Genomic DNA, 56158 nt, shown 5'->3' with positions numbered 1-56158 from the left:
TGGGACACGGGTTCCTCCTATGACTGTCCGGAAGCTGCGGGTCCTGAATACGGGATCCGGCCAGCCGGGTGACCCGTGGTCTGCAACTACCTGTATTAGTTTCTGATCCTAGCTGATTGGGCCGTTCCGGCTCCGGGTTTGCGAGGATGCGTCACCTTTTGCGGCGGGGTCCACCGCGGAAATATGGGTTGTTTCCCGGCGTCCCCTGATAGGTACGGCGGCCAGGCAACGGGATGCCTGGGCGGCCTGCGGCCCCTTGCGCGGTGCTGGGGATGTCTTCATCCGGCAGATATGACTTCTCGATGTCGGACCAAGCGTCCACTGTATCTTTCCCTTCCGCAATGCCCCTATCGGCAAGGTGGTCAGGATCGTGGCCGCCATCCCACCCGTCCTTGGAAGGGATGGTTTGCAAGGCGGGACCGGCGCGGAAGGATGCTGCGTCGAATTCGCCCGAGATGCGCGGAATGAGCCCGGTGTCGTCGGACACTGTGGCGCGGACCGGCGTCGGGGTCTGCTTTCCGCCCGCGGGCGGTGTTTTCTCGACTGGAACACCCCGGCCGAGCCGGCCGAGAACCGGCCGGAGCAAATCGCGCAGCTCACTGACGTGGAAGACGCGCAGCAGGAACAGGTACGCAAGCAGCATGACGGGCCCGACGACGACAACGGTCACCAAAGCGGCGGGCCTGCTGCTCCAGGCAAAGCCGTCGGCGTGATAGCTGCCGAGGAGCCACAAGGCCAATGCGCCGGCGATCGCCGAGCCCAAGGCTGCGTAACCCATGCGAATGTAGGAGTTTGCGATCCGGGGGCCGTCCACATGGCCGAGGAGGCGTCGCAGGAACCAGACGCTGATGACCACGGAAAGGATGTTGCCAAGCGTGTACAGGACGGCGATCGCGAAGATGATCCGGCCCACCGGCAGGAACTGGATGATGAACGCGCCCACAACGTTGAGCAGGGCCAGCATGAGCTGGATGTAGAAAGGGGTCCGGGCGTCTTCGTTGGCGTAGAAGACGCGGGACATCATGAAGTTGGCGCTCATGAAGGGCGTGCTCAGCGCGAGGATCGTCAGCGTCTGGGCGAGCATGACGCCGTCCTGGGGCTTCCCGCCGGAGAAGAACATGCCCAGCGGTCCGGCGAGGGCGAACAGGGCCAGGGCCCCGAAGACAGTGGCGACGGCCATGGTCCGCAGTCCATGCGAAAGGGCCTCGCGCAACTCGGCCTTGTTGCCGGCCTGGGAGGCATGTGCCATGCGGTTGAAGAGCACCGTGGCGAGCGACAACGCAATGATCGAGTGCGGCAGCAGATACAGCTGGCTGGCTACTTCCAGGACCGCGTTACCGGGGAGAGTGGCGGCCGCCGGGTCCTGCGCGTGCTCCAGGCGGAGCCGCTCGGAACCGGGAATCGTCGCGATCCTCATGACGTAAAGGAAAGCGAGCTGCCCGACGGCGGCGGTCAGGAGCGTCCAGACGCTCAATTTCGCTGCCTGGCCCAGGCCCACGCCCCTCCAGCCAAAGCGGGGCCGGAGTCCTAGCCGCAGGCGGATCACCGGGACGAGGAGTATCGCGGTCTGCGCTAGTACGCCGACGGTGGAGAAGCCGGCGATCAGGAAGGTCTGGAAAGGCCCCCAATTGTCCAGGGTGTGGGGGTTGGTGTTGTTGGCGCCGAGGATCCAGATGAACATGCCCAGTCCTGCGATGGCCACCACGTTGTTCAGGATCGGTGCCCACATGGCGGGGCCGAAAGCGCCGTTGGCGTTGAGGACCTGGGTCAGGAGCGCATACAAACCGTAGAAGAAGATCTGCGGCAGGCAATAGAACGCAAAGGTTACGGCCAGCGACTTCTGCTGGGGTGAATAGCCCTGTGTAGTGAGATCGATGACCATCGGCGCAGCCAGTGTGACCAGCGCCGTGAGCGTCAAGAGAACCAGCACGGCCAAGGTCAGGAGCCGGCTGATGTAGTCCGCGCCGCGGTCCGGGCCCTTGCTCGCTTTGATGATTTGCGGGACAAGTACGGCGTTGAACACGCCGCCCGCCACCAGGAGGAAGATCAAGTTGGGCAGGTTGTTGGCGTTGATGAAGGTGTCATTGACCGTCGATCCCAGGCCCAGTGCGGCGCCAAGCATCCAGGTTTTGGCGAAGCCGAGGAACCGTGAAACGAGCGTCCCCGCGGCCATGACGGCGCTGGAACGTGTTTCTCCGGACTGGGGTGACTGGGTTGTTTTGGCGGCAGACATTGTCATTATCGTCCCATGAGCCGGGCTGCCTGGTGCGTCAAACCGGCGTCAGGCGGTGGGAAAGGCCGCGTTAGAGGTGTTCGGGCAGAACTTCCCGGGCAAGATCGGCGATGCGCCGCTCATTGGGAAAGGACAACTTGCGGGCCAATTCCTGGAGGGGAACCCAAGCGGCGTCGATTGCCTCTTGATCGGGATCGTTCTCGATGGTCAGCTTTCCGCCCGTGGCGCGCAGGAGGAAATGGTGCACGGTTTTGTGGACGCGGTGCCCGCTCACGGTGAACCAGTAGTCGATGCTGCCGAGAGGAGCGAGGACGTTGCCTTCGATTCCGGTCTCTTCTGCAATCTCGCGGACCGCTGCTTCCTCGTTGTTTTCCGTGCCCTCCGGATGCCCTTTCGGCAGGCACCACTCGAGCCGGCCACCCCTATTAAGGCGGGCGATGATCGCAACCCTCAGTTCGCCGTCGGACGTGTCCACGACGACGCCGCCGGCGGAGACTTCTTCCACCGTCGGAAGGGCAGCCTGTGCCGGGTGCGGAGCGGGCGCGACGTGGGCACCAATTGCCGACGGCAATGGTGCGTTCGTCCTCCTGCCAGGAGCACTCGGGATCGGGTTGGCCATGAAGTCCACTCTAACGACTCTTGCCCGTTGGTGATGACCGGGACATGGACTCGCGGTGACGTGCGGATGGCGTTCGGCGGTGATCCCGGTGCCGTCGCCACGCAATCGCAGCGCAATGACAAGGATCCGGTGGGATGGCGCCGTGAAATCTGACAAGCTTAAGGAACTATGGCGCAAGTATTGGACAGTTCTTCAGTTAATTTCCAGATGGATCCAGTGGTCCTGGACCTCGGCCGGCGGTTTGTGGACGCTGGATTCGAACTGTCGCTGGTTGGCGGGCCGGTGCGGGACCTCTTCCTGGGCCGTGTCTCGCCGGACCTGGATTTCACCACTGACGCCACTCCGGACCAGACCCTTTCCATCATCAAGAGGTGGGCTGACAATTTCTGGGAGATCGGCCGCGCCTTTGGAACGATCGGAATGAAAAAGTCCGGCTTCCAGATTGAGATCACGACGTACCGCGCCGAGGCCTACGACGCCGATTCCCGCAAGCCTGCGGTGGCCTTCGGCTCCTCGCTGCTGGCCGACCTCCTCCGCCGCGACTTCACCATCAACGCCATGGCGCTCCGACTGCCCTCCTTGGAACTCGTGGATCCGTTCCATGGCGTACGGGATCTACATGCCTCGGTCCTCGCCACCCCGGGAGCACCGGAATCGTCATTCTCCGACGATCCCCTCCGCATGATGCGCGCCGCCCGCTTCGCTGCGCAGCTCGGCGTTGCGGTGCACGACGACGTCCGCCTCGCAATGTCCGGCATGGCCGAGCGGATCAAGATCATTTCCGCCGAACGCGTGCGCGAGGAACTCGTCAAGCTCATTAACGGTGCGCACCCGCGCGCGGGCATCGACCTCCTCGTGGATACCGGACTGGCCGAATTCGTCCTCCCCGAGGTGTCTGCCCTGCGCCTTGAAGCCGATGAGCACCACCGGCACAAGGACGTCTACCAGCACTCCCTGCAGGTCCTGGAGCAGGCCGCGTCGCTCGAGACGGGCCCGGACGGCCCGGTGCCTGGCCCGGACTTTGTGTTGCGCTTCGCCGCGCTGATGCACGACGTCGGGAAGCCGGCGACGCGCCGTTTCGAACCGGGCGGCGCGGTGAGCTTCCGCCACCACGACATGGTCGGCTCCAAGCTGACCGCAAAACGCATGAAGGCCCTGCGCTTCGACAACGACACCATCAAGGCCGTGGCGCGGCTTGTAGAGCTTCACATGCGTTTCTACGGCTATGGGGACGCGGGCTGGACCGATTCCGCGGTCCGCCGATACGTTGCAGACGCCGGCCCCTTGTTGGAGCGCCTGCACCGACTCACCCGGTCCGACGTCACCACACGTAACCAGCGCAAGGCGGAGCGGCTCTCCTTTGCCTACGATGACCTTGAGCAACGGATTGAGGTCCTGGCCGAACAGGAATCGCTCAATGCCATCCGGCCGGACTTGGACGGAGCGCAGATCATGGCTTTGCTGGGACTCAAGCCCGGGCCCGTGGTTGGCCGCGCCTATAAGTTCCTCCTGGAGGAGCGCATGGAAAACGGTCCGCTGTCCCAGGAGGATGCCGAGTCCAAGCTCGTGGCGTGGTGGGCCGGGCAACCCGAGTCCGCCGTCGAACTTTCATCGGAACCAGCCGTCGATGCCAAAGCAGGCACCGCCGAACCAGAGGAGTCCTGAAGTGAACCCTGCAGCCAAGCCTTCCCGGCCACAGCTCTGGATCATGCGTCACGGGGAGACCGAATGGTCCAAGAGCGGCCAATACACCGGTTTGACGGACCTTCCCTTGACGGTGGAAGGCGAACAGCAGGCGGTGGAAGCCCGCAAGATCTTGGAAGGCATCGACTTCGACCTGGTCCTGACATCGCCGCTGCGCCGGGCCCGGCGTACCGCGGAGTTGGCGGGCTTCCCCGACGCCGTTCATGAACCGCTCGCCGTGGAGTGGAACTACGGCGACTACGAAGGCATCAGCTCGGACCTCATCCGCAAAGACAACCCGGACTACCTCATCTGGTCCGACGGCGTTCCCAACGGCGAGACTCTCGACTCCGTGGCAGCCCGTGCCGACAAGATCATTGCACGCGTCCTCGAGTCTGGAATGGACAACGTCCTGATTGTGGCCCACGGGCATTTTTCCCGCATCCTCACGGCCCGCTGGCTTGAATTGGATGCCCGGGAAGGCCGCCACTTTGTCCTGGGAACAGCCAAAGTTTGCACTTTGGGTTGGGACAAGCGGACGCCTGCCATTCTTCGCTGGGGACTGTAGGAAGAATTAATTTCTAAATTGTTTGTAATTGGCTGGTCAACAGCGCGATTCATGGTGTAACTTTATTTTTGATCCCAGAGCGATCCGCCGGGATTGAGGCGTGCACTGCCCGGTCAGTCAGCTGCGGTAGTGCCAAAGCAGAAAAGGAGGTTGGGAAAATGATTACTTTGACTAGCGGATGGAAGATGACCGTTGCTGGCACCCCGGCCTTTGCTGCTCGACGCCGTTTTGCGGCCTAACTCCCCCTGATGTACTTCCTACCCTGATTATTTGGGGCAGTTCACGGTGCAATCAGGCTCCGGGTTGGGCCTGCCATTGAGCGGTATCACGCGATTGACGTGGTGCGCAGTTTCCTCATAGTTCGGAACCAGCTTCTTGTTGGGGACGGCTGCCCCTGGATACCACCTACCGGAACTCCATGCTTCGGTACTGTTTACGGTCATTCGATAAATCCGCTTAATCCACCCATCATTGCCCGGCATTCACATGCCTAATTCTGCCGCTGCTTTCTTCGAATTCAGTGGGCTTAATTGTCATGCCCGAATTCCGGCAATTCTCTTCAACACGAAAGGAGGTGAACCCTTGGCCAAGCGCCTCAAGGACCTGATGGTCTTCAACGGCAAGCCCGTCGTCAAAGACAAGACCCTTTTCAACGGACAACTGCTGGACCAACGCCGGGAAGACGTCTACGTCGTCCTGCACCAAATGGGCATCATCCGCTGAGTGTCCCCACCACTGCATTACAGGAGGGACTGATGGCACACATCGGACTGTTCGCCTCGGAAGCCCACGCGGCTATGCGTGGGCTTCCGCCTCTTAATGCGGGAGTCAGGCGCGGGGCCGTCCGCCGCGGCTTGCCGGAACCTGTTCGCCGGGCCTGAAGGTAAGCTCGATTCCATGCAGGAGACGAAGCCGCACAGCCAGGAAAAGCGTGCCCGCTTTGTGGTTCCCACCCGTAGTGATTCCTTGCTCAGGAACTTCACCGAGTTGATCGGCGGACCCCTCGGGGGTCGGTCCTCCCCCGGCGCAATCTCCCCGGGATTCTTCACCGTTGAGCGGGTCCTGATCATCCTCACGATCGTTGCGGCACTCCTGTCGATCTTGATCAAGGGCTATTGCCGCGTCAACGGTTGGCACACTCCCCAACAGTTCTACGCCACCTGCTACTCGGATTTCCCCGAACTTTTCAGCAGCAGGGGCCTTGCGGACGGCGTGTTTCCGATCTTCGATCAGAAAGCCCTGTTCGAATATCCCGTGATCACGGGGCTGATTGCGGGTGTTACTACATGGCTCGTACCGGGGCGCGGTGCCAGCCCCGAACGGATCCTCGGCTATTTCGATGTGAACGCGACCCTGATTGCGGCCATGTGGATCGTGGTTGTCCTGGCCACCGCGCGCATCAATCGGCGCCGGCCGTGGGACGCTGCCATGGTGGCCCTGGCGCCTGGGATCGTGCTGGCCGGAATCATCAATTGGGACATGTGGGCCGTGGTGATGCTCGCGGTGGGGATGTACTTCTTCGCAAAGGAACGCCCCGTCCTGGCCGGTCTGTTCATCGGTTTGGGGACAGCCACCAAGCTCTATCCGCTGCTCATGCTGGGCGCAGTCTTTTTACTAGCGCTACGCAGCCGCCGGCTGCGAGTCCTTATTGTGACCACTTTGTCCGCCACGGTAGCCTGGCTCGCAGTCAATGTCCCGGTCGCAGTCGTCAACCCGGCCGGCTGGCGCTACTTTTTCGACTACACCCGTGATCGCCCCGCTGGATACAGCTCGCCGTGGTTCGCCTACAACCTCGTCGCGGAACGCCTTCAACTGGTCCAGCTTGGCCCGGAGGCCATCAATGCCCTGGCGATGGACATGTTCCTCATTGCCTGCGTTTTGATTGCCGGATTGGCTTTGACAGCGCCGCGGCGCCCGCGGCTGGCCCAGCTGACGTTTCTGATAGTGGCAGCTTTCATCCTGAGCAATAAGGTCTATTCGCCCCAATATGTCCTTTGGCTGGTGCCATTGCTGGCTTTGGCCAGACCCCGCTGGCGTGATTTCCTGCTCTGGCAGGCGGCCGAGGCGTTGCATTGGACCGCCACGTGGATGTATCTGGGCCAGACGACAAGCGGCGGGGCCGCGCAGAACAACATCGACATGCCGTACTACGTCATGGCTGTCACGCTACACATGGCCGTAACGGCATATTTGATGTTGAGGGTTTCATGGGACATCTGGGAACCCCACCTGGATCCCGTCCGAGTCCACGGTGTGGACGACCCCCACGGTGGTGAGTTCAACGGCGCCGAGGATTGGTTCCGGATAGACCTCAAGAACCCGGCGGCATCGGTGCTGCCTTGGCGGCGCGATGCCTTGAACGCCGTGGAGGCTGAGTCCGTGCTCGACGCGCAATCCGGGGTCGATACGCCCAAACCTTCCCACGACTCAGTGGCCTCTACACGCGGCGAGGCCGAAGGCGATGGCTGAGGTCGCCGTCGTCGGCTCCGGACCTAACGGCTTGGCCGCCGCGGTAGTCATGGCCCGCGCGGGCCTGGCTGTGCGGGTGTATGAGGCCGCCGAGACGATCGGTGGGGGAACACGGACAGCTGAGCTGCTGGAACCGGGGCACGTCTACGATGTCTGTTCCGCGGTCCATCCGATGGCGCTGGCTTCGCGTTTCTTCCGGGAGTTTGAACTCGAGCGGCGCGTGGAGCTGCGATTGCCGGAAATCCAATACGGAACTCCGCTCGACGGCGGCAGGGCAGCCCTCGCGTATCGCTCGCTGGAGCTGACCGCTTCAGAACTCGGGCCTGACGGATCTGCGTTTACCCGCCTGATGGGACCGCTGGTGGAGCGCATGGGCGGGGTGCTGGATGTGACGCAGAACCAACTGCTGAGGATCCCGGCCGATCCGGTGGCGGCGTTACGACTTGGGTTGGCGACCCTGGAGCAGGGTTCGCCGTGGTGGAACCGGCGCTTCTCCGGGGAAGCGGCTCCCGCACTCCTGACCGGGGTCGCGGCGCACGCTGTGGGGCCGCTTCCTTCGCTCGCCGCCGCGGGGGCGGGACTCCTTCTGGGTGCGTTGGCTCATGCCGGCGGGTGGCCCATTCCCGTTGGTGGCTCTGTCGCTATAGCGGAGGCCATGGTCCGGGACATCGAGGCCCACGGCGGAGTGATTGAGACCGGCGTTCAGATCGATTCCCTCGAAGAGCTGCGCCCCGCGAAGGCCATCCTGTTGGACGTTGCTCCCCCGGGACTGCTGCGTATGGCCGGTTCGGCGATTCCCGACCGCTATCGGCGGTCGCTGGAAGCATTCCGGTTCGGGAATGCAGCGTGCAAGGTGGATTTCATCCTCTCCGGGCCGGTGCCTTGGGCAGCTCCAGGTCTGGCCGCCGCCGGGACGGTCCACGTAGGTGGCACGCGTGACGCCATGGCCGAGGCCGAGAACCTGGTAGCGGCCGGCCGACATCCCACGAAGCCCTACATCCTTGTTGCCCAGCCATCTATTGTGGATCCCGGGCGCGCTCCCGTCGGGCGGCACATTCTCTGGTCCTATTGCCACGTGCCCAAAGGATCGACTGTGGACATGGCCGAGGCGGTCATCTCCAGGATTCAGGAATTCGCGCCGGGCTTCCGCGACGTGGTGATCGGCTGGAAAACGACGACGGCGGCAGGCTTGGCGGAATACAACGCGAACTATGTTGGTGGAGACTTCAGTGCAGGACTGATGGACATTCGGGGACTGGTGCGGCGTCCCGTGTTTTCAACGGTGCCATGGCGGACGCCCATTCCAGGAGTGTACCTGTGTTCCTCCTCAACGCCCCCCGGCCCCGGAGTAACAGGAATGCCCGGGTATCACGCTGCGAAATATGCCTTGAAGGACATGTTCGGCCTGCAGATACCCGGCCTCGGCGTGGGCACATAACCCCCCGACGCCCGCTCACATATGTCGACAAAATCCCGGACGCTCGCTCATCTATGGCGTCAAAACCCCGGACGCTCGCTCACTTAGGTATCCAGCGATCCGCGTGTTCATTCAGATGTGAGCGGGCGTTGGGAAATGCGCCGTCAGATGTGAGCGGGCGTTGGGAAATGCGCCGTCATATGTGAGCGGGCGTTGGGTTAGTTGGCTGCCGTGAAGCGGGCGCGGCGGTGGGCCGGAATTTCGATTTCGTCCAACATGGCGACCGCATAGTCCTGGGTGGAGATGGTGTTGCCGGCGGGAGAATCCTTGGCAGTGGAGTACTTTCCCGTGCGCTCACCTGGCTGGATGACCGGCGCGGGCGCGAGTACGGTCCAATCCAGGTTCTCGGGGGCTTCCTTGACGGCGGCGAAAGCTGCGGCCGCCGTGGTTGCCTCGGCCTTGTACGCCTCAGGGAAGTCGGGCGAGTCGAGGAGTCGGACGCCGTCGATCTCCAGCGTGCCTGCGCCGCCGACGATCATGAGGCGCGTGCCTTCGGCGTTGCTGTAGGCGGTGTCCATTGCCGCAAGCCATTCTCCGTGGTCGCCGCCGGTGCGGCTCGGGCCGGTGGCGAGGATGACGGCGTCGTGCTCTTTGGCGATCGCCGCGAAGCTCTGGCCATCAGCGAGATCTGCGGCGATCGCCTTCGCCCCGGCAACCTCTGAGCCCTTGCGGGAGATGGCGGTTACTTCATGGCCGCGGGTGAGGGACTCGTTGACGATCTGGCTTCCGACCATGCCTGTTGCGCCGTAAACTGCGATTTTCATGACTCTCCTTGGGTTGCTATCCTTGCAATATCAAAACAGTATCTAATTGATACTGATAGCTTCAAAGGAACTTAGTTACCTCATGGATACCACCGACCTGCCAGCGAACATCCTCGACCCTGATTGCCCGTCGCGAGTGATCTTTCAGCGCATCGGAGACAAATGGGCCTCGTTGGTGGTCCAGGTCCTCGCGGATGGCCCTATCCGCTTCTCCGAGCTTCGCAAGATGGTCCACGTGGTGACGCCCAAGGTGCTCACCCAGACCCTTCGCACCCTGGAGCGCGACGGTCTTATCACCCGGACCGTCCACGCGCAGGTGCCCCCGCGCGTCGACTATGAACTGACCGAGCTTGGAGCTTCCCTGTTGGAGCCATTGAACCTTTTGCGTCTCTGGGCGGAGGACCACGTGCCCAGTATTCTCAAGGCTCGCGATGCCTATGACGATGCCCAGGACGAGGCTTTAATCGGCGGCTGACCCGCCTCGCCTTCGCCAACTGACTCGCAGTAAGTGTCGTTTTGAGGGCTCAGAACGACTACTGCGTGGGCCCACGCCGCTAGGGTTCCCTGGCCGAGCTTGCGAGGCGAGGGTGGCGGTGGGGACTAGTTGGGCTGACAGGTACGCCCAAACCGAGGCGCCCGTCCCGCATGGTTGCGACCGAATCGGTGAGCGGCAGGAACTCGGTGTCGTGCGTGACCATGACGGTCGCCGTCGCGAATTCGTCCGTGACCTGCCGCAACAACCGCACGATCGATTCACTGCGCTCGTGATCCAAGGCAGCCGTCGGCTCGTCGACGAGCAGCACCCGGGGCTGGCCCATGAGCGCCCTCGCGATGTTTACGCGCTGCCGCTGGCCTCCGGAGAGCTGGTGCGGCCGCCTATTGAGCGAAGTCCCGAGCCCGACGACGTCGAGCAGTTCCGTAGCGCGCTTTCGTGCCTTAGCGGCGGGCCTTCCCCGGAGGTGGTCGCCGATGATCAGCTGCTCGACGGCGGTCAGTGACGGCAGGAGATTGGCTTGCTGGAAGATGATGCCCACCTTTTCCCGGCGCATGGAAGTGAGTTCTGTGTCCTTGAGTCCGGTGGCATCCGTGCCGTCGATGATGACGAGCCCGGAACTTGGCCGGACCAGTGTTGCCGCCACGGCCAGAAGCGAGGACTTTCCTGAGCCGGACGGGCCCGCGAGGGAAAAGAATTCGCCGGCGTCCACGCGGAGATCCACGGCGTCCAGGGCCTTGAGGGTGGAGTCTCCGTCGGGGTATTCCAGGGTGACATTGACGAGGTTTAGTGCGGAGTTCATGAATATGCCTTTCGTGGAATATTAACTGTTCGAATGGCCTAGTTGCCGCCGAGGGCGATCAGCGGATCCACTCGGGTGATGCTGCGTACGGCAACCGCTGCACCGCCAAGGCCGAGGATCACGATCCCGGCAATCGGGACGAGCGTAGTCAGCGGAGTCACGAGGAACGGGGCCGCCTTGGCTGCGAAGAAGCCGCCCAGCACACCAAGGCCCCCACCCAGTCCCGCGCCGGCGAGCAAGACGATTCCCGCTTGGACCAATGCGTCCCGCACCACATAGCCGGAGGAGGCACCCATGGCCTTGAGCACCGCGATGTCCCGTGTGCGCTGAACAGTCCAGACGGTCAGGAATGCCACGATGACAAGCGCCGAGATGCCGTAGAGGAAGGCCTGCATGAGCATCAGGGAGCCGTTTTCGCTCTTGTAGGAGCCGAGGGCCTGGAATGAGCCGCTGGGGGTGGCGCTGACAGTACCGGCCACCGCATTGGCGGCGTCGAGGTCCACGGAGGCACCGGCGTCGTACGTCACAGCGAGAACCGTCCCAATCGATTCCCCGGCAGGAATATGTGCGAGCTTCTGCCACGTGGCCAGGGAGGTCCAGATGACTCCGGTGTGCGAATACCACTCGTCCCGGGTGACGGCGGAAACCGTCAGGTTGGTACCGCCTACGGTCACGCGGGTCCCGATAGTCAGCCTCAGTTCCTTCGCCAAGGACTCCCCGACCACCACCTCGCTCTCCTTGACCGCCACTGGCGAGATGCCGCCGTCGGCCCCGAAGACCGCGACGTTGGCGGTGCCCGCGGCATTATTGGAGGAATCGAGGGACTGGAACCGCGTCTGGCTGATACCCACGGCCTCGGCAGAAGCAACACCCGGCCGGTTCCGCCAGGCTTCGAGCTGCTTGTTGGACACCTCCGATTCCGTATAAGACGCCTTGGCCTCGCCACCGGCGGGCGCGCCGAAGGCGATTTGCTGCGCTGGAAGGCCTGCAATGGCCGACGTCGACTGGTTGCCGAGGCCCGCGGTCAGTCCGGAGAGCATGACGAGAAGGAGTGTGATGAGGGCGACGACGCTTCCCATGAGGGCGAAGCGGCCCTTGGCGAAGCGGATGTCGCGCACTGCGAGAAACATGGAATTCCTTTGGTTCGGAGGCGATCTTCTGGTTCTGTTTCAACTCTCCGGGCAGTTGGCGCATGAAACATCAGGAAGTGGATGGACCCAACCGATCGTCTTGATTGACCCGCGGATCAACCGTTTGGTTGATTGGGCCCGAATACCACGGAATCGGGGCAAGAGCGTCGGCGGGCGAGACTACGCTGGAGGGCATGCAGGGAGACGATTTGCCGCAAGCCACAGCGCAGCCCAGCGTCACAGCGCAGCCCAAAGAGACGGTGCAGCCCAGTGGCTCGGCCATGATTTTGCGTGTCCTGCGCGTGAGCCTGCACGTCGGTTTCGCCGTGCTTCTGCTGGTCGCCGTCCTCAGGCTTGCGGTGGCGGGACTTTCCCCTTTGGCCACCGGTTCCGGCCTCGGTCTCGCGCTGCTACTGGCTGCTGTCTACCTCGTGGGGACGGTTCTCGAAAAGAGGCACGCCGGCAACCCTGAGCGCTTCGATCCGAAGCCTTACGCACGCTGGTGGCTCGCCGTCGTGGGTTTCCTGTGGCTGCTGCTCATGCTCATCAGTCCGGACTTCGCGTGGATAGCTTTCCCGTTGTTCTTCCTGCAACTGCATATCTTGCCGCGGCGATTCGCCCTCCCAGCCATAGCGGCCAGCACCGCACTGCTGATCGCGGCCATGTGGTTCCATAACCGTGGTGCCGGGGCGGATGCCTTGCAACTTGCCATGGTCCTCGGGCCTGTTTTCGGGGCCGCCTTCGCGGTTGTCACCGGCCTGGCGTATCGGGCGCTGTACGTCGAGGCAGAGAACCAACGGCTCGCCGCTGAGGAATTGCGCCGCACCCGGGCCGAGCTGGCACGCAGCCAGCACGACGCTGGTGTGCTGGCTGAGCGCGAACGACTCGCCCGTGAAATCCACGACACCCTGGCGCAGGGATTCTCGAGCATCGTCCTGATGGGGCGCTCGGCCGAGAAGGCCCTCGACGCCGGTGACAACGCCGCGGCCCGTGACCGGCTCAGGACCGTCCGGGAGACAGCAGCCAGCAACCTTGCGGAGGCCCGCAATTTTGTCCGGGGACTCGGGTCCCCGGAGCTGGACGAGTCCACCCTTGCAGACACCCTGCGTCGCCTTTGCGCCAAGACCGAGGCCGAGGCCGCCGCACGTGGAGCGACGTTGCGCTGCCGCTTCGAGCTCCAGGGCACACCGGTGGCGCTTCCCAACCCTTACCAGACCACTTTGTTGCGCGCGGCACAGTCTTCCCTTGCGAACGTGTGGGCGCATGCCCAGGCGAGCACCGCCGTCGTCACCCTGTCCTTCCTGGACGCAGAAGTGACCATGGACGTGTTCGACGACGGCACGGGCTTCGACCCCGCAGCGGCCGCTGCCGCGGCAATCCGCAGTGACGGAACCGGCGTCGGGCTCAAAAGCCTGCGCGAGCGGCTCGCGGCCCTGGACGGAACCCTCGATGTCGAGTCGGCTCCCGGCGAGGGGACTGTGGTGGCAATCCGGCTGCCCTTGGGTACTGGAAACCCGGCTTTGGAGGCATCCCCATGAGCAACAACATCAGGGTTTTGCTAGTTGACGATCATCCCGTGGTCCGCGCAGGGCTCCGGGCCATGCTTGCCGATTTTGAAGGCGTCCAAGTGGTGGCGGAAGCGGCCGACGGGGGCGCCGCGTTGGCTGAACTGGCAAAGCTCCACACCCTCGGAGAACCCGTGGACGTGGTCCTCATGGACTTGCAAATGGGCTCGGGGATGGACGGCGTCACCGCTACCGGCAAGATCAAAGCCGGTGAAGCCGGAACTCCCCCACCGCCGGTCCTGATCCTGACCACCTACGACAACGACGCCGACATTCTCGCCGCAGTAGAAGCCGGTGCCAGCGGATACATGCTCAAAGACGCGCCACCCGAGCAAATCCGGCAGGCTGTAGTGTCTGCGGCGGCGGGTCAAACAGCCCTTGCGCCGGAGGTCGCCGCGCGGCTCATGGGGCGGATCCGCAATCCGGTGCACGCCCTGAGCGCGCGTGAAGTGCAACTCGTGGAGCTCCTCGCCACTGGCATGAGCAACCGTGCGATGGCGAAGCAACTCTTCATTTCCGAGGCCACAGTCAAGACCCATTTGGTGCACATTTACGGCAAGCTGGGCGTCGACAACCGGACGGCGGCCATCGCAGCGGCAACCCAGCGCAGGATCATCCGGAGTCAGTAGGATCTGCGGGAAGCCCAGGCGCCTGAAGCATCACAAAAGCGCAACGTGCTGTGATTTGGATCATTCCGGTCGGCCCAAGAAGGCATAATGGCGCAAATGGGGAAAATCAAGAATCTTGTCCTGGGGCTTGCAGCCCTGATGATTGCAGGCTCGCTGACCGCTTGTGATGACGGCCGCTCCGGGGCGGAAGGCGCTGCGAAGCAGCTCGCGTCGTCCCTGGCAGCGCTCGACGTCGGATCGCTCGCCGTTGACGGCAAAGACGCCGCAGCGGCGAACGAGCAGCTCAAGTCCGTGTTTGCGGCCCTCGATCCGGCCAAGCCGTCCGTTGAAAGCGGCGCTGTGAAGCTCGACGGCGACAAAGCGTCGGTCCCGCTCAACTTCACGTGGAAGATCGGAACTGCGGAGTGGAAATACAGCTCCCAGGCCGCACTGAAGAAATCCGGCGACAAATGGGCCGTCCAATGGAATTCGGCCCTCTTGGAGCCGGACCTTAAGGACGGGGAGGTACTGGACAAGACCGTCACTTCGCCGTCCAGGGCAGATATCCTCGGCGCGGGCGACGCGAAATTGGTCAGCTACCGTCCGGTGGTTCACGTGGGCATCGACAAGACAACGATTGGATCGGTTGATCCTGCAGCTTCTGCAGCGAAGCTCGCACAACTGGTCGGCGTGGACGAAGCCGCGTATGTGAAACAGGTCCAGGCGTCCGGCCCGCAGGCATTCGTCAGCGCCATCACCCTGCGCGAGGACGGAAGCCGGACGGTCACTGACCAGCAGATTGCGGCGATTCCGGGCGCCCGTGCCATCCGCGATTTTCTGCCCTTGGCACCGACCCGCACCTTCGCCCGGGCTGTGTTGGGTACCGCGGCTGAGGCAAGCGCCGAACAGATCCAAAAGGCCGGGGGTGCCCTCAGGGTAGGAGACACTGTGGGAACAGGCGGCCTGCAGGAGCAGTATGACGCGCAACTCCGAGGTCAGGATGGAGTCTCCATCAAGGCCCGGCCGCAGGGCATGACCGACGACCAGATCAAGGCCGCAAATCCGGATCCCCGCCGAGTGCTTTTTGCCGTCAATGCGAAGCCCGGCGATCCGCTGAAGACCACCCTGGATCCGCGCTTGCAACAGCTCGCCGAAGACACTCTGACGGGGGTTGGCCCGGCCTCGGCCATAGTGGCGCTCCGCCCCTCCACCGGTGCCGTCCTCGCAGCAGCCTCCGGCCCTGGAAGCAACGGTTACAACACGGCAATGCTGGGCCAGTACGCGCCGGGTTCCACGTTCAAGATCGTTGATTCCCTTGCCTTGATCCGCAATGGAATGACACCGGATTCCAAGGTGGACTGCACGCCGACAATTACTGTGGACGGCCGGACCTTCAAGAACGCCGAAGGTTATCCGGCGTCATCGCTTGGCTCGGTTGCTTTGCGGGACGCTTTTGCCCATTCGTGCAACACTGCCTTCATCAGTTCCCGGGACAAGGTCAGCCAAGCCCAGCTCGAATCCGCGGCAACTTCATTGGGAGTGGCAGTCCAAGCCTCGAAACTGGGGGCCGATGCCTTCCTGGGATCCGTGCCGGGAAACGCCGACGGCACCGAGCACGCGGCTTCGATGATCGGCCAGGGCAAAGTGCTGCTTTCCCCGCTGGCCGCTGCCATTATGGCCGCCTCGGTGGCCCACGGCGCGCCCGTGTCGCCGCAGCTCGTCCTTAACCCCGGCTCAGCCTCACCCTCCGCGGGTGCCACCCCGACGGCGTCCGGCGCGCCAGCGTCGCCGGCCTCCCCCGTCGCGCCAGCGTCTCCCGCCGCGCCAGCGTCCGACAAGCCGGTTACGCCGGCGGAGGCAGCCGCGCTTAGCGACATGATGAGGGCTGTGGTGACCTCCGGCCACGCGGGTTTCCTCGCGTCGGTGCCGGGGGCACCCGTTGGCGCGAAGACTGGGACGGCCGAGTTCGGAAACGACAATCCGCCCAAGACGCACGCCTGGATTGTCGCAGTGCACGGAGATCTGGCGGTGGCAGTGTTCGTGGAAGACGGTGGGCTCGGTGCGACAACCAGCGGCCCGCTGCTCAAATCGTTCCTCACTGCGGCTGGCTGAGCCGTCTGCAGACCGCTGGTGTTTGTTCTCTGGATGGACGTATTCTCAGGCTGTCACGCCGCGCCTTCTGCTGGAAGGTAACGCTAAGGAGCAACAGCAACGAGGGGAACCCATGTCGACGCCGCAGCAAGGATTTCAGTCCGCTTACCCACCACCGTCCGATCAACGCCCTGTGAGCATGGATCAGTTGCAGTGGTACATGGAGGGCATGAGGCACGCGCGCCTGGCGGCTGTGTTCGGCCTGATCGGAATCTTCTCATTGGGCGTTGTTTTCGGACCCTTGGCGATCATGCAGGCAAAGAAGGCCGAGGGATTCGGGGTACCGGCGCAGGAAGGAAAGGTCCTCGGTTGGGTGGGGATCGGCCTGTTCATCCTTTGGGTCCTGTTTTTCGTCGCCTACATTGTCCTGTTCGCAGCGATCATCGCGAACTTGCCGCACACCCCGTACCCGGGCCACACCGGCACGTAAACGGAACATTCCTGAGCGCGCCAGACTGTGCTGAACAGTATTAGGGCGCGATATGTGAGCGAGCGTCGCCAGAAAGGGGGATATATGTGAGCGAGCGTCGCAGGGAGGGGCCGCGCACTCCTCTGGACAGGTCTCCCTGACGGGTGCACACTTAATTCAACGCTTGTTGAATTATTTGCAACGGTGGGAGTGGCCATGAACCAGCCTGAAAGCACCACGTGCGTCATCGCGGGCGGGGGTCCTGCGGGGGTGATGCTCGGACTCCTCCTGGCCCGGGCCGGCGTCGAGGTCACAGTGCTCGAAAAGCATGCCGACTTCCTGCGCGACTTCCGCGGCGATACCGTCCATCCCTCCACCATCCGGCTCTTGGATGAGCTTGGGCTGGGCGAGGGATTCCGGGCGTTGCCCCAAAGCAAGCTCGGCAATTTCAAACTCCCCGCGGGCGGCAAGGAAGTGACCCTGGTCGACTTCGATCGCCTCAAGCCGCCCTACGATTACGTAGCCATGGTTCCGCAGTGGGACCTCCTGAATTTCCTGGTGGACGCCGCACAGCAAGAGCCGCAGTTCACGCTCCGGATGAACACCGAGGCCACGGATCTGCTGTACGACGGCGGCGGGAAGGTCGCCGGGGTGGCGTACCGCATCCGGGACGCGGCGTCCGGAGTGGAAACCGGGACGGGGGAGCTTCGCGCGACGTTGACGGTGGCATGCGACGGCCGCAGCTCGGTGCTCCGGCAGAAGGCAGGACTGGTCCCCCGCGAGTTCCCCGTGCCCTTCGACACCTGGTGGTTCAGGCTCTCCCGGCGCGCGGACGAACAGGGACAGTTGGCCTCGATCATGCCCCGCTTCTCCGGCACCGATGTGCTCCTCAGCCTGACGCGCAAGGACTTCTACCAGATCGGCTACATCGCGGAGAAGGGCAAGGACCCGCAAATGCGTGCCGAAGGGGTGGAGAGCTTCCGTGCCCGCGTGGCCCGAATCCGCCCGGATCTTGCGGACCGCGTGGATGAAATCAGGTCCATGGACGATCTCCATTTGCTCGATGTGAAGCTCAACCGGATCAAGCCCTGGCACAAACCAGGCCTCCTCCTCATCGGAGACGCCGCCCACGCGATGTCTCCCGCAGGCGGTGTGGGGATCAACCTGGCTATCCAGGACGCCGTTGCCGCGGCCCGGCGCATCGCCCGCCCATTGCTTCAGGGCACCCTTGTCGAGGCAGATCTCGCTTCGGTGCAGAAGCGCCGCTGGTTCCCCACCGTGGTGATCCAGAATATGCAGCTCCTCATCCAGAAAGCGGTCTTCGGCCCCGCAGTAAAAGGCCAGTTGGTCGGCCCGCCGGGTCCGGTGGTCTTTGCCGCCCGACACGTACCCGGATTCGGGAAACTTCCAGCGCTCATGATCGCCTTCGGGCCGCGGCCCGAGCACGCCCCGGACTTTGCGCGCCGGAAGCCCGCCGTGAATCGGAAACCGGTGTGAGCAGGGGTCGCCGCCCGGGACAGGTGAGCAGCCGGGACGCGGTTCTCCGTGCGGCCCGCGAACAGTTCAGCCGCAAGGGATATGATGCGGCAACAGTCCGGGCCATCGCGGCCGAGGCCGGCGTGGATCCATCCATGATCAACCATCATTTCGGCACGAAGGAGCAGCTGTTCATGGCTGCGCTCGAGTCACCCGTGGATCCCAAGGAGCACGTGACGGCTGTTCTGACCGGGCCGAGGGGGGACGTCGGGGAGAGGCTGGTGGCGCGCTTCCTGACCGTGTGGGACTCGCCCGCGGGGGCAGCCGGGGTCGCGGTTCTGCGGACGGCGATGCAACATGAGTGGAGTGCCGCCCTGGTCCGCGAGTTCATCCTGAACCGGGCTATCAATCCGCTTCTGGCTGGCCTTGGGGTGCCCGCGGAAGAGGCATCGTGGCGCGGAAACCTGGTGGCATCGCAGCTTTCCGGACTCATCCTGACCCGTTACTTGATCAAACTGGAGCCAATCGCTTCGGCGCCGCACGCCGTCGTCGTCGGGGCACTGGGGCCGACAATCCAGAGGTATCTCACCGGTGCGGTAATCGGCGAACTGTCGGCCTGAGTGGGCGGCTGAGGAGTCCGCCGCGGTCCGTGGGAAGATTGGGCAGTGGCCCATATTGATATTTCCGGCATCGACTACTTCCTCTCCGACGGCACCCAGCTGCTCAACGGTGTGACCTTCAAGGTCCCGGACGGCAGCAAAACAGCGCTGATCGGGCCCAACGGAACGGGAAAGACCACCCTGTTCAAGATCATCGCCGGCGATCTCACGCCTGACGAAGGTGTGGTGGGCCGTTCCGGCACCATGGGCATCATGCGCCAATTCGTTGGCCAGGTCCGCGATGAATCCACCGTGCGCGACCTGCTCGTTTCCGCCGCGCCGCCGGCCCTCGCCTCGGCCGCGAAGGCGGTCGAGGACGCTGAGCTCGCCATGATGGAGCACGACGACGAGCCAACCCAGATGCGGTACGCCCAAGCGATCGTGGACTGGGGAGACGCCGGAGGGTACGACGTTGAGACCGTCTGGGACGAGGTCTGCATGGCCGCTCTCGGCATCCCCTTTGACCGCGCACAGCACCGACCGGCGTCGAGCCTTTCGGGCGGCGAGCAGAAGCGGTTGGTGCTTGAGGCCCTGTTCTCCGGACCGGACCAGCTCCTGCTCCTTGACGAACCGGACAACTATCTCGATGTTCCGGGCAAGCGTTGGCTCGAAAGCAAGCTCAACGAATCCAAGAAGACGGTCTTCTTCATCAGCCACGACCGCGAGCTGCTCAACAACGCCGCGGGCCGCATCGTGACGCTTGAACCCGGCATCAACGGTGCCGGCGCCTGGGTGCACGGCGGCGGTTTCGGCACCTATGTGGACGCGCGTATCGACCGCAACGCGCGATTCGAGGAACTGCGCAAGCGCTGGGACGAGGAGCACCTGAAGCTCAAGGAACTCGTCATCATGTACAAAACCAAGGCTGCATTCCGCTCAGACATGGCCAACAAGTACCAGGCCGCTCAGACGCGGCTCGCCAAGTTCCTGGAGGCCGGACCGCCCGAAGCCCTGCCGCTGGAGCAGAACGTGCACATGCGCCTCAAGGGAGGCCGCACGGCCAAACGCGCCGTAGTGGCTGAAAAGCTTGAACTCACGGGCCTGATGAAGCCGTTCTCTGCCGAGATCTGGTTCGGGGACCGCGTGGGCGTGCTCGGTTCCAATGGCTCGGGCAAGAGCCACTTCCTGCGGCTCCTGGCTGCCGGCGGCACCGACCCGGAGCGCGAGCATTTGCCGGTTTCGGACGTCGAAATCGCTGAAGTTCCGCACGAGGGCACCGTTAAACTGGGTGCCAGGATCCGTCCCGGATTCTTCGCGCAGACCCATTCCCGCCCGGACCTCCTGGGCCGGACGCTGCTGGACATCCTGCACCGGGGTGACGAACACCGTTCCGGACTGGGCCGCGAGGCTGCTTCCGGCGCGCTCGACTCCTACGGGCTGGTGGGCTCGGCCGAGCAGAAGTACGAGTCGCTCTCCGGTGGGCAGCAGGCGCGTTTCCAGATCCTGCTCCTCCAGCTGTCCGGCGCCACGCTCCTGCTTCTGGACGAACCCACGGACAACCTGGACCTGCACTCAGGCGAGGCCTTGGAACGCGCGATCGACGCGTTCGAGGGCACGGTTCTGGCCGTCACGCACGACCGTTGGTTCGCGAAGTCCTTCGACCGTTTCCTCGTTTTCGGATCCGACGGCAAGGTCTACGAATCCGCCGAACCCATCTGGGACGAGTCCCGGGTAGAACGGGCGCGCTGACTTCCAGCAGACTCCGTTCGCGCGCGACGCCGTTACCGGTCTTGGGAACGCCCGCTCACCTTTGGTGCGTTTTTTCGGAACGCTCGCTCACCTCTAGTGAGCGAGCGTCGGCCTGAAACGCCTCAAAAGTGAGCGAGCGTCTGAGCCGTTCGGCACGCAGGGCGCCTTCGGCGCCTAAGTTCCCGCGCCCAGGCCCATATGATCACCAATGATGATTAGATGATCATTACCGGATAGCATATGAGCATGAGGACTGCGGACCGCCACCGGCTCATTGGCGAGCTGCTGCGCAAGCGCGAAGAGATCACCGTTGACGAACTCGTTGCCGAATGCGGAGCATCGGGGGCCACTATTCGGCGCGACCTGGAAATCCTCGCGTCCCACGGTGTCCTTCGCCGGGTGCATGGCGGCGCCCGCAGCCTCGTGGACCGCGGCGACAACCCCGGCTATGGGCAGCGCGAACTGGAGGACCAGGACGCCAAGGAGAGAATCGCCGTCGCCGTCGAACGGTTGCTCCGCGACCGCGATCACGTGTGGCTGGACAGCGGTTCCACGGCAACGGAGATCGCGCGCCGGCTCGCGCCGCGGGAATTGACCATCATGCCGATGTCCCTTCGCGCGGTGGAATTCCTGGCGACGGACCTTCCCTCTGGGCGGCGTCCGGGTCTCCTGTTGCCCGGTGGCAGCCTGGTTCCCGGCGAGCAGTCATTCCGGGGACCGATGGCAGAGGCCAACATCCGCTCATTGCGCTTTGACACCGCCATCGTCACGCCGTGTGCCATCAACCTCAAGGACGGCCTGCTGGCGCACGATCTCGAGGATGCCGCGATCAAGCGGGCAGGCTTGGAATCGGCCGGGCGGGTGATCGTGGCCTGCACGGGAAGTAAATGGAATGCACAGGCCGTGGCCTTGGTTGCAGCCATGGACGCGGTAGATGTCATTGTGACGGACCGGAAGCCAAGCACTGAAGAACGCACCCTACTTGAAAGTCTCTCCGTGGAAGTTGTGATCGTATGACCACCAGCACCCGAACCGCTCCGAACGTCAAAGCCGCGGCAATCGCCACTTTCCTGGTTTTCGGCATGAACGGGCTGGTCTTTGCCAGCTGGGCGGCCCGCATACCCGCCGTCACCCAGACCCTGCACCTGACGTCCGGACAGATGGGCACCCTCCTGCTGTGCACCGCCGTCGGTTCCCTTGTGGCGCTGCCCTCCGCGGGATGGGTTGTCGGCAGGATCGGTACGGCCAATACCGTCCGCGCCGCCGGGCTCCTGGCCGCCTCCGCCGGAGCGGCTATCGCCTTCTCGTTGATGGCCGGATCCGTGGCCGCCACTGCGCTGGCGCTCTTTTTCTTCGGTGTAGGGGTCGGTCTGTGGGACGTGTCGCAGAATATCGAGGGGGCCGACGTCGAACATCGGCTCGGGCGCACCATCATGCCGCAGTTCCACGCCGCTTTTAGCGGGGGTGCCTTTGTGGGTGCGCTGGTTGGCGCGTGGCTTTCCGAGATCGGCGTTGGACTTCCGGAGCACCTGCTGGTCATTGCCGGCGTCGTAGTTCTTCTCACTTTGACGGCGCCGCGCTACTTCATGCCCCACGAAGCCAAAGGAACAATGCCCGACGGCGGCGCGCCCGCTGTCAAGGGTCCGTCGGCTTGGCGGGACTCCCGCACCCTGTTGATCGGTGTGGTGGTGCTGGGAGCGACCCTCACGGAAGGGGCCGGAAACGACTGGATCGCCAAGGCCTCGGTGGATGGCTTGAATACTTCCGAATCGGCAGGCGCTCTTTTGTTTGCGCTCTTCGTGGCGGCGATGACCCTGATGCGTTTCCTTGGCGGCCGTGCGATCGACAGGTTCGGACGCGTAGCCGTGCTGCGGGTCAGCATGGCCGCCGCAGCAGTGGGGCTGGCTCTCTTCGTTTTCGCGGGCAACCTCATCCTTGCCGGGGTGGGTGCGGCCCTGTGGGGTATCGGCGCAGCCTTGGCCTTCCCAATGGGCATGTCCGCTGCTGCCGATGATCCTAAACACGCAGCCGCGCGCGTCTCGGTGGTCTCGACAATCGGCTATGTGGCGTTTCTCGCCGGCCCACCGCTTCTGGGATACCTAGGTGACCACACCGGCATCCACATGGCCCTGCTTGCCATCGGGGCGCCGATCCTGATCGCACTGTGGCTGGCCGGCGCCGCGAAGCCCCTGGTTAAGGGCAACTGATCCCCACCGCCACCCTCGCCTCGCAAGCTCGGCCAGGGAACCCTGGCGGCGTGGGCCCCCGCAGTTGTTGTCGTTTTGAAGGCTCAGAACGACAACAACTTCGAGTCAGTTGGGTGGTTACGGGGCTGAGGTGGCGGGAGCCGAAGGAACTGCGCTCGGCGATGCCCCGTTGGTAGGAGCGCCGCTCTGCCGGTTCCGTCCCTGGCCGCCTTGGCCGTTGAAGTTCTGGAACTGGCCGCGGCCGGGACGGGCCTGGCCGGCATCCATGAGCTTGGTGACGCCGACGCCGGCAAAGAATCCGACGGCAACCAGCAGCACCGCGAGGAGGATCTGCGTCAGGCGACCCATCTTGAAGCGCTTCTTGGGCACGAACGGTTCCGGCGTCTGGGGTTGGCCCCAACCCTGTCCGGTGGGTTCCAGGCCGGTGGCTTGCAGGACCGCTGTCGGCTGTCCGGCGTGGGGCTGTTGCGTGTAGGGCTGCTGGGGCTCCGGCTGGTTCGTGGGGCCGGGCTCCGGTGCTGAATAGGACATTTGTGGATCTCCTGTTGGCTGTTTCTTTTTGAGTTGGTGGGGAGTTGCTGGAGGTGGAACTGCGGGCGGTTATTCGTACCGCAGGGCGTCGATCGGCCGCAGTTTCGCTGCCTTGTTGGCAGGGTAGATTCCGAAAATCAGGCCGATCGCCGCGGATACGAGGAACGACAGCCACACGGTCCACCACTGGACTTCGGGTTGCGTTCCGAGCAGGGGGAAGGCGCTCCCGATGTAGCCCGCAGCGATTCCCAGCAAGCCGCCGATCAGCGAAATGATGAGCGACTCGATCAGGAACTGGCTCACGATGCTGCCCCGCGAGGCTCCGATCGCCTTGCGGATGCCGATTTCGCGGGTACGTTCGGTGACCGTGACGAGCATGATGTTCATGACGCCGATTCCTCCCACCAGAAGCGAAATGCCTGCCACAGCGCCCAAAAGGATGGTCAGCGTGGCCGTGGTGGTGGTGGCCGTCGTGAGGATCTGCGCCTGGTTCCGCACTTGGTAGTCGCGGTTGGCGGAGGTGACGTTGTGCCGGGCATCGAGGATCATCTGAACCTCGTTCTGGGCCTGGTTCATCACGTCCGCAGACTTCGCCTGGACCGTGATGGAGGCGAGGGACGGCGAGTATCCGGTGAACTTGTCCTGGGCCGCACTGTAGGGGATCACCACAATGTCGTCTGGATCGTTGAGCCCCGAGGACCCCTTTTGGGCCAGTACGCCGGAGACCACGAAGTTCTGGCCGTTGAGGGCGATCGTCTGCCCCACGGCCGAGGTCACCGAGCTGCCCACCAGGTCCTGCGCCACGGTGTTGCCGATCACGGCCACTGCGGTGCCGCTGCTTGCGTCACCGTCGCTGAAGTAGGACCCCGCCGCGAGGGTGTCGTTCGAAATGGAAAAGTACGACGGCGTGGTCCCCACGAACGTTGCGACCGCGTGGGTTGCGTCCTGGTAAGTACCCGTGACGTTCTGTGCCGTGACCACCGGAGCCGTTGCGGCGACGTCGGGGGCCATGACAGGATCCGTCAGCGCGGCCATGTCCTGCAGCGTGAGGTTGGTGCCACGGGACCGCGGACCGGTGACGGCTTGCCCGCCGCCCGCGGCGCGGCCGCCCGCCGTCGTCTGGCGGCTCACAGTGAGCACGTTGGTTCCCAGCTTGCCGATCTGGGCCTTGATGGCGTTGGAGGTTCCGGCTCCCACGGCCAGCAGGATGATGACGGATGCGATGCCGATCAGGATGCCCAGAGTGGTGAGGATGGAGCGCATCTTGTTGGCCATCACCCCGGTCAGGGCGAAGCGAACTGATTCGGCGATCATCATGCCGGCACCGCCGTCGCTACTGGGTGCGCATTAACGGCGCGGACCCGGTGGTCCTCAATGATGTGGCCGTCCTGGAAGCGCAACACGCGGTTGGCCCGCGCCGCGACGTCGGCTTCGTGGGTGATCATCACGATGGTCCGGCCGTTGGCGTGCAAGGACTCGAAGAGATCCAGGATTTCGTGCGAGGACTTGGTGTCCAGTGCACCCGTCGGCTCGTCGGCCAGCAGCAGCACCGGGTTGGTCACGAGCGCCCGGGCGATGGCAACACGCTGTTGTTGTCCGCCGGAGAGCTGCGAAGGCTTGTGGTCGGCCCGCTCCGCCAAACCCACGGAATCGAGCACTTCCAGGGCCCGCTCGCGCCGTTCCTTGCGGTGCACTTTTGCGTAAGCGAGGGGCATGGAGACGTTGTCCACGGCCCGCGTGCGCGGTATCAGGTTGAAGTTCTGGAAGACGAAGCCGATTTTCCGGTTGCGGATCTGCGCGAGCTGGAATTCGTCCAGGGTCCCGGTATCGATGCCGTCCAGGTGATAAGTCCCCTGGGTGGCGCCGTCGAGGCAGCCGATGATGTTCATCATGGTGGACTTTCCGGAGCCCGAGGCGCCGATGATGGCCACGAAGTCGCCCCGGTCAATGGAGATGCTGACGGAGTCGAGTGCCCGTACTTCGGCCTCCCCTTTGCCATAGATCTTGCTCACGGAGTCCAGTTGGATGACGGCGTCGTTCACGGCTGCTTACCCGCCATTTCCGCGGGTGCCACCGGTGCCGCCCGTAACTCCGGCGCCGCCCGTGCCACCGAATCCGCCCGTACCGCCAAGTCCGCCCGTCCCGGTTCGTCCGGTAGTGCCTGTGGTGTCCAGGGTGGAGGAGATGGCCGGGAGTTCAATCTGATCGCCCGCGCTGAGTCCGGTGAGCACCTGGGTGCGGCCATTGTCCGTGATCCCGGTGGTGATGGTCACCGCCGTCGAGGTCCCGTTCTTCATCACGTTGACGGTCTGCTTGGTTCCGGTGGTGGTGATGGCCAGCGAAGGCACCGTCAAAGCGTTCTTGGCGGTCGCAGTCGTCACGGAGATGTTTGCGCTCTGGCCGAGCCGGAGGGCAGCCGGGGGGTTCTTGATGGAGATCGTCACGGGGTAGCTGACCACGTTGTTCGTGGTTGTGGCGTTCTGGGCGATTGCCGTGATGGTTCCGGTGACGGGTGCCGCGGAGGGGTCGGTCTTGAGCGCCGGGAAGGTGAAGGTGGCGGAGTCGCCGGTCTTCATGGCGGCAATGTCGGATTCGGCGAAGTTGGCGATGACCTGCAGATGCGCGGTGTCGCTGATGGTGATCAGTCCGGAGGACGATGTGCTCGCCGCGCTTGTGGAAGAGCTGCCGGAGGAACCGGAAGCTCCAGAAGAACCGGAAGCCGAGGACCCGGATGAGCCGGAGCTGCTGCCGGCATTGCCTCCGACGACGGCGTTCACAGCGGTGACCGTTCCTGAAACCGGGGCCGCGAGTGAGCAGGACGCCAGGTTCTTGGTTGCGGTGTCGACGGCAATCTGGGCCGACGTCGTGTTGGATGTGGCGCCCCCACCGCTTTGGGCGGAATTCAGGGCCGTCGCAGCCGAGGCGATCTGCTCTTTGTCCTTGAGGGCCGAACTGGCTTGCTGGTTGACGGCTTGGGTCAGTGCCTGGTTGTCCTTCGCCAGCTGGGCCTGTGCCGTATTGAGCGCGTTCTGGGCCGGCTGGCTGCTGGGCTGGGCGCTGGCAGCGGTCTGATCCGCAGCGACAGTCGCATTGTCATTGTTCACGGCTGTCTGCGCGGCGGCGACGGCACTGGCCTGCTGGCTCGCGTCCAGGTTGGCCGTTTGTTGGGCGTTGGCCAGGCTCTGATTCGCCGAAGCTACCTGGTTGCTGGCTGAGGCCTGCTGTTGGTTTGCCTGCGCGGCGGCGGAATCCAGTTGGGCCTGGGCGACGGCCAGGGCGTTCTGGGCGTTCGTCGGATCAATGGTCACCAGCACCTGCCCGGCCGTGACTTGCTGACCGGTCACAGCGGAAACAGTGGCGATGGGCCCGGTGCAGTTCTGCGCGTTGATGACCGTGGTGCTTGCGGGCGAGACGTTTCCGCTCGCCGTAGAGACGGCGGCGAGGTCCGCTGCGCTGACCGCGACGGTGCGGGCGGTGGTGTCGGCGGCCGTTTGCGGCACGCCGTTCAGCACGAAGAAGGCGCCGGCGGCAATGCCGATAACGGCCACCCCGATGCCGCTGTTGATGAGTTGAGGCTTTGAGAGCATGCCCGAAGACTATGATCGCTCTCTTGGAGAAGACCGAGTGCTACCTGATGGTTTACCCTATGTGACGCCCTGCGCGGCGTGCCGATTCCCTTGAGTTTGTGGGGAAGAACGACCCCCACAATCCCACATCCATACCAGCCCGCCGATAGTCTGGTGGAATGCGAAGCATGCTGCGATGGGGATCAGGGCGGATAGCGCGACTCGATCGGGCGGCGGTCCGAGCAGTCTCGCGGTGGCCGGAGGGCTCGCATGACGCCGTTCTGAAAAACCTCTCGGAGGCCGCTACCAAGGGCAAGCTCTGGTTTGCTATCGCTGGCGTTTGCGCGGCATTTCCCGGTAAACCCCGCAACGCGGCGATCCACGGACTCCTGGCCCTTGGCATTGCGTCGGCCGTCACCAATCTCGGTTTCAAGACGCTTCTTCCGCGGACGCGGCCATTGCCCGGGCTCCTGCCGGCTTTCCGCTTTGTCAACCCGCAGCCCACAAGCTCCTCGATGCCGTCGGGCCATTCGGCGTCGGCCGTTGCATTCACTCTTGGTGTCGCCCTGGTGAATCCCCGCCTTGGAGCAGTTTTGGCTCCTGTTGCCGCGGGCGTGGCGTATTCCCGGGTTCACACAGGCGCCCACTGGCCCTCCGACGTCGTGCTCGGCTCGGCGATCGGCGCCGGAGCGGCCCTCCTGACGCGAAAATGGTGGCCGGCCCGGCCTCCCGTTCCGGACACGGACCGTTCACCGGCCGACGCGCCCGGTGTCGGCGACGGCGAGGGGTTGAGCATTGCGGTCAACGCCCTCGGCGGTTCCTACTCGCCGGAGACCGAAACCCAGCTTCGGGAAATATTCCCCAAGTCGCATATAAGCCTGATTTCCGATGGTGATGACGTGGTTGCAGAAATCCGGGCCGCAGCAGGGCGGCCCGGGACGAAGGCCTTGGGCGTGTGGGGCGGCGACGGAACGGTCGGCACTGCCGCGGCGGCCGCCGTCGAGCACTCGTTGCCCTTACTGGTGCTGCCCGGCGGAACGCTGAACCATTTCGCACGTGACGTAGACGCCCGATCGCTGGAAGGGGCCCTACAGGCCGCCAAAACGGGAGCAGCAGCATGGACAGACCTGGGCCATGTGAGCGCGGGCCGCGGCGTCGATGGCAAGGACGAGACCACCGAGCGCATCATGCTCAATACGGCAAGCATCGGTGTCTACCCCAACCTCGTGCGGCGACGCGAACGGCTGCAGCCCGCCCTGGGGAAGCCCCTCGCGGGACTCGTCGCAGGCCTGCGCACCTTCGGCGCGGCAACGCCGACCACCCTCCGGATCAACGGCGTCCCCCACAAGTTGTGGATCCTCTACCTGGGCCGTGGCCGCTACTACCCGCGCGACCTGGCGCCGCTGACGCGTCCTGTGCTTGACGACGGCGTGTTGGACATCCGCATGGTCACGGCCGATGAGCCTTTTGCGCGGCTGCGTCTGCTGTGGGCGGTCCTCACCGGAACCGTGGGTACCTCCAAGGTGACCCACCTTAGCGAGGCTGCGGAGCTCAGCATCGAAGCGATCGGAGAACCGCTAGTGATTGCGGTCGACGGCGAGCCGTTGCCTGGTGTGCGGACCGCGGAGTTCACTGTCAAGCGCCGGGCGATGCGGGTGTATTCGCCGCTTTACTAGAGTTTCCTAGCGCTTTCCCAGTGTCGGGAAGACCTGACCGCAGCCGGCATCATCCATAGGGACTACCCTGAGCGGCCCCTGAATCATCCCTGAGACCGGCGTATTCCGCCGTGCCGGTGGTTAGCGTTGTCCTTACAGTCACCACATAGCTGCAGCAAGCGGAGGGAACGCTTCCATGATTGAGGCAACAGGCTTGAGGAAGGTCTACGGCGCAAAGACAGCCGTGGACGGAATCAGCTTCACCGTACAGCCCGGGAAAGTCACGGGCTTCCTTGGCCCGAACGGTGCCGGTAAGTCCACCACCATGCGCATGATCATGGGTCTCGACCGTCCGACGTCGGGCGACGTCATCGTCAACGGCCGGCATTACTCCCAGCACAAAGCCCCGCTCCACGAAGTGGGAGCGCTGCTCGATGCCAAGGCGGTGCACACCAGCCGCAGCGCGTACAACCACCTGCGCGCCATGGCCGCCACCCACGGGATTCCGAACTCGCGCGTTGAGGAAGTCATCGAGATGACGGGCCTTACCGCAGTTGCCAAGAAGAAAGCCGGAGGCTTCTCCCTCGGTATGGGCCAGCGGCTTGGCATCGCCAACGCACTCCTGGGTGATCCCCAGACGCTCATCCTCGACGAACCGGTCAACGGACTGGATCCTGAGGGCGTCCAGTGGGTCAGGAACCTTGCGCGCTACCTGGCAAGCCAGGGCAAGACCATCTTCATTTCCAGCCACCTCATGTCCGAGATGGCCCAGACCGCAGACCACCTCATTGTGATCGGTCGCGGCCGGATCATCGCAGACACCACGGTGGATGCGCTGATTGAGAGCCAGTCCCGCAAGCGCACTTTGGTCCGTACCTCGGAGACCACTCGCTTGTCCGAGTTGCTGGCCCGCGACGGTGTCCGGGTGGAGCAGAACGAACGTGAAACCCTGGAGGTGTACGGAGTGGAGCCGCTCCGCATCGCCGAGCTCGCCCTCGACAACCGGGTACTGGTTTACGAGCTCACTCCGCTCACGTCGTCGTTGGAAGAGGCCTACTTCCAGCTGACCAAGGACGAATTGGAATACCACTCGCACATCACCGGCGGACCGACCACACCGGGCGGGCCGCTGAACGGAAGCCCCGCCGGCGTCGGCGGCACATCCGCTGCCACCATGGAAGGGATCCAGTCATGAGCACCACCATCAACAAGAAACATGCGGTCCCGTCAGCCGGGACCGGTGGCGTCACTTTCCTCCGGATACTGAACTCCGAATCCATCAAGTTCCGGACCCTCATGAGCACTAAGCTCCTGTTGGTCCTGACCTTCGTGGCCATCGTCGGCATCGGCCTGCTGTCCGCCTTGGTCCGCTGGAACTTCATCAACCAGATGGTCGAAGTCGGCCGGCAGGGTCATAAAGAATCGGTGCAGCAAGCCGTCGCCTCCTTCCCGCCAGGTTCGGGATTCGATCTTTACAACCTGCCGAACGCCGGACTCAACATCGGCATCCTCGTCATGGGTTCCCTGGCCGTACTCTTCATTGCCTCTGAGTACGCCACTGGCATGATCCGGTCAACTATGAACGCGGGTCCGGGACGGCTCTCCACCTTCGGCGCCAAAGCCGTGGTCCTGGTTGTGGTCTCCTATGTCCTTTCGGTAGTGGCCGGCGTCGTGACCTTCCTGGTGGCGTCGCCCATGTTCGCCAACTTCGGCCTTGACCTCGGATGGAACACGGACGGTGTCCTCTACAGCGTTTTCACCGGCGGCCTTTACGTCTCCGGGGTCGCGCTGATCGGCCTCTCGCTCGGAACACTGCTGAAGAACCCGGCCGGCGGCATCACCGTCCTGGTGGGCATCATGTTTGTCCTCCCGTTCGCCGGCCAATTCCTCGGCCTCGCACCCGGAGACTTCTGGAAGTACGTCCCCCAGTACCTGCCCAGTGAGGCCGGCGGCCGCTTCTTGTCGATCGGCCACGTAGACGGCACCCTGGATCCCTGGGCGGGCGGCCTCGTGTTCCTCGGCTACGTCATCTTGTTCATGATTCCTGCCCTCATTGTGCTCAAGAAGCGCGACGTCTGATTCGCAATCCACGGACACCCGCTCGGGCAAGGCCACTAGGCTCAAGCCATGAGTGAAGAGTTGCCAGCACAGGACGCGTCGGCCCACGTGGCCGACGCGTCCTTTGCTGAAATCACGCTGCGCCGCCGTGGCAGGATCCGCCGCTATCTTTTTGAGCACCCGCGGGTCATGGACGCGGTGGTGGTGCTTTGCTATTCGCTGCTGGCACTTCCTACGTTCATCAGCTCCATCGTGGATGGCAAGTGGTTCGCCGCCCTGCTGCTCGTCGCCATTGCCGCCATCCTGTTCCTTCGACGCCGCAATCCCCTCAGTGTCACTGCGGCCGTTGCGGTCCTCGAAGTGGCCGTAACGCTGCTGAACCCCTGGGGTTCGAACGTCTCCGCGGGACTGTGGTTTGCGTTGTATGCGGTGGCTGTGGCGAGGGCCCGAACCTTCGCGTTGACTGTGTTTGGCGCCGCGAGCCTGCCGCTGACCCTCGTGTACCTGTTCATGTGGACCAGCCCGGCGACCCCGTCCAACGGCGAGGCGGTTCCGGAGAATTTCCACCTCATCAGCAACATCGCCGCCGCGGCCAGCATTTTGTTGTCCAACCTGATCGCCACCGGCATCGGGATTTCGGTCCGGCAGCGGCGCGAGCACGAGAGCGAGATCAGGGCCTGGGCGGCACGCACGGCCCGCTTGGGTTCCGTCACCGAACGCAACCGGATCGCCAGGGAGATGCACGACGTCGTGGCCCACTCCCTCACAGTCATGATCAGCCTCTCGGACGGCGCCGCCGTTGTGGTCAAGAAGGATCCGGAGCGCGCGGGTGAGGTGCTTGGCGAACTCTCCCGCACGGGCCGGACTGCGCTGGCCGACATGCGCCGCGTCCTCGGCGTGCTGCGGGAAGACTCTGCACGTCCTGCTCCTTTGGAGCCCCTGGTTTCCGGGCACGACCTAAGCAAGCTGCTCGATGGATTCCGGACGGCAGGGCTGCCGTTGCACTATTCGCACACGGGACCTGCCCTTCCTGAAGACCCGGCGTTCCAGCTCACCGTCTACCGGATCGTGCAGGAATCCCTGACAAACGTGCTCAGGTACGGCCGTTCCTCGAGCCAAGTGGATGTGAGGATCGTGCGGGAGGGCGACTCGGTCACCATTGAAGTGCTCGACGACGGCCGGGGCTCCCGGGATCCGGGCACCGAAGAGGCGGTCCTGGGAACGGGCCAAGGCATCGCGGGGATGCGTGAACGTGCGGGAATCTATGCTGGAACGGTGGATGCCGGTCCTGGAATACACGGCGGGTGGCGCGTTCATGCGGAGCTGAACTGGAATGGCGACAAGGGGAAATCATGACTGACAATGCTCCCATCAGGGTTCTGCTGGTGGACGACCAGCCCTTGCTGCGCATGGGATTTCGGCTGATCCTGGAAGGCGAAGACGATCTCGAGGTCGTAGGCGAAGCCTCCGACGGCGCCGAAGCAGTCCGGAAGGTCGAGGAACTGGAACCGGACGTGGTGCTCATGGACGTCCGGATGCCTGCCGTGGATGGAATTGAAGCCACACGGCGGATCACGGCCTCGGAGTCAAACGCCAGGATCATCATCCTGACTACTTTCGACCTCGATGAATATGCCTTCTCAGGCCTTCAGGCAGGGGCCTCCGCGTTCCTGCTGAAGGATGTTGCGCCTGCGGAGTTGGTCCAGGGCGTCCGGCTCGTGGCCAGCGGCGACGCCGTGGTGGCTCCGAGGGTCACCCAGCGGCTCCTGGAGACCTACGTCCGCGGGGGTCGCGTGCCCGGCCAGGCCACAGCCCAAGCCCGCGATCCGCTTCTCGAAGAATTGACGCCCCGCGAAACCGAGATGCTGGAGGCTATCGCGGGAGGGCTGTCCAACGCGGAAATCGCCCACAAGTTCTTTCTTTCCGAGGCAACGGTCAAGACCCACGTCCGGCGGATCCTCACCAAGCTGCACTTGCGCGACAGGGTCCAAGTGGTGGTCTACGCCTACGAAACAGGACTCGTGATCCCGAGCAACCCTGATTACTAACGTCAGTCTGAGCTCTATTTGGCTGCTTAGCTTGAAATGCAGGCGGAACCGCGGATTCTCTTCGTCATGGATTTGCTGGATAACCCTGTCAGGCATCGGGGCGCTCCGCTATGGTATGGCTCATGGGGGAACCGCGGAGCGAAGTTGTTGGGCAAAGTAACCAGGCTGCTTCTCGCCTGGGGACTGAAGCGCCGGGCAAGTTCTGGATGCTGGCGTGGTTGGCGTTCCTTCCGTTTGCCTTGATTCGGTCCGAAAACCTCGCCGAGTCAGATACATTTTGGCAGGTCCGCACGGGGCTCCTTATGATCGCCGAAGGTCGAATTCCCTCAGTGGATCCGTTTTCGTGGACCGTCAGCGGAAAACCATGGACGCTAAACTCGTGGGTTTTCAACGTCGTCCTCGGCTTCTCTTACGAAGCGGCCGGTTTGGTGGGTGTTGCTCTTGTCTGCGCATGCTTCGTCGCCGTCATCTGTGGACTGGTGCTGCTTCTCGCCCGGCGCCTGGGAGCAGCGCCGGTACTGTCCGCTTGGGTGCTTCTGATTGGAGTGCCATTGTTGACATTGTTTTTGTCGGCGCGGCCCCAGCTCGTGGATTACATTGCCGTCCTGGCACTCGTGATGTTCCTACAGCGGCTGGTAGAGGTGCCTAAGCCGGTTTGGCCGCTCATTGCTATCGCCGTCCTGACGACTCTTTGGGTCAACTTGCACGCGGGAGCTTTGCTGGGCGTGGCAATTGTGGGTGCCAGTGCCCTTTTGGTGTTCTTGAGACGAAGCACGCGCAGCCGATCAGGCTGGTTTCTGGCAGCGCTACTAGTAACAATGCTTTGCTCACTCGTAAATCCTTACGGCGCAGGGCTGCTCGCCCAAACGCTGCAAGTCAAGAGTGAATCGACTGTCATTACGGAATGGCAGCCATTCAACCCGGCTGATCCATTGCAGCTTGTTATGTTCGCCATCGGTCTTCTCGGACTTGGCGTTGCGGCACGCCGAGGAGACCCGGTATTCACGGCCGCTATCGGAGTTGCGGCCTGCGGATCAGTGGCCGCAATGCGCGTCCTTCCAATCCTTGTCTTGCTTGCGTTGCCGGTTCTGGCGGCGTTTGCGTCACACGAGGTGGTGTTGCGCTACTTTGCCAGTCGCCGACGGTTGTTCTTCCAAGGTGCCACCGCGGTCCTCGTGATCGCTATAGGGCTAGCAGTTTTCAATCTCCCTTTCTTCGGCCGTCCGGATCCAGCACATTTCCCTCGCGCAGCCATCCAGGCCATTCCGGCTGGTTGCAAGTTGTTCAACGAATACCAGCTGGGCGGACTGGTGATCTTAGAAAGGCCCGATGTGCCAGTGTCCATTGATTCGCGAAATGATCTCTATGGCGCGGAGCGGGTCACGCAATCCTTGCGCGTCCTCGATGGCCAAGGGGATCTGAACGAAGGGCTGCGCGGTGCGGACTGCGTCCTGGTCCCTCCCGCTACCGGGCTGGCCCGCTGGCTAAACACAAACCCCGGCTGGGTCCTCAAATCAGCCGAACCCACGGCAGAATTGTTCATCCGACGTTGAACGACGGGCCGGCAAATCCGCGGCCGCGGCTAGACTCGAAGCCATGCCTTCGAACTCCGCTGCAGCACACATCCAGGACCTTGGCGCGTATGTGAGCGCATCGCCGTCGAGCTTCCACGCCGTACACGAGGCCGCGCGCCGCCTCGATGCGGCAGGTTTCACGGCCCTTGATGAACTTCTGCCATGGGAGGGCGGGGCTGGCCGCTTCTACGTGATCCGGGATGGCGCCCTCATTGCTTGGGTGACGCCCGAAGGCGCAACTCCGACTACGGCGTTCAACATCCTTGGCGCCCACACGGATTCTCCGTCCTTCAAGCTCAAGCCCAAGCCGACGACAGGCAAGTTCGGCTGGCTCCAGGCCGGCGTGGAGGTCTACGGCGGCCCTTTGTTGAACTCCTGGCTGGATCGTGAGCTTCGGCTCGCGGGCCGGCTCGTGATGCTGGACGGCACCCAGCACCTCACAGCTACCGGACCGCTCCTGCGCTTCCCGCAGTTGGCCATCCACTTGGACCGGGCTGTCAATGACGGCCTCGCGCTCGACAAGCAACAGCACATGAACCCGGTATTCGGCCTCGGCGATCCCGGTTCCGCGGACGTCCTGGCAATCCTGGCGGACTCCGTGTCCGCGGCTTCCGTGGATCCGGCCCAGATCGGCGGCTACGACATCGTCGTCGCGGACACCCAGGCGCCTGAGCAGTTCGGTGCCAAGGGCGAGTTCTTCGCTTCAGGACGGCTCGACAACCTCTCTTCAACCCACGCAGGGCTTGCGGCACTCATTGCGCACGCAACCGCGGGTGCGCCGACCGCCGGCCCCATCGCCGTCCTGGCGGCCTTCGACCACGAAGAAATCGGCTCGGCCTCGCGCTCCGGGGCCTGCGGACCCATCCTCGAAGACATCCTCACCCGGATCTCTGACGGATTCGGCGCCACCGTGAGTCAATGGCGCCAGGCGTTGTCGGCGTCGTTCTGTGTTTCCGCGGATGCCGGCCACGCCGTCCACCCCAACTACCCGGAGCGGCACGATCCCGCCAACCGGCCCATCCTCAATGGCGGACCGCTCCTCAAAATCAACGCCAACCAGCGTTACGCCACGGACGCCACCGGCGCGGCCTTCTGGGCCCGGCTCTGCGGCGAGGCGGGCATCCCCTACCAGGAGTTCGTCTCCAACAACGACGTGCCGTGCGGCTCTACCATCGGTCCACTGACGGCTACCCGCCTGGGGATCCGGACGGTCGACGTCGGCGTGCCCCTTTTGTCGATGCACTCGGCACGCGAGCTATGCGGCGTTGAAGACCCGCGCCATTTGGCCACGTTGGCGGAGTTGTTCTTCCGAACAGCGATCTAGCTCAGGATGCGAGGCTCACCACGAGGTTGATCGTGGTGGCCAGAATCCCGACGCCGAAAACGTAGGCGAGCAGGCTGTGCCGCAAAGCAGCGGACCGCATTGCCCTGGTGGTGATCGACGTGTCCGAGACTTGGTAGGTCATCCCCAGACTGAATGCCATGTACGCGAAATCCGTGTATTGCGGCGGTTCTTTTTGGTTGAACTCGATGCCTTGGGGTGGATCGGACGTGTAGTACACCTCGGCATAACGCAAGGTGAAGAGGGTGTGGACCAGCAGCCACGAGGCCGCTGCACCAACGAGGGCCAGCAAGGCGAGCATGAATTTGTCGAATCCGTGCGCATCCTTGGCGCCGATCATCACCAGCACGACGGCTGCCAGGGAACCGACCGCGGCACACAGGATGAGAAGGTCGGCAGTGGAGCGCCGCGGATCCTCTTCCGTGGCGTGGCTTCTCGTCTGATCGGCCTTCATCGGGGTGATGACTGTCCACACGAAAACGTTGTAGACCACCGCTGCAACCGCCCAGCCCGCGGCGGGTGCGTAAATCCACTGACCCCAGATCCCGGTCGCCACCGCGGCAGCGATGCCGGTGAGGATCATCAGCCCGAATCGCAATCGGGAACGTTTGGCACGGGCAGACTTCGGACGTTGGTTCCTTGCTGCGGCGTTCATAGTCAGATCATGGCACGGGGGTTGGCCGGCCCCGGCGTCACGCCACGCAGACTTTTAGCGTCCGGCGTGGAACTGCGCCGGACGAAAACCGGGGGATCCCGACGTCGGACGGTCCAGAAAGTTGCGCAGCGTGACGGCTTAGCTGCCTTGCCGGCTTAGCTGACCGGCCGGGGCGCGAACATGATGACGGCGACGCCCAGGATGCAGATCACGGCGCCGATGACGTCCCAACGATCCGGGCGGAAACCGTCCATGAGCATTCCCCAAGCCAATGATCCGGCGATGAACACCCCCCCATATGCTGCGAGGACACGGCCGAAGTGTGCGTCAGGCTGGAACGCCGCCACGAACCCGTAGATGCCGAGGGCCACGATCCCAAGGCCAGCCCACCACCACGGTTTGGCTTCCCTGACTGATTGCCACACGAGCCACGCCCCGCCGATCTCGGCGACGGCCGCGAGGACAAAGAGTGCGACGGATTTGAGGATGGTCATGGGTTCAGTCTGCCTGAGGCTGGCGCGCCGGTTCCGCGGGAGTTATCCACATACCTGGGTTTTCCACATATGCGCCGCCGCTCATTCCACCTTGCCGACACGCCGAATAGGCTTAGAGGCGGGAAATGGACTAAGATATTGAAGTCTGTGCTGCGCCCTGCTTCCGCTTCTGGAAGCGGTCAGCAGCACTGTTCATCGCAAATGAACCTCCTGTTACGGAAATGCCGTAACCGCTTAGCCCAAAGGAGGTGGGTTCACATATGCGTCCTTACGAATTGATGGTAATCATCGACCCCGAGGTCGAAGAGCGTACCGTAGAGCCGTCGCTTCAGAAGTTCCTCAATGTCATCACCACCGATGGTGGAACCATCGAAAAGGTTGACATCTGGGGCCGCCGTCGCCTCGCTTACGACATCAAGAAGAAGTCCGAAGGTATCTACGCTGTGGTGAACTTCACCGCCAAGCCGGAAACCGCCAAGGAACTTGACCGCCAGCTGAGTCTCAACGAGACCATCATGCGCACCAAGATCACCCGCCCCGAAGAGCAGAAGGTCGTTGCTGAGTAATTTCAGCTCCAGGCTTTCATTCTTTACCCCGCAGGAACGAACAAGGAGGCAGTAGATGGCAGGCGAAACCACTATTACGGTCATCGGTAATCTCACCAATGACCCCGAACTGCGGTTCACACCGTCAGGCTCGGCGGTAGCGAACTTCACCATCGCTTCTACTCCCCGGACCTTCGACCGCCAGTCCAATGAGTGGAAGGACGGGGAAACCCTGTTCCTCCGCGCATCGGTATGGCGCGAAGCAGCTGAAAACGTCGCCGAATCCCTCACCAAGGGTATGCGCGTGATCGTTTCCGGCCGCCTGAAGAGCCGTTCCTACGAAACCAAGGAAGGCGAGAAGCGCACCGTTATCGAGCTCGAAGTCGATGAAATCGGCCCGAGCCTGCGTTACGCCAACGCCAAGGTCAACCGCACCCAGCGCTCCGGCGGTCAGGGTGGTCAGGGCGGCTTCGGCGGCGGCAACAACAGCGGCGGCTTCGGAGGTGGCGGCGCTGGTGCAAACCAGGGCGGCAACTCCGGCGGAACATGGGGCGGCGGCCAATCCGCACCGCAGGAAGACCCCTGGGCTACCCCGGGCGTCAGCAATGCGGGTGGATGGGGCAACGGCCCGGATTCTGAACCTCCCTTCTAAATACTCATAAAAGTTCGACGCCGGAACCCGCCGGACGTGCCGCGAGGCACCCGGGTGGCGACCGCCGTCGAGCACCACCATCCCGTGGATCCATTCCACGGGCTCCATAGAAAAGGAGCTCCACGATGGCTAAGGCTGAACTCCGTAAGCCCAAACCAAAGTCCAACCCCTTGAAGGCCGCTGACATCACTGTCATCGACTACAAGGACGTAGCATTGCTGCGCAAGTTCATCTCCGACCGCGGAAAGATCCGCGCCCGTCGCGTCACTGGCGTCACGGTGCAGGAACAGCGCAAAATCGCCCAGGCAATCAAGAACGCCCGCGAAGTTGCTCTGCTGCCTTACTCCGGCGCTGGCCGCGGCTAAGGAAGGGATTAACTAACATGGCAAAGCTCATTCTGACCCACGAAGTAACCGGTCTCGGTGCTGCTGGCGATGTTGTCGAGGTCAAGGACGGTTACGCACGTAACTTCCTGCTGCCCCGCGGCTTCGCTCTGACCTGGACCAAGGGTGGCGAGAAGCAGGTTGAGTCCATCAAGGCTGCCCGCGCTGCTCGTGCCCACGCTTCGGTTGAAGCTGCACAGGCCCAGGCTTCTGCGCTTTCTTCCAAGAAGGTCAAGCTCGTAGTGAAGGCCGGCGAGTCCGGTCGTCTCTTCGGCACCGTCAAGCCGGCTGATGTCGCTGCTGCAGTTGAGGCCGCTGGCCTCGGCTCCATCGACAAGCGCAACGTTGAACTGCCGAACCACATCAAGTCACTTGGTTCGTACCAGGCCAACGTCCGCCTGCACGAGGACGTTTCCGCTGTCATCGACCTCGAGGTCGTTGCAGCAAAATAGTCTCTGACGTAGCTTGAAGGACCCCCGTCTCTGGTTTCCGGAGGCGGGGGTCCTTTGCTTTGCGCGGTTTCGGGGCCCGCGAACTGGCAGTAGATGCCCTCTGGCGGCCTCGTGAGGGGCATTAGCTGCCAGTTCGCCTGAAGAAGACAGGGCTGGGGGCCGTGGCCGGTGGAACTTGATAGCCTGCCGGGGTGAACCTTGAAACGATGCGCATCAGGCCCTTCTCGCAAGTGGATGTCTTCACTGACGTGCCGTACCTCGGCAATCCGCTTGCCGTCGTCGTCGACGCTGAAGGGCTCAGCGCGGAGCAGATGCAGCACTTTGCAAACTGGACCAACCTGTCTGAAACCACTTTCCTGCTGCCGCCGAGTGATCCTGCGGCCGATTACCGGGTCCGGATCTTCACCGGCAGCGAGGAATTTCCTTTCGCGGGACATCCGACGCTCGGCTCGGCGCATGCTTGGCTGGCGTCCGGAGGAGTGCCTAAGCAGGAAGGGATGCTGGTGCAGGAATGCGGGGCAGGCTTGGTCAAGGTAAAGCTCGACGGCGGCCGCCTCGCCTTCGCTGCGCCTCCACTGACGCGCTTCGGGCCCATGGACAAGGCAATCATGGAACAGTTGGCCGCCGGACTCCGCCTGCCCCGAACCGCACTCTCCGATGCCTCGTGGCTGGTCAACGGCCCGCAATGGATCGGTGTGCTGCTCGAATCGGCCGAACAGGTCCTTGGCCTCGAGCCGGACCTTACGGCTTTGGGGGAGCTGAAGGTTGGTGTGATCGGTCCCCATGAACCGGGTGCCGGCGTCGATTTCGAGGTCCGGACGTTCATTCCGGGAGACGCCATAGTGGAGGACCCCGTGACTGGAAGCTTCAATGCGGGGGCCGCCCAGTGGCTGATCGGCAGCGGCCGGGCGCCGGAACAATACGTCGCCGCGCAGGGTACGGTGCTGGGCCGGGCGGGACGCATCCACGTTAAAGCGGAAGACGGCGACATCTGGGTAGGCGGGAGCTCGGTCATGTGCATCCAGGGAACCGTCCGGCTGTAGCAGGGGAATAAAACGGGCGGGGGCACAGTTTGGGAGTATAGATGCAAATGCATGTACTCTGGTTTGAAGCCATCGAACCGCCCAGCAACAGGAGATCGCCATGGAGACCCGCCGCATAACCGTCCTTTCCGCCGGACTTGGCGTACCGTCGTCGAGCAGGCTTCTGGCAGACCAGCTCGCTGCGTCGGCCAAGCGCCAGCTGGGCGATGCCGGGTACGAGGTGCGGGTGGACGTTATCGAACTCCGGGACCTGGCCGTGGATATCGCCAACAACTTCGTCACCGGCTATGCCGCACCGCGCCTCGCGGAGGTGATCGCCGGCGTCGAGGATTCTGATGGCATCATCGCCGTGACGCCCGTCTTCAGCGCCTCCTACAGCGGGCTGTTCAAGTCCTTCATCGACGTTCTGGACCCGAAGTCCCTGGACGGCAAGGCAGTTCTTCTCGGCGCCACGGGCGGCACCGACCGGCACCAAATGGTGCTCGACTACGCCATGCGTCCGCTCTTCACCTACCTTCGCACCCGGATAACCCAGACGTCCGTTTTCGCCGGGCCCCAGGATTGGGGAAACACCGACGACGGAGCGTCGCCGCTATCGGTCCGCGTGGACCGCGCGGCCGGCGAGCTGACCCGGCTCCTGAGCGGCGAGCAGCCGCACCGCAAGGCGGACGCCATGGAATCCCTGCCGTTTGAGCAACTCCTCGCGGGGATCACCGCGGGACGCTAGGCAAGCCGGGCTGAGCCGCACCTGGCGCTAGTCGTCGAGCAGCTCGATGAACTCCCGGGCCTGCTTCATGCTGATATCGGAATGCTTGGTCAAGGCCAACGCTGCGGCTTCGATGTCGCCGCTCTTGGCCAGGGTCCGGATCCGTCCGTAGATCTCGTCATTGAGCATGTTGCTGCTCACTTCACGTGTGACGTCGCCCTTGCTGACGATTGCCCGGTAACGGTACGGGAAGTGTTCCGGCTCGTCGTCGTCGGGCATGAGGTCCTGCGGGGCGGGTTCGGGCTTGCGGAAGGGCTGCGGGTGCGCTGCAAGGGCGCCGACGGCGTCCCGTGAGGCACGCAGCCCCTCCCCGGTGGCGCTGAGGTACAGCTTGATGGCCGCCATGGCCTGACCTTGGGCGATCAGGGAATACAGCTGCCGGTGTTGGTCCTCACTGAGCTTCGCGGCGGCCTCGCGGGCCAGCTCCACAGGGTCCACGGCAGCCTTGCCGGTGGCGGCATTGTCGCGAAGTTCCGCGGAGCGGCGGGAGAGCACGCGGCCGATCAGCAGCACGCCGACGACGACGGCCGCCAGGATCAAGACCGGAACGAGTAGGGATGACATGCGCTAAAGCCGATCTATGTAGTTCTTGGCGGTCAACAAGTCCGAGTGGGTTTGCTGGCGCAGGAGCTTGATCGCCTGGATTTTCTGCCCACTGCGGACCATTCCCTGCAATTGCAGGGCGAACTGTGGATTCAACTGCCCGTTGGGCAGAATGGGGCCGTTGTAGCCGGCCTGGCCGACCCCCGGGCTGGCCCCGGCTTGCGCCCTGAGCGCGGCCCGCGACTGGCTGTCCTGCTGCGACTGCTGCTGCGCGTTTTGGCTCGGCCTGGTGGACGCATCGATACGGGCCCTTGCCGCCGTCGCCGCCTGCACTTGGGCGGCCTGGTGGGCTGCCGAGCGGGCGGCCAGCTCACGTTGATAGCGCTCGGCGTCGGACAGCCCTGAGTTGCGTGGCTTGAATGCCTCCGTCAGGGCCCAAATCACAGCCACAAGGATGACAACGGGCATTGCGACCAGCAGTACATCCCCAATGGTGAAACCCATACCTTGAGCTTATGTCAGAACGCGGTTATCCACAGCACATTCCTGCTACGGCATAGTTTCTGAGAGCAGGCTGTCAAATTCCGGGAGAGATTGTGGGGAGTATCACATTTTCGGCATATTTATCCCTCCTGGGGCGCTTGAGTGAGGGGAGAGGTGCGCATTGAGCGAATCGGCCTGTGGATGATCCCCTGGAGAAAATACTTTTGATCCACATGGCCTGAAGAACGTTTCCCCAGCTCAGAGGCCATTTGCCGGAAAAAGAAATTCTCTTTCCACAGGGTCATGCACAGACTGTGCACAAGTAGGGGTGTGTATTCCACACTTTATCCACAGGCCCGGCTTGGTGCCTCGGAAAAGCAGGGCTAACGTGGCTGAGTACCTGCTTTAGGTACTTGGAAAACCCCTGTTTCTTGTGGACTACACCTCGGTGCCGTCGAAAAGCAGCGCGCCCGCGGACTTGTCTGTGGATAAGTTGTGGAAATCTCGGGGAACCAAAATTGTCGGTGCCCTACGGAACAGTTTGGACCAGCCGGCATAAACGGCGCGGTCGGAGCAACCCACACCTGGGCATTGGCCTACCGCACCGCCGGGAACAGTTATCTGCGCGGTACACAATGGAGGACGGCTTGTCAGTTACGCACTTGGATTCGATCGAGGGCGGCCGGACATCGGACGCCAGTCGCAAACCTCCCCAGGACATTCCCGCTGAGCAATCGGTTCTCGGCGGCATGATGCTGTCCAAGGACGCCATTGCCGACGTCGTGGAAATTGTCCGCGGCCATGACTTCTACCGCCCGGCCCACGAGACGATCTACGAGTCCATCATCGATCTCTACGGCCGCGGCGAACCTGCCGATGCCGTCACAGTGTCCGATGAGCTGACCAAACGCGGCGAGATCAACAGGATCGGCGGCCCTGCCTACCTGCACGAGCTCATCCAGACCGTGCCCACGGCGGCCAACGCCGGCTACTACGCCGAAATCGTGGCTGAGCGAGCCGTCCTGCGCCGACTCGTCAACGCCGGCACCAAGATCGTCCAGATGGGCTACGGCCAGGACGGCGAGGTGGAAGACCTCGTCAACCAGGCCCAGGCCGAGATCTATGCCGTGGCCGAACGCCGCACGGCGGAAGATTACGTGGCGCTCAAGGACGTCATGGAATCCACCGTTGATGAGATCGAGGCATCCGGCCACCGCGGAGAAGGCATGACGGGTGTCCCCACCGGGTTCTATGAACTCGATGAGCTCACCCACGGCCTGCACCCGGGTCAGATGATCGTCATCGCCGCGCGCCCCGCCGTCGGTAAGTCCACGTTCGCGCTTGACTTCGCCCGTTCGGCTGCCATCAAGCACAACCTCGCCACCGTGATGTTCTCCCTGGAAATGGGACGGAATGAAATCGCGATGCGCCTGCTGTCTGCGGAAGCCACCATTGGCCTCCAGGACCTCCGCAAGGGCACCATCAAGGATGAGCAGTGGTCCAAGATCGCCACCACGATGGGCCGCATGAACGATGCTCCGTTGTTCATCGATGACAGCCCCAATATGTCCCTCATGGAAATCAGGGCCAAGTGCCGTCGCCTGAAGCAGCAGCACGACCTCAAGCTGGTGATCCTCGACTACCTCCAGCTCATGAGCTCCGGCAAGAAGGTGGAATCCCGTCAGCAGGAAGTCTCCGAATTCTCGCGCGCGCTCAAGCTGTTGGCCAAGGAGCTGCAGGTTCCGGTCATCGCCCTCTCGCAGCTCAACCGTGGATCCGAACAGCGCCAGGACAAGCGGCCCATGGTCTCGGACCTCCGTGAATCCGGCTCCATCGAGCAGGACGCCGACATGGTCATCCTGCTTCACCGCGAGGATGTCTACGACAAAGAATCCCCCCGTGCCGGCGAGGCTGACATCCTCATCGCCAAGCACCGTAACGGTCCCACCAAGGACATCGTGGTTGCCTTCCAGGGGCATTACTCCCGCTTCGCCAACATGGCGGGCGAGACTGGCGGCGGTTATTGATTCCGCTCGAAGTTAGACAAACGTGAGTCAACTTTGACACTCGCCCAATCGCCGAGCTGGCGGAATGGAGATCGCCTCGTGGCCACGCCGAATGGCCGCCCCGACTCTGGGCTCAAATTAGGCGTTGGTGTCGAGAGAGATCCGCCGGGTCCGAGGTGCGGACTCAGGATTGCGAGGACAAGGTAGCGAAGTCGGGAGATTAATGAGCTTGGAATATTGGTCGCCGTGAGACAACCGAAATTGTGTGGCGGGCGAACGGCTGACGCGAGGCGCTCCTTGCTTGTGGTCTTCATTGAGCCCGATGAAATGCTGAGCAGGCGCGTCCGTGCGGGCGCCATCGAGACGCGACCAAAGGGGTAGAAGTGAGACGTAGTTCTAAGAGGAAGGGCAGAAGGCATGGTCGGACGAACCGCTGAAGACCTCCTACGCCCCCTTAACGCGGCTGAGCTCGATCTCCTCGACACAATCTGGGCTCAGATGTACTACGCGCTCCGGTCCGATGGCCCCAGAGACGGGCCGGAATCGGTCTGGCCTCGTTGGGAGAGCGTCAGCCACTTCTTCTGGAAGCAGCATCAGGACCTCGATCCCTCCCAAGTGCTGGCGGACTTGCCCTCCGTGCCCCGAGCCCACAACTCTGTGGGACAGTCCTACGGGCTCGTGTGGCGATCGGAATTCTCGACCCCGCAGCCCACACCGAAAGGGTACGTTGGCCTTACGATTGCTGGCCTCCATCAGCTTGCTCTGAGCGGGCGACTGGCTCACGTGCTGCCAGATTCCCTCGTCGGGGCGATCAGCGGCATGTCACAGCGGAGCATCACTGAAGCGGACCGAGGACGGTACTCAACCGTCATCCCAATGGAGAGCTGCGTCGGCTACCTCATCGACGAGCTTTCGGATCGTCCGTATCCCATGCCTTTGGCTGCCCTCGCAGCTCTCTTAATGAAGGAATACGTAACGCTGTACGTGGTAGAAAGCAGCAATGAGTGGCAGGTGACCCTCCGCGTCGAGAACCTTCGAGCGTACCGGAACATGACCACCGCGTCCGAGTACATAAATCACCTCAACGTCAACCAACCGGCGCAGCGAAACGAGACCGGAATCACTGAGACAGCAACGGCCAATGTAGCAGCAGACACAGGAGGTTCAGTCGTCATGAGCGAGGAACGAACGCCCGATCAGCGCAAGGTTTTTGTCATCCACGGACGAAACGAACAGGCTCGGGTAAATCTTTTCGCCTTTCTCCGATCTATCGGACTCGAGCCCATCGAGTGGTCCACGGCGCTGGCAATGACCGGGACGGGGACGCCCTACATCGGGGATGTGCTCGATGCTGCCTTCAACGCCGCGCAAGCAGTTGTCGTCCTACAGACACCTGACGACATCGCCCATCTTCATGAGTCCCTTGCAGACTCGGGCGATCCGGAATGCACGCCCCAGATGCAGCCACGGCCAAACGTACTCTACGAGGCCGGGATGGCCATGGGGCGAAACCCTGAACGCACGATCATCGTCGAACTGGGCCAGATCAAAGTCTTCAGCGACATCCACGGCCGTCATGTTGTTCGCCTCAACAACTCAACGCAGAGGAGGCAGGACCTCGCAGGGCGACTCAAAACCGCAGGCTGCTCCGTCAACCTAGACGGGACCGACTGGCACAGTTCGGGTGACCTCACCCCGCCCGCTCCTCCAGGCGGAGGACTGCCGATTGGGCGGCGGTTGCCGTCATCGACCAAGAGGGGTCTGCCAACGGTGACGGCTCGCCTAAACGAGCGAGGCGGAAACCAGTTGAGCCACATAGTGGTCACCAACCACGGGCCTGGCGACATATACGAGCTCGACGCTACCCCAGTGGACGGCGAAGAAACCCGCATCTATCGTGACGCAGACCAAATTCCTGTGCCCGTGCTGCCAGAAGGCAAGTCTGTGGTCGTTCTCAAACGATTCGGAGCTACGTTCGGATCTGTGCCCAGCTCGTATTTCAATATCAGGATCACTGGAAAGACTGCCGACGGGACACCGATCGACAAGACCGAATTCGTGAGCGGAACCTGAAATGAACCTCCCGCTCGAGTTGCCAGTGGACAACGATGGCTTCCTCCGCCGCGAATGCCCCAGATGCCACAAGCCCTTCAAATGGCATGCCGGCCCCGCGAACGAGGAAGCAGAGGGTCATTCACCTCCGCCAGCCTTCTATTGCCCCACGTGTGGGAAACCCGCTGGCCCGGGGGAATGGATGACCCAGGAACAGCAGGAATATGCGCGCAATCTCGCCATCTCTGTCTTAATGCAGGAGCTTGATAACGAGTTGGGGGATGCATTCAATGGACTCAAGAGCCAATACTTAAGAGTCGAGAAGACAGGAAGCCTCGACACCCCCGACGTTCCGATGCCCTTGTCGGAGCCCGACGACATGGCGATCATCGCTTCCCCGTGCCATTCCTATGAGCCTGTCAAAGTTCTAGACGACGCCAAAAGCCCGTTCTACTGTCTTGTGTGCGGCGCCGCCTTTGCTGTTTAGCTGTTCGGTGCTCGTTCACCGAAGACCGCGACCGGGGGCAGCAGGGAGCGAAGCCACTAACCAGAATTGATCTCAACCAGTCATTCAGGGTGTTCGACGTCGGTCTAGCCGATGAATTCGGGCGCCGCCCACTCGGTTCCTATCCCGAGGCTTATATGGGTGCTTCGCGACAGCAACTGTCAGCCGGCAGAAACGATGTCAACGACGCCGATCTATACGCCACCCTGGTTCCACAAAGCGACCCGCGGCTCGACGGAATGGTGTTCGCGTTAGGTGTGCGCAAGGGTGGAACGAACGTTGTCCTGCTCTTCGGCGCCCTGAGGTGATACCAGCAGCAGGGCCGGCAGTCAACCCGCGCTTTTCTCGCTTCCAGCGAGAAATCGAGCGTGGCAACCAGGGGCCGGTCTTCGTCGTCGACCCGAAGACCGTGCGGCGGTATCGAGTGAAGCGCGGATTGACCGTCGAGCGTAGTAAGACTTGGAGTCCCGGCTCGGTCAAGAGAACCAGCGCAGGTGTCTGCACCGTGTCTTGACATGCTGGCAGACGTCTATGTCATTGTTACTGCGAGTCAGGGCAGGCTGTCGTCGCGGCCGTCGTTCGACAAAATACGACAGTTGAGAGCCCGGGCCGGTCACGCTCCGTCGGTGTTCTCCTGGCTGTCGATGGAAGGGTCCGGGTGGCTGAATGCCTTGCGAGCCTCATCGGCCAGCCAATCGAAGTCGTCCCAGTAGCTTCGGGCTAGCGTATCGGCCATGCTGCCTCGGAAGCCTTTAATCATGGGGCTACACACCTCATGACAACGAATGATGCTGGGCCCCATAGTTCTGGATGATAGGACCGGGTTCCACGACTCCGCTGCGCAGGAGCGTCCCCACCAGATCATAGGAGGCCGCCGCATTTGAGGCGGTAGCTCGTTGCTCGTCTGTCCATGCTGAGACGGGTAGGTCTCTCAAGACCGTGAGAACCTCCCTCCTTGAATCACGGATATCAGGGCGTTGGAGGTAATCCAGGACAGTGAGGAGCGATTGGGCGCCTGATGCTGACTGTGCTACGCGCACCTGCTGTCGGGTGAACAGGGCGCTCAGGGCCGCCGCCAGAAACGCAAGAACTGAGACCACAAGCGCTACTTCGTTCATGCCTCAATGTTCGCAGAGGGTCGCGGGGTTTTGGTTAGTTCGTCCTTACGGTGACTGGGTGTTTTAGGGGACCGGCCTTCTGACAGGTTAGAAGCAGCTGCGTCCACACATCACGGAAATATCCTCGACGTCGATGGTCTTCGCGAGGTCCTTCTGTTCGGTGGGCGGCCAGTTGTCGATCGAAAACCACTCGCCCATTCGCTTGCCGCTGTTGTCGCTGCGCTTGGTCACCGAGCCGTAGACAGCCAAATCCCCGACGGCGGAGACACTCCGGGTATACCCGTTGGCGTGCCAGCGGATGACGTCGATGAAGACTACACCGCCCGCATGAATCGAAGGTACGACGATTTCGTGGCCAGGCTCAAGGCCGCAGGAGCCTGGGGTGCCGGAATCGCGGACTGGCCGGCGGATTTGAGGGCCGAAGTCGCTGGCCGATCTGGCAAAGACAATGCTGGCCGATCTGGCAAAGAAAGGCCTGCGGCGAAGATCCCCGCCCTTACGGAGGCGCTGACGGGCAGCTCGAGGCGGCCCGTGCAGTCCTCGACGGGAATCCTTTCATGGAGAGGACTTCGGGAGAGATACGGGGCCGCTTCGTTAGTTGACAGTCTGGCCTTCCTCTGCGAAGGCTAATGGGGGTGGCCGAGAGATGCGTCAGCGCTCGGCCGATTTTGTCACGGGTCAGCTTGCGCCTTTTCGTTGGGCCACCCTTTTCATCAAGACACAGCGTCGTGAAGGCTGTGTAATGACACTTTGGTGACGGTGATCGGCCGTACGAGATTCCGGCTTATAGACACTTCTGCTTCCTCCTGTACCCAGCCCGTGCAAACTTCGTATGGCCATGGCGCCCCGGTAGCCCTGAGGAACGCCGAACTGTACGTAGGCATCATGTATCCATGACAGACTCCCGTAAAAAAAATTGCTGGGTATTTTCGAAAATTTGTTGACGTAACGAATATTTGGGTGCGAGCATCTATAGACGGGTCCGCGGGGGCCACGTACTCAACGAGGAGTGGAGGGTCGAGTGAACCAAGAAGTTTCGTCCAGGAACTCCCTGCCCTGTTGCCGTCGCACTTCGCGGATCTGCTTGTCGTACGCGGCAGGGCGGGTTGCAACCGCGGGGCATGCGTCGTGCCCACGGGAAATCTCACGGAAAGGCTGCTGATCATGGCGCTCCACAGACTGGCTTCGGTGACCATGGGGGTTCCGAATGTCACTGAAACTGAGGCGTATTATGAGGACTTTGGACTCGCCCCACTAGGGGAGGGGCGATTTGCCACCACCGACGGTGGGGAACAGCTAAGAATCGTCCACGCTCCGACTAGGCGTCTAGTCGAACTCTCCGTAGCTGCCGATCACCAAGATGACCTCGCAAGAATCGCCCGGAATCTGAGCGCGCTGGGACTGCCGGTAGAGCAGACCTATGACTCGATCTCGGTAGTCGAGCCCGTCGCGCACATCCGTGTCTCGGTGAGGCTTGCCCCCAGAGTGGCGCAGAAACCGACACCTGCCACGCCTTACAACGGACCTGGACGATACGAGAGGACTAGCAGGGCGCCGGGCATCTTGCGCGAGGACCGGGTACGGCCCCGAAAGCTCGGACACGTTGTTATCGGATCAGTGAATCTGGAGGCAACTCTCAGGTTCTTCATCGAAGGCGTCGGGTTCAAGGTCAGTGATCAAATCAAAAACGAGGGCAGCTTCCTCCGTTGTTCAATAGACCACCACAACGTCCTCGTCTTGAATTCCCCCGTCAACTACCTGCACCACACGTCATGGCAGGTAAATGACATCGATGATGTCGGACGCGGTGCTTTCTCGATGCTCGAAGACAACCCGGAGCGTCATATCTGGGGCCTTGGCCGGCACTATGCGGGATCAAATTTCTTCTGGTACCTCAAGGATCCGGCTGGCAATTTCTCCGAGTACTACTCGGATATGGACTGCATTCCCGAAGACGAAATCTGGAAGCCAGAAGTCCTCGAAGGCGCGAAGGGACTATTCAGCTGGGGACCGCCCCCGCCTCCGTCCTTCCTGAAACCCGAAGATCTTGCGGCTCTCATGACCGGTGTGCACGGGCCGAAATAGGGGCTGACCGACCTTGTATTCAACCCATAAGCCCTAAATCTCAGGGCTCGTAGCTCCAGTCGACGAAAGGTGGCCGAAGGAAAGCCGATGGTATTGCACGATAGCGAGATTGGCTTCGCACCAACGAGCGACGTGTGCGGGGTCGGCGGGCTGACCAGGGACTCATCGGTTGGCGACGTGTTCTTAGACTGGTCCGAGGTGCCCATCGGGTTGCTTGTTCTCTTGACGGGCAAATGTCTTCCCTCCCTGTCCGGGCACGTGGAGGCCAAAATGGAAGACGGATCGGCCGTCTGGGTCAGGGACGCCTCCTGGGCCCGACGCTGTGTTCACAGGGATGACGGGTATGAAATCCGGGGGATTTATCACTGGTATGGGCTTCACAAACGGAAGTAGCCAAAAACTCGCGAACAAACTCAGTTGGCGACCACGAAGTTGGGCGGTGCTTGCCCACGCAGCCGTGGTCGGAAGCATCCGGGAAGGAAACCAGTCGGTCGACGCAGGGTGTAGACCTATTAAAAATCTGTCACTCGGCATTTCGAATATTATGCCAACCTTCGATTCTGATAGCATTTAGCCATGGTGGTTCGATCTAAGACCCGACAAGAGCGTGCGTACAACGAACTTCGTGGGGACATACTCGCGGGGAGATTGAAGCCCGGGGAGAAGCTCCCATTCGCGGAACTCTGCGCTAACTATTCCGTGAGTGTGGGCGTCATCAGGGAATCTCTCACCCGCTTGGCGGAACAGGGGCTCGTCCTGGTCGAACCGCAGCAGGGATTCAGAGTCATCCCTATATCGAAGAGCGACCTCATGCACTTAACGGAGGTCCGGCGGGAAATAGAAACCCTCACTCTTCGCCACGCCATGAAAGAGGGCGGATACGGCTGGGAGTCGGAGGTTCTGGCCGCCCATCACCGGCTCGGAAAGCAGGCGCGGCTTGATCCCGCAGATCCGGACAGGCTGAACGACGACTGGGTCGAGGCGCATGCTGAGTTCCATGACATGCTCCTGAGCGGCTGCGCCAATCCTAGGCTTCTGTCCATAGCCAAACAACTGCGCGATTCGGCCGAGCTGTATAGAAGATGGTCGGTTCCGCTGGGGCATAGTCCGGAGAGGGATATCGACGGCGAACACCAGGCGCTACTGGATGCGGTCCTGGCTGGAGATGTGGAGCGGGCCGTGGAGGTTCTCGATCATCATATTTCGCTTACTACAGAGCTTTTACTAGCTTCCCATGACGTGGAATTCTCTGATTTATGACCATGGGTTGTGGTCTGATCCCAGCACTGGAGCTGGGTTCATGGTCCTCGTCATAGGTGTGTAGGTAAAAAGATGGTGGTGCCGCAGGTTAGATGTCGCCACCAATCGCCAGGCGGGGTCCTGTTCTCAAGTCCCCGAAATCCAAGGGCGAGAAGGCCCTTAGCGTCAGAAATCGGCGGCGCCGCTGCAGCGGATGGAGCACCTGATAATGCTTCTAGATGTGGTGATGCTGGTGGAACTACGGTGTCTCGGCCGAAGAATTCCAAAATCGGGGACATCCTTGGCCGAATGGCCGAATGGCAGAGATGCTCCCCATGGTGAAGTATTTCAGCTGCGTTTCAGTTCCGAGGCTCAGGCCGCCGGGAGCGGATTGTGCGCTAATCGTGGGCGTGAAGGATGAATCCGCGCTGGCTGAGTACCTGGCCCACCCACTGCACGTCGCCACGCTCAAAACCTGGGCCGGCGTAATGGTCCGGGAGCGGCCTGCTATCCAGTTTATTGCTGCCGTCCCCGGGTTGGACGGCGAATAACTGACAAGACGAGCCACCGCCAGGATTTCGTCCCCTCAGCATGCCTCCTTGTTCGCGCCGACAGAGCTCCTGCCCGACTCGATGCGCCAGCGCGAGCGTGGGACGCTGTGGCATCAGGAAGAAGTGGCTGTGATCGTGCCGGGTGTCGGTGACTCCCGGTGAGGTGGATGAATACCGTGCCGGGGTCGCCCTGCCGGGGCCATCTCAACGTGTCACAGTCACCCGTGGGCAAGGCTGTTCGTGCCGTTGTGTTCAGGGTTGACTCTGTCCAGACGGTCACCGAGTCTCCTCGGACATGCCGCCATGCCGCAGCTCTTCACCGTCTACCTCTAGTGATTGGGCTACCACGGCTGTGAGGTCTCGATGTTCCTACATTGAGGAGCGTCGCGCTTTTTGGCCATATTTTCGAAAATACCCTTGTATTTTCAAAATTCTCGACTAGTCTCGTATTTGCGACCGCTTGAAGGCGATCAGATGCAGGAGACGAAGATGTCAAACAACCAAGACGTACGGCGAGCGATCACTCCGCCGCGATTCCACCCGGGCGCATATGTCGAGATTCCTGGACCAAACTGCCCAACTGATGTGTCCACGCTCGCCGTACGTGCAGAGGAGGGGTACTGATGCTGGCAGGAAACAGCGTGCCAGAGCTAGTTGTTGTAACCGGGACCTCGTCGGGCCTGGGCCTGGAGCTGACGAAGCTTCTTATCCGCAACGGTGCCCACGTCGTTGGCGTGGACATTCACAGCCAATCCGACTCGGAGGTGACCGAATCAGGGAAATATGTCCATGTCGAGGGCGGTGTCGATGACGACGGCACATGGATGGCGGTCTCGGAACTGTTGTCTGGATCGGACGCTGCCTCGGTCGGTCTCGCTCACTGCGCAGCGATGCTCGTGCAGGGTCGTGTAGAAGATGTCTCGCGTGAGTCATGGGAACGTGTGCTCGCCGTGAACGTCATCGGGGCCGCCAACGCGATGAAAGCAGTTGGGCCGGCGATGGAGAGGTGCGGAGGCGGATCGATCGTGCTGGTCGGCAGCGTAAGCGGATTCATGGGTGAGGAAGCCATGCTCGCCTACGGCACCAGTAAAGGTGCGATCCTTCAGATGACGCGCGCGGCCGCCCTCGACTTCGGCCGCCGGCTTATTCGGGTCAACTCAGTGTCACCAGGGCCCATGGCTACGGAAATGTTTTATGTGCACATGCGTGCAGCGCCGGACCCACAGGCATTTCTGAAACGCCGCGAAGACCGGCAGCCCCTGGGTTTCGTACTGCAGCCGTTGCAGGTAGCCAACGCCATCGCGTTCCTGCTCTCAAACGATTCAGATGGCATCACCGGTGTGAACATCCCGGTCGATGCAGGGCTCACTGCCGGTTTCGAATTCCGCAACCTCAGCATGGGTGCACGAGACTCTCAATACGATGGAAAGGAAGCGGCCAGATGAGGATCGCAAATGTAGAAGGACGTCTATCAATCGTTGAAGGCGATCAGATCTTCGATGTCGAAAAAACGAGCAATGGACAGTTCCATTTCGATCCTCAGTCGGTCTACGACTATTGGGATGAATTCACAGGGTGGGCCCGTACTGCGGACTTCTCCGCCGGCGAGCCGCTCATTACCGAACGGCTCGGGAGTCCTGTCCCTCGCCCACGACAGATCCTGGCGATCGGACTGAACTACGGCGACCATGCAAGCGAAAGCGGCTTTGCTACCCCGGAAGATATGCCCCCCGTCTTCACCAAGTTCGTCAGCTCCATTACCGGACCCGTCGCCACTGTGGAGCTGCCCGCTGACGGGCACACCGATTGGGAAGTCGAGTTAGTCGCAGTTATCGGCAAAGCTGCCACTGGGGTTGAGCCGGAGGATGCCTGGGATTACATCGCGGGACTGACAATTGGGCAGGACATCTCAGAGCGGAAAATCCAGCTTGCAGGACCTGTGCCTCAATTCAGCCTCGGGAAGTCTTTCCCGAACTTCACGCCATTGGGGCCAGTGTTGGTGACAGTCGACGAATTCGACAACCCGGATGATCTCGGGTTGAGCTGCAGCATCAATGACGAAGTAGTCCAAGACGGACGAACCAGCAAGCTGATCTTTTCAATTCCGGAGCTGGTATCTCGGCTCTCCAATGTGCTGACGCTCCTTCCCGGTGACATTATCTTCACAGGCACTCCAGCTGGTGTTGGTCTCGGCCGGAACCCCCAGCGATGGCTCCAGGACGGCGACGTGCTGACAAGTCGGATTGAAGGAATCGGCACCATGACGCAGCGGTTCGTCACAAGGGGCTGACATGAACAAGTCATTGGAACTTAATGTCGCGTGTCTCGGCACAACGCATCCACACGCCTCCGCCAGAGTGAAGTCATTGCGCACGATTCCTGGTGTTCGTGTCAGCGCCGCTGCGGATCTGACCGAGGACGTTCGGCCGTTTTGCCGGGCCTATGCACTCGAGGCAAGCACCGTCGAGGACATCCTGCTCGATCCGGGGTTCGACGCCGTCCTCATCCACTCGTACAGCAAGGACATGGTGCCGCTTGCCAAACAGGCGATCGCAAGCGGCAAGCATGTGCTCGTCGAGAAGCCCGGGGGCGCCGATGTCGACGACATCCGCGAGCTGGCTGAACTGCAGACCGAGCTCGTCGTCCAAGTCGGCTATAACTGTCGGCTGTCACCGGGGGTCTCCCGCGGCACCAAGCTTTTCCGTAACGGGGCGATCGGCAAGCTTGCGTCTGTCAACGCACATGGCGCGTCGAAGGCGGGGGAGCATCTAGCTGAGCATCTCAACCACCCCGAAGACATGGGCGGAGGGCTGTGGATCATCGGTTGCCACGTCCTCGACATAGTCCTTTCCATCTGCGGGGTCCCGGTCGAAGTCAATGGCCGGGTCGGGAAGACCCCCCGGCTGTCTGACGGACGCAGCCGCGAGGATTCCGCAGCCGCGATCCTCGACTACGGCGACTACCAAGTCGCCTATGACTTCGATGTGCACGACTCGCTCGAGTGGTTCGAGTCCTCGCGGATTACCCTCCATGGCACAGAGGGAATAATTCAGATGGGCATCCTCCCTGGCTCTGTCGAGATCTACCTCTCGCGCCCGTTTGGCAACCTGCCCGTCGGATGGACGAGCTGGACCCAAACCCAATTCACGACCCCTTGGGCAAAAGACGAGGAAAACGAGTTCTCAGAGTTACCTGAGCTATCCAACCTCGACTTCTTCAAGATTGAAGCTGAATCCTTCATCAAGAGCATCCGGGAGGGAACGGGACCTGCCATCAGTGTTCAGGACTCGCTTGACCTCGCCAGGACAATCCAAGCGATCTACCGATCCAGCGATGTAAACGGCGCCCCCATCAGAGTCGGAGATTAACGGCTCCGATCGCTAGCGAAATCGAACGACAAACAATCAAAGCATGTGATCTCAAAGGAGAGGTATTTTCATGGCTATTACACGAAAGGGCTTTAAGGCAGCTGCCATCGGGGTTCTGATGACCGCAGCCGTAACTTTGTCAGGGTGTGCATCGAGCGCAGGTGACACCGGAAGTGGTGCCAGCGGCAAGACGATCGCCCTCTTCCTGCCCAACACCCAGGCCATCCGCTTCACGACAATAGACGCACCCCAGTTCGAGAAGAAGGTCAAGGAACTTTGCGCCGACTGCAAGGTGATCGTCCAAAACGCAGGCGGAGACGTGGCCACCCAGCAGGCACAGATCGAATCGGCCATAGTCCAAGGCGCCAACGCCCTTGTGGTTGACCCGTTCGATGCTAGTTCCCTCGCCGGCGTACTGGCGGAGGCGACCAGTAAGAAAATCCCCGTCATCAGCTACGACGCGCTAATCCAGAACGCGAAAATCGACTGGTACGTGAGCTTCGACAACAATAAGGTCGGCGAGCTCATCGCAACCTCGCTCGTTGACCGGATGAAGAAGCTCAGTGTCACCGACAAATGTGTCGTCGCCATCCGCGGTGATGCTGGCGACAGTAACCAGAAGATGTTTTGGGATGGCTCGCTTCCCGTGCTCAAGAAGGCCAACCTCAACATCTGCTTCGATGCGAACACGCCGGGATGGGCTTCCCAACCCGCGCAGAACAACATGGACCAGGCGATCACAAAGGTTGGTGCAGGGAACATCGGCGGCGTCTATTCCATGAATGACACGATGGCCGCGGGTGTCGCGGCGGCCTTGAAGAATGCCGGCGCCAATCCCTACCCGCCTGTGACCGGGCAGGACGGCGATGTCGCCGCCATCCAGCGCATCCTCGAAGGATCTCAGTACATGACAGTTTGGAAGGACACGTACTCACTGGCCGACACCGCAGCGCAGGGTGCGGTCGACCTCGCTAACGGGCGTACACCGAAGTCGAACGACACCCGCCCGAACGACAGCGGTGCTATCCCTTCCAGCCTCCTGAGCCCTGCGGCCATCACCAAAGACAACATCAAGGACACGGTCATCAAGTCAGGATTTATCAAGACCGCCGACCTTTGCGTCGACAAGTACGTAGCACTCTGCAAGGACGCAGGACTGACCCAATGACTGGCCGTATTGTTCTTGAAGCCCGTGAGCTGAGCAAGAGTTACGGGCCCGTCCGGGCGCTCAGCTCGGTCTCTATCTCGGTTCGCGCCGGCGAAGTGGTGGCATTGGTGGGCGATAACGGGGCCGGCAAGTCGACCCTCGTCAAGACTCTGACCGGAGTGGTCACGCCTGACTCTGGGGAAATCCTTGTCGATGGTTCGCCCGTCTCGTTCTCGTCCCCACGGGAATCTTCTCAGCACGGCATCGCTGCGGTCTACCAGGACCTCGCTGTCTG

The 56158-nt window shown here is 62.5% G+C and carries 56 protein-coding genes (2 of these 56 running past the window's edge); 39 read left to right on the top strand and 17 right to left on the bottom strand.

Features of this window, described 5'->3' with window-relative positions; all coding sequences use genetic code 11:
* From AC4CS3_RS06220 to AC4CS3_RS06210, 3 genes are all read right to left on the bottom strand, one after another.
* Positions 1 to 8 carry the 5' end (the start) of an ABC transporter substrate-binding protein gene (locus AC4CS3_RS06220; protein WP_490782676.1) on the bottom strand. It extends 1657 nt beyond the left edge of the window, so 8 of the gene's 1665 nt are visible here — the first part of the coding sequence; the start codon lies at positions 6 to 8; the stop codon falls past the left edge of the window.
* Positions 9 to 151: 143 nt separating this feature from the next.
* Positions 152 to 2233, bottom strand: coding sequence for a murein biosynthesis integral membrane protein MurJ (gene murJ, locus AC4CS3_RS06215; RefSeq protein ID WP_490782675.1), 2082 nt, complete (start codon positions 2231 to 2233; stop codon positions 152 to 154).
* Between the two features lie 70 nt (positions 2234 to 2303).
* Entirely contained in the window at positions 2304 to 2804 is a 501-nt protein-coding gene (locus tag AC4CS3_RS06210; RefSeq protein ID WP_490782760.1) for an NUDIX hydrolase, read from the bottom strand.
* 216 nt (positions 2805 to 3020) lie between these two features.
* On the opposite strand from AC4CS3_RS06210, the gene AC4CS3_RS06205 reads away from it, so the two are divergent.
* The 5 genes from AC4CS3_RS06205 to AC4CS3_RS06185 all read left to right on the top strand — a co-directional run bounded on the left by AC4CS3_RS06205 (position 3021) and on the right by AC4CS3_RS06185 (position 9010).
* On the top strand, positions 3021 to 4517 hold the full coding sequence (locus AC4CS3_RS06205; protein WP_490782674.1) for a CCA tRNA nucleotidyltransferase: 1497 nt from the start codon (positions 3021 to 3023) through the stop codon (positions 4515 to 4517).
* Between the two features lies 1 nt (position 4518).
* On the top strand, positions 4519 to 5103 hold the full coding sequence (locus AC4CS3_RS06200) for a histidine phosphatase family protein (RefSeq protein WP_490782673.1): 585 nt from the start codon (positions 4519 to 4521) through the stop codon (positions 5101 to 5103).
* A gap of 582 nt (positions 5104 to 5685) precedes the next feature.
* Positions 5686 to 5826: a hypothetical protein gene (locus AC4CS3_RS06195; RefSeq protein ID WP_172465581.1), complete on the top strand. Its 141-nt coding sequence runs from the start codon at positions 5686 to 5688 to the stop codon at positions 5824 to 5826.
* A 174-nt stretch (positions 5827 to 6000) separates the two neighbouring features.
* Positions 6001 to 7572 carry a glycosyltransferase family 87 protein gene (locus AC4CS3_RS06190; RefSeq protein ID WP_490782672.1) on the top strand — a complete coding sequence of 524 codons (1572 nt, stop codon included), beginning with the start codon at positions 6001 to 6003 and terminating at the stop codon, positions 7570 to 7572.
* On the top strand, positions 7565 to 9010 hold the full coding sequence (locus AC4CS3_RS06185; protein WP_490782671.1) for a phytoene desaturase family protein: 1446 nt from the start codon (positions 7565 to 7567) through the stop codon (positions 9008 to 9010). The genes AC4CS3_RS06190 and AC4CS3_RS06185 overlap by 8 nt, the downstream gene beginning before the upstream one ends.
* A 197-nt stretch (positions 9011 to 9207) precedes the next feature.
* On the opposite strand, the gene AC4CS3_RS06180 is transcribed toward AC4CS3_RS06185, so the two are convergent.
* Positions 9208 to 9813, bottom strand: coding sequence for an NAD(P)-dependent oxidoreductase (locus tag AC4CS3_RS06180; RefSeq protein ID WP_490782670.1), 606 nt, complete (start codon positions 9811 to 9813; stop codon positions 9208 to 9210).
* 82 nt (positions 9814 to 9895) lie between these two features.
* Between AC4CS3_RS06180 and AC4CS3_RS06175 the strand changes: the two genes are divergently transcribed.
* Complete coding sequence (locus tag AC4CS3_RS06175) at positions 9896 to 10288, top strand: winged helix-turn-helix transcriptional regulator (RefSeq protein ID WP_490782669.1); 393 nt, start codon at positions 9896 to 9898, stop codon at positions 10286 to 10288.
* Between the two features lie 79 nt (positions 10289 to 10367).
* Here the strand turns inward: AC4CS3_RS06175 and AC4CS3_RS06170 are convergent, their stop codons facing one another.
* On the bottom strand, positions 10368 to 11108 hold the full coding sequence (locus AC4CS3_RS06170; RefSeq protein ID WP_490782668.1) for an ABC transporter ATP-binding protein: 741 nt from the start codon (positions 11106 to 11108) through the stop codon (positions 10368 to 10370).
* Between the two features lie 38 nt (positions 11109 to 11146).
* Positions 11147 to 12238, bottom strand: coding sequence for an ABC transporter permease (locus AC4CS3_RS06165; protein ID WP_490782667.1), 1092 nt, complete (start codon positions 12236 to 12238; stop codon positions 11147 to 11149).
* Positions 12239 to 12519: 281 nt separating this feature from the next.
* On the opposite strand from AC4CS3_RS06165, the gene AC4CS3_RS06160 reads away from it, so the two are divergent.
* The 9 genes from AC4CS3_RS06160 (at position 12520) to AC4CS3_RS06120 (ending at position 23002) form a co-directional block, all read left to right on the top strand.
* Positions 12520 to 13776 (top strand): sensor histidine kinase, encoded by a 1257-nt coding sequence (locus AC4CS3_RS06160; protein ID WP_490782759.1) that lies wholly within the window; start codon positions 12520 to 12522, stop codon positions 13774 to 13776.
* Positions 13773 to 14432 (top strand): response regulator, encoded by a 660-nt coding sequence (locus AC4CS3_RS06155; RefSeq protein ID WP_490782666.1) that lies wholly within the window; start codon positions 13773 to 13775, stop codon positions 14430 to 14432. Before AC4CS3_RS06160 ends, AC4CS3_RS06155 begins: the two co-directional genes overlap by 4 nt.
* Before the next feature lie 96 nt (positions 14433 to 14528).
* Positions 14529 to 16523: a penicillin-binding transpeptidase domain-containing protein gene (locus AC4CS3_RS06150; protein WP_490782665.1), complete on the top strand. Its 1995-nt coding sequence runs from the start codon at positions 14529 to 14531 to the stop codon at positions 16521 to 16523.
* A 172-nt stretch (positions 16524 to 16695) separates the two neighbouring features.
* Positions 16696 to 16992 (top strand): hypothetical protein, encoded by a 297-nt coding sequence (locus AC4CS3_RS06145; protein ID WP_490782664.1) that lies wholly within the window; start codon positions 16696 to 16698, stop codon positions 16990 to 16992.
* 195 nt (positions 16993 to 17187) lie between these two features.
* Entirely contained in the window at positions 17188 to 18468 is a 1281-nt protein-coding gene (locus tag AC4CS3_RS06140; RefSeq protein WP_490782663.1) for an FAD-dependent oxidoreductase, read from the top strand.
* Complete coding sequence (locus AC4CS3_RS06135; RefSeq protein WP_490782662.1) at positions 18465 to 19067, top strand: TetR/AcrR family transcriptional regulator; 603 nt, start codon at positions 18465 to 18467, stop codon at positions 19065 to 19067. Before AC4CS3_RS06140 ends, AC4CS3_RS06135 begins: the two co-directional genes overlap by 4 nt.
* 45 nt (positions 19068 to 19112) lie before the next feature.
* On the top strand, positions 19113 to 20795 hold the full coding sequence (locus AC4CS3_RS06130) for an ABC-F family ATP-binding cassette domain-containing protein (RefSeq protein ID WP_490782661.1): 1683 nt from the start codon (positions 19113 to 19115) through the stop codon (positions 20793 to 20795).
* 246 nt (positions 20796 to 21041) lie between these two features.
* Positions 21042 to 21812, top strand: a complete 771-nt coding sequence (locus AC4CS3_RS06125; protein WP_490782660.1) for a DeoR/GlpR family DNA-binding transcription regulator — start codon at positions 21042 to 21044, stop codon at positions 21810 to 21812.
* Entirely contained in the window at positions 21809 to 23002 is a 1194-nt protein-coding gene (locus AC4CS3_RS06120) for an MFS transporter (protein WP_490782659.1), read from the top strand. Before AC4CS3_RS06125 ends, AC4CS3_RS06120 begins: the two co-directional genes overlap by 4 nt.
* Before the next feature lie 117 nt (positions 23003 to 23119).
* Here the strand turns inward: AC4CS3_RS06120 and AC4CS3_RS06115 are convergent, their stop codons facing one another.
* From AC4CS3_RS06115 to AC4CS3_RS06100, 4 genes are all read right to left on the bottom strand, one after another.
* Positions 23120 to 23533: a hypothetical protein gene (locus tag AC4CS3_RS06115; protein WP_490782658.1), complete on the bottom strand. Its 414-nt coding sequence runs from the start codon at positions 23531 to 23533 to the stop codon at positions 23120 to 23122.
* 69 nt (positions 23534 to 23602) lie between these two features.
* Entirely contained in the window at positions 23603 to 24850 is a 1248-nt protein-coding gene (locus AC4CS3_RS06110) for an ABC transporter permease (RefSeq protein ID WP_490782657.1), read from the bottom strand.
* The gene (locus tag AC4CS3_RS06105) at positions 24847 to 25575 is read right to left on the bottom strand and encodes an ABC transporter ATP-binding protein (RefSeq protein WP_490782656.1); all 729 of its coding nucleotides are present in this window, start codon (positions 25573 to 25575) and stop codon (positions 24847 to 24849) included. The genes AC4CS3_RS06110 and AC4CS3_RS06105 overlap by 4 nt, the downstream gene beginning before the upstream one ends.
* Before the next feature lie 6 nt (positions 25576 to 25581).
* Complete coding sequence (locus AC4CS3_RS06100; protein WP_490782655.1) at positions 25582 to 27120, bottom strand: efflux RND transporter periplasmic adaptor subunit; 1539 nt, start codon at positions 27118 to 27120, stop codon at positions 25582 to 25584.
* Positions 27121 to 27278: 158 nt separating this feature from the next.
* On the opposite strand from AC4CS3_RS06100, the gene AC4CS3_RS06095 reads away from it, so the two are divergent.
* From AC4CS3_RS06095 to AC4CS3_RS06065, 7 genes are all read left to right on the top strand, one after another.
* Complete coding sequence (locus AC4CS3_RS06095) at positions 27279 to 28775, top strand: bifunctional phosphatase PAP2/diacylglycerol kinase family protein (protein ID WP_490782654.1); 1497 nt, start codon at positions 27279 to 27281, stop codon at positions 28773 to 28775.
* Between the two features lie 175 nt (positions 28776 to 28950).
* Positions 28951 to 29949, top strand: a complete 999-nt coding sequence (locus AC4CS3_RS06090; RefSeq protein WP_490782653.1) for an ABC transporter ATP-binding protein — start codon at positions 28951 to 28953, stop codon at positions 29947 to 29949.
* Positions 29946 to 30833, top strand: coding sequence for an ABC transporter permease (locus AC4CS3_RS06085; protein WP_490782652.1), 888 nt, complete (start codon positions 29946 to 29948; stop codon positions 30831 to 30833). Before AC4CS3_RS06090 ends, AC4CS3_RS06085 begins: the two co-directional genes overlap by 4 nt.
* Before the next feature lie 48 nt (positions 30834 to 30881).
* Positions 30882 to 32168 (top strand): sensor histidine kinase, encoded by a 1287-nt coding sequence (locus tag AC4CS3_RS06080; protein WP_490782651.1) that lies wholly within the window; start codon positions 30882 to 30884, stop codon positions 32166 to 32168.
* Positions 32165 to 32860 (top strand): response regulator, encoded by a 696-nt coding sequence (locus AC4CS3_RS06075; RefSeq protein WP_490782650.1) that lies wholly within the window; start codon positions 32165 to 32167, stop codon positions 32858 to 32860. Before AC4CS3_RS06080 ends, AC4CS3_RS06075 begins: the two co-directional genes overlap by 4 nt.
* Positions 32861 to 33189: 329 nt before the next feature.
* Positions 33190 to 34413 (top strand): hypothetical protein, encoded by a 1224-nt coding sequence (locus AC4CS3_RS06070; RefSeq protein WP_490782649.1) that lies wholly within the window; start codon positions 33190 to 33192, stop codon positions 34411 to 34413.
* A 43-nt stretch (positions 34414 to 34456) separates the two neighbouring features.
* Positions 34457 to 35758, top strand: a complete 1302-nt coding sequence (locus AC4CS3_RS06065; RefSeq protein ID WP_490782648.1) for a M18 family aminopeptidase — start codon at positions 34457 to 34459, stop codon at positions 35756 to 35758.
* A gap of 1 nt (position 35759) precedes the next feature.
* Here AC4CS3_RS06065 and AC4CS3_RS06060 read toward each other — a convergent pair whose 3' ends face one another.
* Together AC4CS3_RS06060 and AC4CS3_RS06055 are read right to left on the bottom strand one after the other, a co-directional pair.
* On the bottom strand, positions 35760 to 36431 hold the full coding sequence (locus AC4CS3_RS06060) for a DUF1345 domain-containing protein (protein WP_490782647.1): 672 nt from the start codon (positions 36429 to 36431) through the stop codon (positions 35760 to 35762).
* A 155-nt stretch (positions 36432 to 36586) separates the two neighbouring features.
* Positions 36587 to 36925, bottom strand: a complete 339-nt coding sequence (locus AC4CS3_RS06055) for a YnfA family protein (RefSeq protein ID WP_490782646.1) — start codon at positions 36923 to 36925, stop codon at positions 36587 to 36589.
* Positions 36926 to 37185: 260 nt separating this feature from the next.
* Between AC4CS3_RS06055 and rpsF the strand changes: the two genes are divergently transcribed.
* The 6 genes from rpsF (at position 37186) to AC4CS3_RS06025 (ending at position 40727) form a co-directional block, all read left to right on the top strand.
* On the top strand, positions 37186 to 37491 hold the full coding sequence (gene rpsF / locus AC4CS3_RS06050) for a 30S ribosomal protein S6 (protein WP_028267876.1): 306 nt from the start codon (positions 37186 to 37188) through the stop codon (positions 37489 to 37491).
* Positions 37492 to 37546: 55 nt separating this feature from the next.
* Positions 37547 to 38122: a single-stranded DNA-binding protein gene (locus AC4CS3_RS06045; protein ID WP_078107100.1), complete on the top strand. Its 576-nt coding sequence runs from the start codon at positions 37547 to 37549 to the stop codon at positions 38120 to 38122.
* Positions 38123 to 38247: 125 nt separating this feature from the next.
* Complete coding sequence (gene rpsR, locus AC4CS3_RS06040; RefSeq protein ID WP_003800144.1) at positions 38248 to 38487, top strand: 30S ribosomal protein S18; 240 nt, start codon at positions 38248 to 38250, stop codon at positions 38485 to 38487.
* Between the two features lie 17 nt (positions 38488 to 38504).
* Positions 38505 to 38957 carry a 50S ribosomal protein L9 gene (rplI, locus tag AC4CS3_RS06035; RefSeq protein ID WP_236813849.1) on the top strand — a complete coding sequence of 151 codons (453 nt, stop codon included), beginning with the start codon at positions 38505 to 38507 and terminating at the stop codon, positions 38955 to 38957.
* A gap of 206 nt (positions 38958 to 39163) precedes the next feature.
* The gene (locus AC4CS3_RS06030; protein ID WP_490782758.1) at positions 39164 to 40000 is read left to right on the top strand and encodes a PhzF family phenazine biosynthesis protein; all 837 of its coding nucleotides are present in this window, start codon (positions 39164 to 39166) and stop codon (positions 39998 to 40000) included.
* Between the two features lie 100 nt (positions 40001 to 40100).
* On the top strand, positions 40101 to 40727 hold the full coding sequence (locus AC4CS3_RS06025) for an FMN reductase (protein ID WP_490782645.1): 627 nt from the start codon (positions 40101 to 40103) through the stop codon (positions 40725 to 40727).
* A gap of 27 nt (positions 40728 to 40754) precedes the next feature.
* Here the strand turns inward: AC4CS3_RS06025 and AC4CS3_RS06020 are convergent, their stop codons facing one another.
* Together AC4CS3_RS06020 and AC4CS3_RS06015 are read right to left on the bottom strand one after the other, a co-directional pair.
* Complete coding sequence (locus tag AC4CS3_RS06020; RefSeq protein WP_490782644.1) at positions 40755 to 41330, bottom strand: hypothetical protein; 576 nt, start codon at positions 41328 to 41330, stop codon at positions 40755 to 40757.
* A gap of 3 nt (positions 41331 to 41333) precedes the next feature.
* The gene (locus AC4CS3_RS06015; protein WP_441412353.1) at positions 41334 to 41813 is read right to left on the bottom strand and encodes a hypothetical protein; all 480 of its coding nucleotides are present in this window, start codon (positions 41811 to 41813) and stop codon (positions 41334 to 41336) included.
* A gap of 626 nt (positions 41814 to 42439) precedes the next feature.
* Between AC4CS3_RS06015 and dnaB the strand changes: the two genes are divergently transcribed.
* The 3 genes from dnaB to AC4CS3_RS06000 all read left to right on the top strand — a co-directional run bounded on the left by dnaB (position 42440) and on the right by AC4CS3_RS06000 (position 46337).
* Positions 42440 to 43819 (top strand): replicative DNA helicase, encoded by a 1380-nt coding sequence (dnaB, locus tag AC4CS3_RS06010; protein ID WP_490782643.1) that lies wholly within the window; start codon positions 42440 to 42442, stop codon positions 43817 to 43819.
* A gap of 855 nt (positions 43820 to 44674) precedes the next feature.
* Positions 44675 to 45871, top strand: a complete 1197-nt coding sequence (locus tag AC4CS3_RS06005) for a TIR domain-containing protein (protein ID WP_490782642.1) — start codon at positions 44675 to 44677, stop codon at positions 45869 to 45871.
* Positions 45872 to 46052: 181 nt separating this feature from the next.
* Positions 46053 to 46337, top strand: coding sequence for a hypothetical protein (locus tag AC4CS3_RS06000; protein WP_490782641.1), 285 nt, complete (start codon positions 46053 to 46055; stop codon positions 46335 to 46337).
* Between the two features lie 631 nt (positions 46338 to 46968).
* Here AC4CS3_RS06000 and AC4CS3_RS05995 read toward each other — a convergent pair.
* The 3 genes from AC4CS3_RS05995 to AC4CS3_RS05985 form a co-directional block, all read right to left on the bottom strand.
* Positions 46969 to 47091, bottom strand: a complete 123-nt coding sequence (locus AC4CS3_RS05995) for a hypothetical protein (protein WP_490782640.1) — start codon at positions 47089 to 47091, stop codon at positions 46969 to 46971.
* Positions 47092 to 47128: 37 nt separating this feature from the next.
* A complete protein-coding gene (locus tag AC4CS3_RS05990) occupies positions 47129 to 47473 on the bottom strand; it encodes a hypothetical protein (RefSeq protein WP_490782639.1) in 345 nt (114 codons plus the stop codon).
* Positions 47474 to 47560: 87 nt separating this feature from the next.
* Positions 47561 to 47704 carry a hypothetical protein gene (locus AC4CS3_RS05985; protein WP_490782638.1) on the bottom strand — a complete coding sequence of 48 codons (144 nt, stop codon included), beginning with the start codon at positions 47702 to 47704 and terminating at the stop codon, positions 47561 to 47563.
* Positions 47705 to 48637: 933 nt separating this feature from the next.
* Here AC4CS3_RS05985 and AC4CS3_RS05980 point away from each other — a divergent pair.
* From AC4CS3_RS05980 to AC4CS3_RS05945, 8 genes are all read left to right on the top strand, one after another.
* On the top strand, positions 48638 to 49558 hold the full coding sequence (locus tag AC4CS3_RS05980; RefSeq protein WP_490782637.1) for a VOC family protein: 921 nt from the start codon (positions 48638 to 48640) through the stop codon (positions 49556 to 49558).
* A gap of 576 nt (positions 49559 to 50134) precedes the next feature.
* Entirely contained in the window at positions 50135 to 50818 is a 684-nt protein-coding gene (locus tag AC4CS3_RS05975; RefSeq protein ID WP_490782636.1) for a GntR family transcriptional regulator, read from the top strand.
* Positions 50819 to 51114: 296 nt separating this feature from the next.
* Positions 51115 to 51348, top strand: a complete 234-nt coding sequence (locus AC4CS3_RS05970) for an antibiotic biosynthesis monooxygenase family protein (protein ID WP_490782635.1) — start codon at positions 51115 to 51117, stop codon at positions 51346 to 51348.
* 623 nt (positions 51349 to 51971) lie between these two features.
* Positions 51972 to 52793, top strand: coding sequence for an SDR family NAD(P)-dependent oxidoreductase (locus tag AC4CS3_RS05965; RefSeq protein ID WP_490782634.1), 822 nt, complete (start codon positions 51972 to 51974; stop codon positions 52791 to 52793).
* Complete coding sequence (locus AC4CS3_RS05960; RefSeq protein ID WP_490782633.1) at positions 52790 to 53638, top strand: fumarylacetoacetate hydrolase family protein; 849 nt, start codon at positions 52790 to 52792, stop codon at positions 53636 to 53638. Before AC4CS3_RS05965 ends, AC4CS3_RS05960 begins: the two co-directional genes overlap by 4 nt.
* Positions 53639 to 53714: 76 nt before the next feature.
* Positions 53715 to 54716 (top strand): Gfo/Idh/MocA family protein, encoded by a 1002-nt coding sequence (locus AC4CS3_RS05955; protein ID WP_490782632.1) that lies wholly within the window; start codon positions 53715 to 53717, stop codon positions 54714 to 54716.
* A gap of 70 nt (positions 54717 to 54786) precedes the next feature.
* The gene (locus AC4CS3_RS05950) at positions 54787 to 55884 is read left to right on the top strand and encodes an ABC transporter substrate-binding protein (protein ID WP_490782631.1); all 1098 of its coding nucleotides are present in this window, start codon (positions 54787 to 54789) and stop codon (positions 55882 to 55884) included.
* On the top strand, positions 55881 to 56158 hold the start of the coding sequence (locus tag AC4CS3_RS05945; protein WP_490782630.1) for an ATP-binding cassette domain-containing protein. Its footprint extends 490 nt past the window's final position; the window shows 278 of its 768 coding nt (coding positions 1–278); its start codon is at positions 55881 to 55883; its stop codon lies beyond the right edge, outside the window. The genes AC4CS3_RS05950 and AC4CS3_RS05945 overlap by 4 nt, the downstream gene beginning before the upstream one ends.

Source organism: Arthrobacter sp. SE2 (assembly GCF_058244265.1).
Note: the sequence above shows the minus strand (reverse complement) of the source record. Positions and strands in the feature narration are given on the sequence as shown.

What these genes read in the sequence shown, in the direction of transcription:
- murJ (WP_490782675.1), bottom strand. Translation starts at nt 2,233, where the DNA reads ATGTCTGCCGCCAAAACAACCCAGTCACCCCAGTCCGGAGAAACACGT.
- AC4CS3_RS06205 (WP_490782674.1), top strand. Translation starts at nt 3,021, where the DNA reads ATGGCGCAAGTATTGGACAGTTCTTCAGTTAATTTCCAGATGGATCCA.
- AC4CS3_RS06190 (WP_490782672.1), top strand. Translation starts at nt 6,001, where the DNA reads ATGCAGGAGACGAAGCCGCACAGCCAGGAAAAGCGTGCCCGCTTTGTG.
- AC4CS3_RS06185 (WP_490782671.1), top strand. Translation starts at nt 7,565, where the DNA reads ATGGCTGAGGTCGCCGTCGTCGGCTCCGGACCTAACGGCTTGGCCGCC.
- AC4CS3_RS06180 (WP_490782670.1), bottom strand. Translation starts at nt 9,813, where the DNA reads ATGAAAATCGCAGTTTACGGCGCAACAGGCATGGTCGGAAGCCAGATC.
- AC4CS3_RS06175 (WP_490782669.1), top strand. Translation starts at nt 9,896, where the DNA reads ATGGATACCACCGACCTGCCAGCGAACATCCTCGACCCTGATTGCCCG.
- AC4CS3_RS06170 (WP_490782668.1), bottom strand. Translation starts at nt 11,108, where the DNA reads ATGAACTCCGCACTAAACCTCGTCAATGTCACCCTGGAATACCCCGAC.
- AC4CS3_RS06165 (WP_490782667.1), bottom strand. Translation starts at nt 12,238, where the DNA reads ATGTTTCTCGCAGTGCGCGACATCCGCTTCGCCAAGGGCCGCTTCGCC.
- AC4CS3_RS06160 (WP_490782759.1), top strand. Translation starts at nt 12,520, where the DNA reads ATGATTTTGCGTGTCCTGCGCGTGAGCCTGCACGTCGGTTTCGCCGTG.
- AC4CS3_RS06155 (WP_490782666.1), top strand. Translation starts at nt 13,773, where the DNA reads ATGAGCAACAACATCAGGGTTTTGCTAGTTGACGATCATCCCGTGGTC.
- AC4CS3_RS06150 (WP_490782665.1), top strand. Translation starts at nt 14,529, where the DNA reads ATGGGGAAAATCAAGAATCTTGTCCTGGGGCTTGCAGCCCTGATGATT.
- AC4CS3_RS06140 (WP_490782663.1), top strand. Translation starts at nt 17,188, where the DNA reads ATGAACCAGCCTGAAAGCACCACGTGCGTCATCGCGGGCGGGGGTCCT.
- AC4CS3_RS06125 (WP_490782660.1), top strand. Translation starts at nt 21,042, where the DNA reads ATGAGGACTGCGGACCGCCACCGGCTCATTGGCGAGCTGCTGCGCAAG.
- AC4CS3_RS06120 (WP_490782659.1), top strand. Translation starts at nt 21,809, where the DNA reads ATGACCACCAGCACCCGAACCGCTCCGAACGTCAAAGCCGCGGCAATC.
- AC4CS3_RS06115 (WP_490782658.1), bottom strand. Translation starts at nt 23,533, where the DNA reads ATGTCCTATTCAGCACCGGAGCCCGGCCCCACGAACCAGCCGGAGCCC.
- AC4CS3_RS06110 (WP_490782657.1), bottom strand. Translation starts at nt 24,850, where the DNA reads ATGATGATCGCCGAATCAGTTCGCTTCGCCCTGACCGGGGTGATGGCC.
- AC4CS3_RS06100 (WP_490782655.1), bottom strand. Translation starts at nt 27,120, where the DNA reads ATGCTCTCAAAGCCTCAACTCATCAACAGCGGCATCGGGGTGGCCGTT.
- AC4CS3_RS06095 (WP_490782654.1), top strand. Translation starts at nt 27,279, where the DNA reads ATGCGAAGCATGCTGCGATGGGGATCAGGGCGGATAGCGCGACTCGAT.
- AC4CS3_RS06090 (WP_490782653.1), top strand. Translation starts at nt 28,951, where the DNA reads ATGATTGAGGCAACAGGCTTGAGGAAGGTCTACGGCGCAAAGACAGCC.
- AC4CS3_RS06085 (WP_490782652.1), top strand. Translation starts at nt 29,946, where the DNA reads ATGAGCACCACCATCAACAAGAAACATGCGGTCCCGTCAGCCGGGACC.
- AC4CS3_RS06080 (WP_490782651.1), top strand. Translation starts at nt 30,882, where the DNA reads ATGAGTGAAGAGTTGCCAGCACAGGACGCGTCGGCCCACGTGGCCGAC.
- AC4CS3_RS06075 (WP_490782650.1), top strand. Translation starts at nt 32,165, where the DNA reads ATGACTGACAATGCTCCCATCAGGGTTCTGCTGGTGGACGACCAGCCC.
- AC4CS3_RS06065 (WP_490782648.1), top strand. Translation starts at nt 34,457, where the DNA reads ATGCCTTCGAACTCCGCTGCAGCACACATCCAGGACCTTGGCGCGTAT.
- AC4CS3_RS06060 (WP_490782647.1), bottom strand. Translation starts at nt 36,431, where the DNA reads ATGAACGCCGCAGCAAGGAACCAACGTCCGAAGTCTGCCCGTGCCAAA.
- AC4CS3_RS06055 (WP_490782646.1), bottom strand. Translation starts at nt 36,925, where the DNA reads ATGACCATCCTCAAATCCGTCGCACTCTTTGTCCTCGCGGCCGTCGCC.
- rpsF (WP_028267876.1), top strand. Translation starts at nt 37,186, where the DNA reads ATGCGTCCTTACGAATTGATGGTAATCATCGACCCCGAGGTCGAAGAG.
- AC4CS3_RS06045 (WP_078107100.1), top strand. Translation starts at nt 37,547, where the DNA reads ATGGCAGGCGAAACCACTATTACGGTCATCGGTAATCTCACCAATGAC.
- rpsR (WP_003800144.1), top strand. Translation starts at nt 38,248, where the DNA reads ATGGCTAAGGCTGAACTCCGTAAGCCCAAACCAAAGTCCAACCCCTTG.
- rplI (WP_236813849.1), top strand. Translation starts at nt 38,505, where the DNA reads ATGGCAAAGCTCATTCTGACCCACGAAGTAACCGGTCTCGGTGCTGCT.
- AC4CS3_RS06030 (WP_490782758.1), top strand. Translation starts at nt 39,164, where the DNA reads ATGCGCATCAGGCCCTTCTCGCAAGTGGATGTCTTCACTGACGTGCCG.
- AC4CS3_RS06025 (WP_490782645.1), top strand. Translation starts at nt 40,101, where the DNA reads ATGGAGACCCGCCGCATAACCGTCCTTTCCGCCGGACTTGGCGTACCG.
- AC4CS3_RS06020 (WP_490782644.1), bottom strand. Translation starts at nt 41,330, where the DNA reads ATGTCATCCCTACTCGTTCCGGTCTTGATCCTGGCGGCCGTCGTCGTC.
- AC4CS3_RS06015 (WP_441412353.1), bottom strand. Translation starts at nt 41,813, where the DNA reads ATGGGTTTCACCATTGGGGATGTACTGCTGGTCGCAATGCCCGTTGTC.
- AC4CS3_RS06005 (WP_490782642.1), top strand. Translation starts at nt 44,675, where the DNA reads ATGGAGAGCTGCGTCGGCTACCTCATCGACGAGCTTTCGGATCGTCCG.
- AC4CS3_RS06000 (WP_490782641.1), top strand. Translation starts at nt 46,053, where the DNA reads ATGACCCAGGAACAGCAGGAATATGCGCGCAATCTCGCCATCTCTGTC.
- AC4CS3_RS05995 (WP_490782640.1), bottom strand. Translation starts at nt 47,091, where the DNA reads ATGGCCGATACGCTAGCCCGAAGCTACTGGGACGACTTCGATTGGCTG.
- AC4CS3_RS05990 (WP_490782639.1), bottom strand. Translation starts at nt 47,473, where the DNA reads ATGAACGAAGTAGCGCTTGTGGTCTCAGTTCTTGCGTTTCTGGCGGCG.
- AC4CS3_RS05980 (WP_490782637.1), top strand. Translation starts at nt 48,638, where the DNA reads ATGGCGCTCCACAGACTGGCTTCGGTGACCATGGGGGTTCCGAATGTC.
- AC4CS3_RS05975 (WP_490782636.1), top strand. Translation starts at nt 50,135, where the DNA reads ATGGTGGTTCGATCTAAGACCCGACAAGAGCGTGCGTACAACGAACTT.
- AC4CS3_RS05970 (WP_490782635.1), top strand. Translation starts at nt 51,115, where the DNA reads ATGGCAGAGATGCTCCCCATGGTGAAGTATTTCAGCTGCGTTTCAGTT.
- AC4CS3_RS05965 (WP_490782634.1), top strand. Translation starts at nt 51,972, where the DNA reads ATGCTGGCAGGAAACAGCGTGCCAGAGCTAGTTGTTGTAACCGGGACC.
- AC4CS3_RS05960 (WP_490782633.1), top strand. Translation starts at nt 52,790, where the DNA reads ATGAGGATCGCAAATGTAGAAGGACGTCTATCAATCGTTGAAGGCGAT.
- AC4CS3_RS05950 (WP_490782631.1), top strand. Translation starts at nt 54,787, where the DNA reads ATGGCTATTACACGAAAGGGCTTTAAGGCAGCTGCCATCGGGGTTCTG.